We start from the raw sequence: 56,387 nt of genomic DNA, 5'->3' as shown, positions 1-56,387 counted from the left end.
CACCGAGGCCGTCGTCAGCTGACCTCCTCGGATCGTCCACGAAGCCGGTCGGGCCCTCGGCCCGGCCGGCTTCGCCGTTCCCCGGTACGCTGTCCCTGATGAGCGGCACTCTCTCGATCACGTCGGCGATGACCGATCCCGCACTGCTCGACCTCCCGTGGGACCTCCCACTCGAGGCCTGGCCGAGCGAGCACATCGCCGCCCTGCCCAAGGGCATCTCCCGGCACCTCGTGCGCTTCGCGCACCTCGGCGGTCACGTCGTGGCCATCAAGGAGACGACGGCCGAGATGGCCAAGGGCGAGTACGAGATGCTCCGGACGCTGCAGCGCCTCGAGATCCCGTGCGTCGAACCGGTGGCCGTGATCACGAACCGCACGGATGCCGACGGCGAGGCGCTCGCGCCCGTGCTCGTCACCCGCCACCTCCGGTTCTCGCTGCCCTACCGCGCGCTGTTCTCGCAGACGCTCCGGCCCGACACGGCGACGCGGCTCGTGGACGCGCTCGCGGTGCTGCTCGTCCGCCTGCACATCATCGGCTTCTTCTGGGGCGACGTGTCGCTCTCGAACACCCTGTTCCGCCGCGATGCGGGCGCCTTCGCGGCCTACCTCGTCGACGCCGAGACCGGCAAGCTGTACGAGGGCGGGCTCTCCAACGGCCAGCGCGAGAACGACCTCGAGATCGCTCGCGTCAACATCGCGGGCGAACTGCTCGACCTCGAGGCGGGCGGGCGCGTCGCCGACGAGCTCGACCCCGTGCGCATCTCGAACGGCATCGTCGACGCCTACCGGAACCTCTGGCGCGAGCTCACCGGCAGCGAGTCCTTCGGCATGGCCGAGCGCTGGCGCATCAACGAGCGCGTGAACCGCCTCAACGACCTCGGCTTCGACATCGAGGAGCTCGCGATCCGCACCGACGAGTCGGGCACCACGCTCCGCATCCAGCCCAAGGTCGTCGACGCGGGGCACCACCAGCGGCGGCTGCTGCGCCTCACCGGCCTCGACGCCGGCGAGAACCAGGCGCGTCGCCTGCTCAACGACCTCGACTCGTATCGCGCGGCCTACCGCAAGGACGCCGACGAGGAGATGGTCGCCCACGAATGGCTCATGCGCGTGTTCGAGCCGGTCGTCAGGGCCGTGCCGCCGGAGCTCCGCGGCAAGCTGGAGCCCGCCGAGATCTTCCACCAGCTGCTGGAGCACCGGTGGTACATGGCCCAGACATCGGGCCACGACATCCCGCTCGCCGAAGCCCTCACCTCGTACATCAACGACGTGCTGCGCCACCGTCGCGACGAGGCGACCGTGATCGGCCCGCCGACCGAGGCGATCACGACCGCGATGCCCGCGGTGGCCCCCGACACCGCCGCCGTGCCCGTGCATCACCCCGACGACGAGGGCGACTGGCGCCTCAAGGTCTGATCGCCCGGTCGCCGCTCGAGTACGACGCGCATCGCCCGGTGGTCGAGTAGGACGCGCAGCGCCCGTATCGAGACCGAGCTCCGGCTCACCGGTGGTCGAGTACGACGCGCATCGCCTCGGTGGTCGAGTAGGACGCGCAGCGCCAGTATCGAGACCGAGCTCCGGCTCACCGGTGGTCGAGTACGACGCGCATCGCCCCGGTGGTCGAGTAGGACGCGCAGCGCCCGTATCGAGACCGTCTGGGGATGGAGACGCGCAACGAGTACACGCCTGCGCCATGCTCACCCCATGCCATTCATGTACATGCTCAGATGCGCCGACGGAACCACCTACGTCGGAAGCACTGTGGATCTCGACCGCCGCCTCGCACAGCACAGCGCCGGCGAGGGCGCCGACTACACGCGTCGCCGTCTCCCGGTCGAGTTGATCTACTTCGAGGAGTACTCGCGCATCGACGACGCGTTCACCAGGGAGAAGCAGGTGCAGAACTGGAGTCGTGCCAAGCGGCTCGCATTGGCGGCGGATGACCTCGACGCACTCGGACCGGCGAGTCGGAAGCGCTGGGTGTAAGCCCCGATACGGGCGCTGCGCGTCCTCCTCGACCACCGGACGCACAGGTCTCGATACGGGCGCTACGCGTCCTACTCGACCACCGATCGGGCTGGTCTCGATACGGGCGCTACGCGTCCTACTCGACCACCGGACGCACAAGTCTCGATACGGGCGCTGCGCGTCCTCCTCGACCACCGGCGCGGCGCGCGTCGTGCCCGACCGCCGGGAGCGCGGCTACTCGGCGCGGAGCTTCGCGATCTCGTAGAGCGTGACGGATGCCGCGATGCCGGCGTTGAGCGATTCGGTCGCGGCCGAGATGGGGATCGACACGACCGCGTCGCAGGTCTCGGTGACGAGCCGCGAGAGGCCCTTGCCCTCGGAACCGACGACGATGACGATCGGGCGGTCGGCGAAGTCGAGGCCGGGCAGCGACACGTCGCCGCCGCCGTCGAGCCCGAGCACGAAGACGCCGCGCTCCTTGAGCGCCTTCAACGTCTGCGTGAGGTTCGAGGCCATCGCCACGGGCACGCGCGCCGCGGCGCCCGCCGACGTCTTCCATGCGGACGCGGTCACGCCGACCGACCGTCGCTGCGGCACGATGACGCCCTGGCCGCCGAAGGCGGCGGTCGAGCGGATGATGGCGCCGAGGTTGCGCGGATCGGTGATGCCGTCGAGTGCCACGAACAGCGGCGTCTCGCCCGAGTCGATCACCTCGTCGAGCAGGTCGACCGGGTGCGCGTACTCGTACGGCGGCACCTTGAGTGCGAGCCCCTGGTGCACGCCGCCCTCGCCCGAGAGCCGGTCGAGCTCGGGGCGCATGACCTCGAGGATCGGGATGCCGCGGTTCGTGGCGACCTTCACGGCCTCCTTGACGCGGTCGTCCATCTCGATCCGGGCCGCGATGTAGAGCGTCGTCGCGGGGATGCGCGTGCGCAGCGCTTCCACGACGGCGTTGCGACCGGTCACGATCTCGGACTCGTCGCCCGACTTCGCCCGACGAGCGGCGCCCGAGGCGCCGCGCGGGGCGCCGGGCCGCTGCCCGCCGCGTCCACCGGACTTCGCCGCGGCACGCTCGGCGGCCGCCTTGCGCTTGTGCGCCTGGTGGTACGGGCGGTCCTCGGCCTTCGGCGTGGGTCCCTTGCCCTCGAGGGCCTTGCGGCTGTGGCCGCCGGTTCCGACCTTCTTGCCCTTGCCCTTCTTCCGCACGGCTCCCGCGCGAGGCTTTCCGCTGCTGCCCTTCATGAGGTGAGGCTCCAATGCGTTCCGGTCTGGCTGTCTTCGATGGTGATGCCGGCGTCCGTGAGCTCGGCGCGGATGCGGTCGGCGGCGGCCCAGTCCTTCGAGGCGCGCGCAGCGCGGCGATCCTCGAGGAGTCGGGCGACGAGGGTGTCGAGCGCGGTGGCCGCGGGTCCGGCATCCGTCGCCCACAGCGGGTCGGTCGGGTCGATGCCGAGCACCCGGACCATGGCGAGCACCTGCCCGCGCAGGTCGGCTGCGGTCCCGAGGTCCTCCCCGTCGAGCGCCTGGTTCCCGGCGCGGACGGTCTCGTGCAGGACCGCGAGCGCCTGCGGCACGCCGAGGTCGTCGTCCATGGCCACGGCGAAGGCCTCGGGCCACGAGGCATCCGCCCCCTCGTCGGCGTAGCGGGTGCCGGCGAGACGCCGGTCGACCCGGGTCAGGAAGGTCCGGATGCGATCGACCGCCGCCTCGGCCTCGGCGAGCGAGTCGGGCGAGTAGTCGAGCGTCGAGCGGTAGTGCGCCTGGCCGAGCAGGTAGCGGACGGCGAGCGGCGACGCGAGCGCCGTGAGCTCGCTCGCGTAGACCGAGTTGCCGAGCGACTTGGACATCTTCTGGCCGCCGACGTTCACGAGGCCGTTGTGCACCCAGTGGCGGGCGAAGCCGTCGCCGGCCGCCGTGGACTGGGCGAGCTCGTTCTCGTGGTGCGGGAAGCGCAGGTCGAGGCCGCCCCCGTGGATGTCGAACTCGGGCCCGAGGTAGCGCGCGGCCATGGCCGAGCACTCGATGTGCCATCCGGGCCGGCCCGGGCCCCACGGCGACTCCCAGCCCGCCGAGCGCGGCTCGGTCGGCTTGTGCCCCTTCCACAGAGCGAAGTCGCGCGGGTCGCGCTTGCCCCGCGGGTCGGAGTCGGCCGCCGCCTCCATGTTCTCGCGGGCCTGCCGGGTCAGCTCGCCGTAGGCGGGCCAGCTGCCGGTGTCGAAGTAGACGTCGCCCGAGCCGTCGGGCGCCGCGTAGGCGTGGCCCCGGTCGATCAGTCGCTGGATGATCCGCTGCATCTGCGTGACGCTCGCGGTGGCGCGCGGCTCGTAGGTCGGCGGCAGGATGCCGAGCGCGTTGTAGGCGGCGGTGAACTCGAGCTCCACCCGGTACGCGAGCGACCACCACTGCTCGCCGATGCCCTCCTCGGCGGCGGCGTTCAGGATCTTGTCGTCGATGTCGGTCACGTTGCGCACGAACGTCACCGCGTACCCGCGCGCCATGAACCAGCGACGCATGATGTCGTACACCAGAGCGCTCCGCAGGTGCCCGATGTGCGGGCTCGACTGCACGGTCGGCCCGCAGACGTACATGCCGACGTGCCCCTCCTCGAGGGGCACGAAGTCACGCAGGGCCTGGGCCTTCGAATCGTGGAGTCGCACGGTCACCCGTCAAGCGTACCGGCGCGCCCGCTGCGAGAACGGCGAACGGATGCCGCGCCTCAGCGCTGCACGGGTCGCCGATGCCCTCGGCGTGCGCCGCGGCCGACGTCAGGCCGGCAGGACGAGCGCGGTCGCGATCGCGGTGACCCCCTCGCCGCGGCCGGTGAACCCCAAGCCGTCGGTCGTCGTCGCGGCGACGCTCACGGGCGCGCCGACGATGCCGGTCAGCAGGGCCTCCGCCTCGGCGCGGCGGGGCGCGAGCTTCGGGCGGTTGCCGACGACCTGGACCGACACGTTGCCGACGCGCCATCCGGCCGCGGCGAGCCGTCGCACGGTCTCGCCGACGAAGACCTCGCCGTGCGCGCCCGAGAACCGCGGGTCGTCGGTGCCGAACATGCCGCCGATGTCGCCGAGGCCGGCGGCGGCGAGGAGCGCGTCGCAGATCGCGTGCGCGACCGCGTCGCCGTCGGAGTGCCCCGAGAGGCCGCGCTCCCCCGGCCAGTGCAGGCCCGCGAGCCAGAGCGGCGTGTCTTGTGCGTCGGCGAAGGCGTGCACGTCGATGCCGGTGCCGACGCGCGGCACCGCCGCGTGCGCGGGAAGCGCGCGCTGGGTCGACCGCTCGCCGGCCGCGCCGTTCGCAGTCCGTTCGGCGAGCAGCTGCTCGGCACGGTGCAGGTCGGAGGGCACCGTGACCTTGAACGCCCGCGCGTCGCCCGGCACCACGTCGACGGGCACGCCGGCGGCGGCGACGAGCGCGGCATCGTCCGTGAAGTCCGCGCCGGCCGCGGCGTATGCCGACTCGAGCACCTCGCGCGGGAAGCCCTGCGGGGTCTGCATCGCGGCGAGCTCCGAGCGGTCCACCGTCTCGAGGACGTGCCCTTCGCCGTCGACGCGCTTGACGGTGTCGACGACGGGCAGTCCGGGCACGATGCCGTGCCCGCGCGACTCGACCGCGGCGGCCACCTCGTCGAACACCGCGGACGGCGCGAGCGGGCGGGCCGCGTCGTGCACGAGCACGACCTCGATCTCGCGCGGGAGCTCGGCGATGCCGCGCGCGACGGACTCCTGCCTGGTGAGGCCGCCGGCGACGACCACGAGGTCGACGGATGCCGCGGCCGCGCGCGGAGCGGAGCGCTCGCGCACCTCGTCGACGCGGTCGGCCGGCGCCACCACGACCACGAACGGCGCATCGCGCATGCCGAGCACGGCATCCAACGCGACGCCGAGGATCGTGTCCTCACCGAGGGGGACGAGGGCCTTGGGTTCCGGATGCCCGAGCCGGGTGCCGGACCCGGCGGCGACGACGATGACGGCGACGGTGGAGTCGTTCACCCCTCCACCGTAGTCGCCGGACCGTGGCCCGAGCGGGCCGATCGACCCGGGCCGACCGGTCCGGTCCGGTCCGGGATCCGGCTCCGCAGACGACGATCGCCGCCGTGCGCTTCCGCGCCGGCGGCGATCGTCGAAGGGGCTCGACGCTAGGAGGCGAGCACCTCGTCGAGGACGGTCGAAGCCTGCTCCTCGTCGGTCTTCTCTGCGAGCGCGAGCTCGGAGATCAGGATCTGGCGGGCCTTCGCGAGCATGCGCTTCTCGCCCGCGGAGAGACCGCGGTCCTGATCGCGGCGCCAGAGGTCGCGCACGACCTCGGAGACCTTGATCACGTCGCCGGAGGCGAGCTTCTCGAGGTTCGCCTTGTAGCGGCGCGACCAGTTGGTCGGCTCCTCGGTGAAGGGGGCGCGCAGCACCTCGAAGACCTTGTCGAGGCCCTCCTTGCCGATCACGTCACGCACGCCGACCAGGTCGACGTTCTCTGCGGGCACCTCGATCACGAGGTCTCCCTGCGTGACGTTCAGCTTGAGGTAGAGCTTCTCTTCGCCCTTGATGATGCGTTTCTTGACTTCGACGATCGTTGCGGCACCGTGGTGGGGGTAAACGACGGTCTCGCCAACCTCAAAAAGCATGAATAGACGTCCTTTCGGCAACTTTCAGGATATCACACCGAGGTAGTGCTAAGGTTCCGCCTCCGCGCCCGGAGGGCGCCGACGCCATGGGCTACACTCGACTCGATCCCACGCGCGCGGGTCGCATTCCGCTGCGCGCACGCTCGTCCTTGGAGGTTCTGTGAAGGCGCGTCTCGCGGCATCCGCTGCCCTGGCTCTCGGCATCGCCATCGGCGGCAGCGGCTGCGCCATGCTGACCTACCAGGCGACCACCGAGAAGTACGACGCGAGCGACGGCGTCTCGGCCGATGTCGGCGCCCTCGACGTGCGCAACGTCCTCGTCGTGAGCGACGAGGGCGAGGAGGGCAACCTCGTCCTCTCGGTCACGAACACCGGCACCGACGACGAGACGCTCTCGGTCCAGTTCGTCGACCAGGGCGACACGTTCGAGATCGACGTCGACGGCGGCGAGACCGTCTCGCTCGGCACCGCCGAGGAGGAGCCGCTGCTCATCGAGAACCTCGACGCCGAGGTCGGCGGCCTCGTCTCCGTGTACCTCCAGGCCGGCAGCGCCGAGGGCGTCGAGATCCAGGTGCCCGTCCTCGACGGCCGCCTCCCGGAGTACGAGGACCTGGTCCCGTAGGGGCCCGAAGACCACGAGAGCGGATGCCGCGGCGCGAGCCGGCGGCATCCGCTCTTCTCGTCGCGGCTACGCCTCGAAGCGGTAGCCGAGCCCGCGCACGGTCACGAGCTGCACGGGCTCGGACGGGGTGACCTCGATCTTCGACCGGATCCGCTTGATGTGGACGTCGAGGGTCTTCGTGTCGCCGAAGTAGTCGCTCCCCCACACGCGATCGATGAGCTGGCCGCGCGTGAGGACGCGACCCGCGTTGCGCATGAGCAGCTCGAGCAGCTCGAACTCCTTGAGGGGCATCGCGACGGCCGCGCCGTCGACCTCGACCGTGTGGCGGTCGACGTCCATCTTGACCCGGCCGCCCTCGATCACGGCGTCGTCGAGGTCGCCCGGCTCGGTGCGACGGCGGAGCACCGCGCGGATGCGCGCGAGCAGCTCGCGCGTCGAGTACGGCTTCGTCACGTAGTCGTCGGCGCCCAGCTCGAGTCCGACCACGATGTCCACCTCGGAGTCCTTGGCGGTCAGCATGATGATGGGCACGCTGGAGCGCTGGCGGATCTCGCGGCAGACCTCGGTCCCCGGGAGGCCGGGCAGCATGAGGTCGAGCAGCACGAGGTCGGCGCCGTCGCGATCGAACGCGGCCACGGCGGCGAGGCCGTCGGCGGCCACCTCCACCTCGTAGCCCTCGCGTTCGAGCAGGAAGCTCAGCGGGTCGCTCAGCGCGATCTCGTCCTCGACGAGCAGGATGCGGGTCACTCTCGGTCTCCTCGGGATGGCGCGGCGGGAAGTGCCGCGGCGATTCGGGTCTTCGTGTCCTCCGCGACGGGGACCGGCGCGTCGGAGGCGGGTTCGGCGTCATCCGCCGGCTCCCGCGAGATGGGTCGCTCGGCGAGCGGGAGCCGGATCGTGAAGGTCGAGCCACGGCCCGGCCGCGACCACACCCGCACGTCGCCGCCGTGGTTCTGGACGGTGTGCTTGACGATGCTGAGGCCGAGGCCGGAGCCTCCGGTGTTCCGCGAGCGGGCCTGGTCGACGCGGTAGAAGCGCTCGAACACGCGGTCGATGTCCTCCGGGGCGATGCCGATGCCCTGGTCGGCGACCGAGATCTCGACGGCGTCGCCGTCGACGATGGCGCCGACCCCGACCCGTCCGCCCTCGCTGGAGTAGCCGATCGCGTTCGAGATCAGGTTGTGCAGGGCGACGACGAGCAGCGCCTCGTCGCCGTAGACCTCCGCACGGGACTTCGCGCGGGCCGCCACGTCGATGCCCCTCGCCGCGGCGACCACGCGGTTCTGGTCGACGGCGGCCGCCACCACGCGATCGATGTCGACGAGTTCGTCGCGCCGCAGCGCATCGCGGGCCTGGAGCCGCGAGAGTTCGATGACCTCGCTCGTGATGTGCGCCAACCGGGTCGACTCGACGCCCAGCCGATCGGCGAAGCGGCGGACCTGTTCGGGTTCGTCGGCGGCCTGGTCGAGCGCCTCGGCGAGCAGGCTGACCGAGGCGATCGGCGTCTTCAGCTCGTGGCTGATGTTGGCGATGAAGTCGCGCCGCACCTCGTCGAGGCGGTGCGCCTCGGTGCGGTCGTCGGCGAGCAGCAGCACGAACCGGGTCCCGAGCCGCGCGACGCGGACCTGGAGCCGCATCGTCGCATCGCCGAAGGGTCCGCGCGGGAGCTCGATCTCGAGGGCGACCGGCTCGCCGGTCCGGCGCACGCGCGACACGAGGTCGACGAGCTCGGCGTGCGCGAGCATCTGGTTGCGGACCAGCCCCATCGCGAGGGCGCCGGGCGAGGCGCGGAGCACGTTGTTGGAGGGATCGAGCACGACGCCCGCGGACTCCAGGACGTCGAGCACCTGGTCGACCCCGTCGGGGATCGTCGGTGCGACGACGCGGGCCGCGCTCTGGCCGCGGCGTTCGGCCATGTGCAGCACGACCGTGAACCCGGCCCCGAGGAGGATGCCGAAGGTCAGCGCGACCAGCACCGACCAGGTGGAGTCCATGGCACCACCCTAACCGTGCCGGTCACCCCCGATTCACCCGGGCGGACGCCGGGCGGGGGTAGGTTAGGGAGAGTTCAGCAGCACGGCACCTGCCGTTCAACTTCGACGGCGAGGATGTCGCGTGCCGGTCCGAGACCGGTCGTCCCGCGTGCCCGTCGTGGGAGCTCGAGACCATCGAAGGGGTCACACACATGCGTGAGGTGTTCCAGCAGGAACTGCGCGAGGTTCAGGACGGCCTCGTCGAGATCGCGACGCTCGTCGCCCAGGCCATCGACAAGGCGACGCGCGCCTTCAACGAGTCGAACGTGAGCCTCGCCGAGGAGGTCATCGCCGACGACCACCTGATCGATCAGCGTGCGCAGGCGCTCGACGAGCTCGCGATCACGATCCTGGCCCGCCAGCAGCCCGTCGCCCGCGACCTTCGGATCACCGTGAGCGCGCTCCGCATCTCCGCCTCGCTCGAGCGCATGGGCGACCTCGCGATGCACATCTCCCAGCTCGCCCGGTACCGCTTCCCCGACAAGGTCGTGCCGAAGTCCCTCCGACCGACGTTCCACGAGATGGGCGCGCTCGACGTCGAGGTGGCCCGCCAGCTCGTGGAGCTGCTGCGCACGCAGGACGTCACGATCGCCGACGAGATCCGCAACAAGGACGACCAGGTCGACGAGCTCCACCTCTCCGTCTTCGAGAAGGTGCTCGGCGAGACGTGGAAGGGCGAGGCCACCGCGACGGTCGACGCGACCCTCGCGAGCCGCTACCACGAGCGCTTCGGCGACCACGCGGTCTCGATCGCCCAGAAGGTGCTCTACCTCGCGACGGGCGACTGGGTCCCCGAGCCGGCCTGATCCCCGTCGCCCGACGCGACACGACGCACGAGGGCCGAGCGGATGCGACATCCGCTCGGCCCTCGTCGTCGTCGCGGGTCGGCTACTTCTTGCCCTGGGCGGCGACCGCCGCGGCGCCGGCGGCGGCGGCCTCGGGGTCGAGGTACTCGCCGGGCTTCGTGGGCATGAAGTCCTCGCCGAGCTCATAGACGAGCGGGATGCCGGTCGGGATGTTCAGCTCGGCGATCTCCTCGTCGGAGATGCCGTCGAGGTGCTTGACGAGCGCGCGCAGCGAGTTGCCGTGCGCGGTGACGAGCACGGTCTTGCCGGTCTTCAGGTCGGGGATGATGTCGGTCTCCCAGTACGGGAGCATGCGCGCGATGACGTCCTTCAGGCACTCGGTGCGAGGCATCTCGTCGTCCGACAGGTCCGCGTACCGCGGGTCGCCGACCTGCGACCACTCGGCGTCGTCGGCGAGGACGGGCGGCGGCGTGTCGAACGAGCGGCGCCAGAGCATGAACTGCTCCTGGCCGTACTTCTCGAGCGTCTCGGCCTTGTCGAGGCCCTGCAGCGCACCGTAGTGGCGCTCGTTGAGCCGCCACGAGCGGCGCACGTCGATCCAGAGGCGGTCGGCCGCCTCGAGCGCGAGGTCGGCGGTCTGGATGGCACGGGTCAGGACCGAGGTGTGCAGCACGTCGGGGAGGACCCCCTTCTCGACGAGCAGCTCGCCGGCGCGCTCCGCCTCGGCGCGGCCTTGGTCGCTGAGCCGCACGTCGACCCAGCCGGTGAACAGGTTCTTCTGGTTCCAGTCGCTCTGGCCGTGGCGCAGCAGCACGAGGGTGTAGACCATGCGGTCCAGCCTAGCGACCCGGTCGCGGCGGGCAGGGGGCGGGGTCGAACCGTGACGGATGCCGCGGGGCCCGCGGATGCCGCGGACCGGGCGGGCTGCGACACTGGAGGGCATGCCGGTCGGATCCATCACACGGGGCACGACGAACACGAACCGCCTGCGCCGCATCGACCGCTGGATCGCCGAGCAGCCCGGGTTCCGCCGCGCCGCAGATCCGCTCGTGGTCGACCTCGGCTTCGGGGCGAGCGGCGTGACCGCGTTCGAGCTCGCGGCGCGGCTGCGCCGGTCGCGCGCCGACGTGCGCGTGCTGGGCCTCGAGATCGACCCGGCGCGGGTCCGGAGCGCGGACGCGCAGCTCGCCGACGTCCGTGACGGCCGGACCCCGTTCGCCGCCGACCTGCCCGTCTCGTTCGGGGTCGGCGGGTTCGAGGTGCCCGTGCCGGGCGGTCGCCGCCCCGCGGTGATCCGCGCCTTCAACGTGCTCCGCCAGTACGACGAGGACGACGTCGCCGGCGCCTGGGCCCGCATGGCCGAGCGCCTCGCGCCCGGCGGCCTCCTCGTCGAGGGCACGTGCGACGAGCTCGGCCGCATCTCGAGCTGGGTGGGCGTGACGGATGCCGCGCCGCGGACGTTCACGGTCAGCCTCCGCCTGACCGGGCTCGACGCCCCGTCGGTGGTCGCCGAGCGACTGCCGAAGGCGCTGATCCACCGGAACGTCCCCGGCGAGCGCGTGCACGACCTGCTCGAGGCGCTCGACCGAGGCTGGCGGGTGCACGCACCGCTGTCGGTCTACGGCCCGTCGCAGCGCTGGATCGCGCTCGCCCGCGGCCTGCGCGACGAGGGGTGGCCGGTGCACGGGGGCGTCCGGCGCTGGCGGCTCGGCGAGCTCACGGTGGACTGGTCGTCGGTCGCGCCGAGCTGAGGCACGCCCGCCGCGCCGGCGCGCCTCAGTCGCCGGGCAGGAGCGCCCGCGCCTCGTCGAGGCCGAGCCCGGTCGCGGTCAGGAGGTCCACGAGGTACGGGCGGAGCGCGGCGAGCGTGTTCCGGTCGCCCTGCGAGCCGTCGGGCAGGATGGCGACGGGGTCGAGGTGCCGGAGGATCTCCGCGAAGCCCTGCCGCGCGACGGGCTGCTGCGCCACGTCGCGCAGCGACTCGTCGAACACCTCGACGGCGACCGCGATCCGGGCGACCACGTCGGCGACCGCCTCGCGCGGTCGTCCGTCGCGGAGGCTCCACTCGACCCGGCGCGAGACGATCCGGAGGTTGCGCGTCGCGAGGTCGACGCCGGAGAGCATCGCGCGCTGCCGTTCGAGGTCGAACCTGGCCCGGCGCACGATCGGCGACAGCCGGGCGATCGCGATGCCCGAGTCGACGCTCGCGGTCCACGCCTCGACCGCGGGCTGCGTGGCGCGCGCGCGGGAGAGCGCCCGCCCCGCGGCATCCGCCTCACCCGACCGGAGGGCCGCCGCGAGCTCGAGGAGGACCGCGACGTGCTCGTCGAGCAGGCGTCGGCCGTCGCGGAGGGCGGTGCGGCGCGGATCGCGCGGGATCACGGCGGTCGCGAGCAGCGCGAACGCCCCGCCGACCACGGCGTCCAGCGTCCGGACGAACGGGCCGCCCTCTGGCGCGGGGACGAGCATCACCAGCGAGCACTGCACGGCCGCGGCGATCGCGAACGACGCGTTGCCCGACAGGAACCGCGCCACCGCGAGCGTCACGGCGAGCGCGAGCGCGTACTGCCAGATGCCGCTGCCCGCGACGAGCAGCAGCGCCTCGGCCAGCGCGATGCCGAGAGTCATGGCGATGACGGTCTCGAGCACCCGGATCGGACGCGCGTCGCGCACGAACCCGAGCGACGTGATGGCGACGAGGGCAGAGATCAGCGGCTGCTCGTGCCCGACGACGAACAGCGAGAACGAGTACGCCGCGATCGCGGTGACGGTGATCTGCAGGATCGCCGGAAGCGAGTCGCGCAGCCGGCCCCCTCGCCTGCCCAGCCGGGTCGCCCCGCCGGGCGATCGGGTCACGGCCGGATGCCGAGCCTCGGCAGGCGGGGCACCTCGACCGCCGCCGCCGCCCCGGCGGGCACGATCTCGACCTGCGCCGCGGCGACGTCGATGCCGTGGCTCTCGACGATGAGCTCGAGGTCGGCCGGAACGGCGCGCTTGACGACCGCGAGGGCGATCGGGCCGAGTTCGTGGTGCATGCCGGCGGAGGTGACGGCGCCGACCGCGCGGCGTTCGGGCTCGTCGCCCGGCGCCGGCTCGGGACGGACCTTGAGCCCGACGACGGCGTCGCCCCGCTTCGGAAGGACCGTATCGCTGCCGTCGAGGTGGAGCATCACGAGGCGGCGCGGGGGACGGCCGAGGTTCACGACCTTCGCGACGGTCTCCTGTCCGCGGTAGCACCCCTTGTGCAGGTCGACCGCGCTGCGGAGCCAGTCGAGCTCGTGCGGCAGGGTACGCTCGTCGACCTCGGTCGCGAAGCGCGGGCGCCACGCGGCGATTCGCAGCGCCTCGAGCGCGAGCGCGCCGGCGACCTGGACCGAACCCGACCGGACGGCGCCGGCGAGGCTCGGGAGGGCGTCGCGGGGCACGATCGCCTCGGCGTACCGCCATGCCGCGCCCGCGTGCCCCGCCTCCGGGGCGTAGCCGTAGCCGTCGGCCAGCACCTTCCGCCACGGATCGCGCCAGGTCAGCGCGCCGTCGGGGAGCTCGACCGGGAACCCGTCGCCGCTCGGCATCGCGCCGATGACGGCGAACCGCTCGCTCACGTCGGCGACCTCGACGCGCAGCATGAACCGCATGCGGTCGAGCCACGTCGCGAGCGACGGCGCGGCGTCGCCCTCGAGCACCAGCCAGCTGCGTTCCCCGTCGTCGACGACGTGGACCGCGTGCTCGACATGGCCCGCGGCGTCGAGGAACAGGGCCTCGGCGCTCTCGCCCGGCGCGAGGTGGTCGAGCGCGCGGCTCGCCATCGAGTTCAGCCACGACCGGCGGTCGGGACCGGCGACGGTGATCACGCCCCGGTGCGACAGGTCGACGATCGCGCGCCCCTGCTCGAGGCGGCGCTGCTCGACCATCGGGTCGCCGTAGTGCGCGGCGACGCCCCCGTCGGGCGGATCGCCGACGACGGCGCCGGGCAGGGCGAGGAAGGGCGATCCCGACATCAGTCGACCTTGGCCAGCCGCGCGGACGCGTGCGTGCGCAGGTCCTGGCCGAGCGCCGCGATGTCCCACGCCCAGAGGAGGTGGTTCTCGACGAGCCCGTAGAGCCGCGTCGCCGCGGCGTACTCCTTCGCACCGGCGGTGCGCATGACGGCGTCCGTCGCGAGGTCGATGCGCGGGCCCTTGACCTGGCCCAGGTACAGCTCGCTCACGCCGCCCGGATGCACGATCGAGACCTCGAGGTCGAAGCCGCCGGCGTCGTTGCGGAGCGTCTCCACGGCCTCGGCGTCGGGGAAGCGCGACGCGCCGACCGCGGGCAGCATGGCCGGACCCTGGTCGCCCTCGCCGAGCGGGCGCGCGAGCCGCCAGTACCCGGTCTCCGCCGCCAGCGGCGTCGGCTCGCCGTCATCCGTCGTCGGGAACAGCCAGGTGGAGGACGTGTAGTTGAGGTAGGGCAGGCCGTCGTGGCTGAAGCTCACGCGCTGTCCGAACTCGTGGGTGACCGAGCCGTCGCCGATGGCGTAGTCGATCACGCCCGAGCCCTCCCAGACCCCGATGAGCCAGGAGAGCGGAACGAGCTCCGCGGGGAGGCCGACCGGCAGCTCGATCACGATCTAGCGCTGCCCCTTGAAGAGCTTGTAGACGACCACGCCGCTGATCCAGGCGATCGTGAGGCTCGCGAGACCGAGCAGGCCGATGAAGAAGAGTTCGAGCGCGAGCAGCGAGGACATGGTGCGAGTCTACCGGTTGCTCAGCCGAGGACCGGCAGCAGCGCGAGCGCCCCGAGGGCCACCGGGACGACCGCTCCGGCGATCGACGCGCTGGTCCGTGCGACGTAGCCGTGGGGCCTCCGAGACGCGAGCTGCAGCAGCAGCGCCGCGATGACGGATGCCGCGAACACCATGCCGAGCACGCCGAGCGCGGCGTGAGGCCCGGTGTCGTGGAACCAGGTCCGAGTGCCCGACCAGGCGAGGCCGACGACCACCGCGGATCCGACCGCGGAGATGACCCACACGGCGGGCACGGCCCATCGGGCGAGGCCCGTCGCCGGTGCTCCCGCGTCGTCCTGCGTCACGCCGGCCTCCTTCCCCGTCGCCGAGCGCCCGGTGTCCCGTAGTATTGACCGCACCTTACTACTGGAGGGTGTGCGTGGCGCAGCTGCTGATCCTGACGCCGGCAGCAAACGAAGACGTTCTCCCGGCCCTGTCTCTCCTGACGCATCGGGTGCGCGTGATTCCGGCGTCGCCCGATCAACTCGTGCGCGCGCCCGAGGCCGATCTCGTCTTCCTCGACGCCAGGACCAATCTCGCCGGCGCCAAGGCGCTCGCCCAGATCCTGCGGACCACCGGCCTCTCGGTTCCGTTGATCCTGGTCGTGACCGAGGGCGGGCTCACCGCGGTGACCTCCGACTGGGGCGTCGACGACGTGATCCTCGAGCAGGCCGGTCCCGCCGAGATCGACGCGCGGATCCGGCTCGCACTGGGCCGGGCGCAGGCCGCGCAGCCGGCCGAGCGCATCCAGACCTCCGGCGTCGTGATCGACGAGGCGAGCTACTCCGCCAAGGTGCACGGCCGCACGCTGGACCTCACCTACAAGGAGTTCGAGCTGCTCCGGTTCCTGGCGGCGCACCCGTCGCGGGTGTTCACGCGGGAGCAGCTGCTCAGCGAGGTGTGGGGCTACGACTACTTCGGCGGCACCCGCACCGTCGACGTGCACGTCCGTCGCCTCCGCGCGAAGCTCGGCGACCTCGACAGCCTCATCGGCACCGTGCGCAACGTGGGGTACCGCTTCAACGTGCACGAGGACGACGAGCAGCAGGCCGACGTCACCGCCCGGTGACCTGCGCTTCACCACCGCGTCGCGGGCCGGTGGCATGATGTGTGGATGACCGCGGAGAGCACCCTGGACGAAGACCGCACCGCGAGCGACTTCGACGACGACTTCGAGCCGCTCGACACCGACGGCGCGCCCGAACTCCTCGCCGAGCGCTACCTCGACCGGGAGCTCAGCTGGCTCGCCTTCAACCAGCGCGTGCTGGAACTCGCGGAGGACCCGCGGCTGCCGGTGCTCGAACGCGCGAACTTCCTCGCGATCTTCGCCTCCAACCTCGACGAGTTCTTCATGGTCCGCGTCGCGGGCCTGAAGCGCCGCATCAACACCGGGCTCGCCGTGCCGACGAACGTCGGCCGGACCCCGCACGAGGTGCTCGCCGACATCTCGCAGAAGGCGCACGAGCTGCAGTGGCGGCACGCTGTGGCGTACCAGGAGCTCGTGAAGCCGGCGCTGGCCGAGGCCGGAATCCGCATCGTGTCGTGGGGCGAGCTCGACGAGGAGCACCGGGAGCACCTGCACGGGTACTTCAGCACGCAGATCTTCCCCGTGCTCATGCCCCTCGCGGTCGACCCGGCCCACCCGTTCCCCTACATCTCGGGCCTCTCGCTGAACCTGTCGGTGCGCGTGCGCAACAGCCGCACCGGCCGGCAGGAGTTCGCGCGCGTGAAGGTGCCGCAGATGCTGCCGCGGTTCGTGCGCGTCGACCCGAGCGAGTCCGTGGAGGACGCCCGCTACATCGCGCTCGAGGACCTCATCGCGAACCACCTCGGCGACCTCTTCCCCGGCATGGAGGTCCTCGACCACCACGTGTTCCGCGTCACCCGCAACGAGGACGTCGAGATCGAGGAGGACGAGACCGAGAACCTCATCAAGGCGCTCGAGAAGGAGCTCCTGCGCCGGCGGTTCGGGCCGCCGATCCGGCTCGAGATCTCCGACGACATGGACGAGGTCACGCTCGGCCTCCTGGTGCGCGAGCTGGATGTCACGGAGCAGGAGGTCTACACCCTGCCGTCGCCGCTCGACCTCGGCGGGCTGTTCGACCTCGCGCGCATCGACCGGCCCGAACTGCACTACCCGACGCACGTCCCCACGACGAACGTGCAACTGCAGCCGTCCGAGCCGAACCGGCAGGCCGACATCTTCGCGGCCGTCGCCGAGAAGGACGTGCTGCTGCACCATCCGTACGAGTCCTTCGCGACGAGCGTCCAGGCCTTCCTCGAGCAGGCCGCGGCGGACCCCGACGTGCTCGCGATCAAGCAGACGCTCTACCGCACGTCGGGCGACAGCCCGATCGTCGAGGCGCTGATCGACGCCGCGGAGTCGGGCAAGCAGGTCCTGGCGCTCGTCGAGATCAAGGCCCGCTTCGACGAGGCCGCCAACATCACCTGGGCGCGCAAGCTCGAGAAGGCGGGCGTGCACGTGGTCTACGGCCTCGTCGGGCTGAAGACGCACTGCAAGCTCGCGCTCGTGATCCGCCAGGAGAAGTCCGGGCTGAAGCACTACAGCCACATCGGCACGGGCAACTACAACCCGAAGACGAGCCGCATCTACGAAGACCTCGGCCTGCTGACCGCCGACGACCAGGTCGGCAAGGACCTCACCCGGCTCTTCAACGAGCTCTCCGGGTATGCGATCGAGAAGAAGTTCAAGCGCCTCCTCGTCGCCCCGCTCCACCTCCGGAAGGGGCTGCTGAAGCTCATCGCCCAGGAGACCCGGAACGCGCAGGAGGGCAGGCCCGCCGGCATCCGCATCAAGGTCAACTCGATGGTCGACGAAGCCATCATCGACGCGCTGTACCGCGCGTCGAACGAGGGCGTGCCGGTCGAGATCTGGGTGCGCGGCATCTGCAGCCTCCGGCCCGGCATCCCCGGCCTGAGCGAGAACATCACGGTCCGCAGCATCCTCGGCCGCTACCTCGAGCACTCGCGCATCTTCTCGTTCCGCAACGACGGCGACCCGGTCGTCTACATCGGGTCGGCCGACATGATGCACCGCAACCTCGACCGACGGGTCGAGGCGCTCGTCCGACTCACGGATCCCGACCACGTGAGCGCGATCGCCGAGCTCTTCGACGAGGCCATGGACGAGCGCACCGCGTCGTGGTGGCTCGCGGGCGACGGCACCTGGACGAGGCACTCGACGGACGACGCCGGACGCCCGCTCGACGACCTGCAGCACGCCCGCATCCAGCGCGTCGCGCAGCGCAGCAAGCGCGTCGCCCAGCGCGCGACGCGAGCGGCGCGCCGATGAGCCAGGTCGCCACCGCCGTCTACGCGGCCGGCGCCGTCTGCTGGCGCGTCATCGACGGGCGCATCCACGTGCTCGTGGTGCACCGCACCGTGCACGGCGACGTGACGATCCCGAAGGGCAAGGTCGACCCCGGCGAGACGCTCCCCCAGACCGCGGTCCGCGAGATCGCGGAGGAGACCGGGCTCGCCGTCGCGCTCGGCGTGCCCGTCGGCGTCTCGCGGTACCCGCTCCCGAGCGGCCGCGAGAAGATCGTGCACTACTGGGCGGCCGAGGTGACCGAGAAGGCGGTGCAGGCGTCGACGTTCCGGCCCAACGCCGAGATCGCCGCGCTCGAGTGGGTCACCATCAAGCGGGCGCGCGGCTACCTCACCTACGGGCCCGACCGCGAGATCCTCGACAACTTCTCCGCGCTCGTCGAGCAGGGCGTGACCCGGACGTTCGCGCTCATCGTGCTGCGGCACGGCAAGGCCCAGACCCGGTCGGCGTGGAAGGGCGAGGACACGAGCCGTCCGCTCGTCGAGCGCGGCGTGCAGCAGGCCGCCGCCCTGGTCGGGACCGTCATGGCCTGGAAGCCGCGCAAGATCGTGTCGAGCCCGGCGGTGCGGTGCGTGACCACCGTGGCCCCGCTCTCGGCGGAGACCGGGATCCCGGTCAAGCGCGATGACGGGATCAGCCAGGACGCGTGGGAGGCCGGCAACGACGAGGTCCGGCGGGTGATCGGCAAGCGCGTGCGCGTGGGCAAGACCGCCGTCATCTGCGGCCACGGTCCGGTCATGCCCGAGATCATGCGCGAGATCGCCCTGGCCACGGGCACGCCGCTCGGTTCCTATGTCACCGACGCCGCGAGCCTCGAGGTGGGCGCGTTCAGCGTCGTGCACCTCTCCTCCTCGAATCCGTCGTCGGGCATCATCGCCATCGAGACGCACGCGCCGACCGCGTAGGCGTCCCCGGTCCGAGTCGAGACGCAGGGGATACGCAGGTTCCGCACACCGTCGCGACCCCGAGTGTTCACCGTTCGTTCATCCGATTGGGTTTCGATGTTCACCGGACATGGCCCCGGGCCCGGCGCGCACCGGCCGACTCCCCCGCCGCTCCAGAATCGCCGATCCCCTCGAACCTTCCCCGAAGGAGCCCCGTGAACCGCTCGCGCTCGCTCGCGGCCGTCGCGCTCGCCGCGGCCGCCGCAACCGTCCTCTCCTCCTGCGCCGTCAACGAGATGGAGGTCGGCGACACGGGTTCGACGCTCGACGGATACCTGGTCGGCGCAGGTTCGTCGGCGCAGGGCGCCGCGCAGCAGTCGTGGATCGCGGCGTTCCAGACCGACCATCCCGGGGTCACGGTCGACTACGATCCGGCCGGCTCCGGCGCCGGCCGCGACACCTTCATCGAGGGCGCGGGCGACTTCGCCGGATCGGATCGCGCCTACACCACGGACGAACTGGAGGACGGCGACTTCGGCCGCTGCGCGCCCGACTCCGCGGTCGTCGAGTTGCCCCTGTACATCTCCCCGATCGCCGTGGTCTTCAGCCTGGACGGGATCGACTCGCTGAACCTCGACGCTGCCACGATCGCGGGCATCTTCGCCGGCGACATCACCGACTGGGACGATCCGGCGATCGCCGCGACGAATCCCGGAGTGACCCTCCCCGACCTCGCGATCACGGCGGTGCACCGCTCCGACGACTCGGGCACGACCGAGAACTTCACCGACTACCTGCACGCCGCCGCTCCCGACGCCTGGGAATGGGAGGCCGATGGCGTGTGGCCGTTCTCGGGCGGCGAGGCAGCGCAGGGCAACTCGGGCGTGGTCGACACGGTCGGCAGCGGCGTGGGGACCATCGGCTACGCCGACGCGTCGCGCGCCGGAAGCCTCGGCACGGCGGCCGTCCGCGTCGGCGACGAGTTCGTCTCCTTCTCTCCCGAGGCGGCCGCCGCGGTCGTCGACGCGTCCCCGCTCGAAGCGGGTCGAGCCGAGGGCGACCTGGCCATCAGCATCGACCGCACGACGGAGCAGGCGGGGGTCTACCCGATCGTCCTGGTCAGCTACCTGATCGCCTGCGAGCAGTACGCGTCGTCCCGCAACGCCGAGATCGTGCGGGAGTACCTGGCGTATATCGCGAGCGAGGAGGGACAGCAGGCCGCCGCTGCGGGCGCGGGATCGGCGCCCATCTCCGATGCGATGCGCGAGCGCGCCATGCAGGCGATCGAGTCCATCAGCGGATAGGGCTGCTCATCCGGCGCGGCGGAGCATCGCCGTCACGGCGGACTCACAGGAGTGGCATCCCGGCCGGTCAGGCCCAGTTCACCTTCCGTTCACCGTTGTGGGGGACGCTCGTCACGCACGCTGGTTAGCGTCGCAGGCGGGTCGGCACCCGGCCCACACTCCTGCAATCAACCCCCGGAAGGGAATCACGTGAACCTCAAGCGTTTCGGCGCGCCTGCCGTCATCGCCATGACGGCGGCCCTCGCGCTCAGCTCCTGCGCCGCGAACGAGGGCGGCTCGGGCGACCCCGCCGCCTCTGAGTCGACGCTCTCGGGCACCCTGGTCGGTGCCGGCGCCTCCTCGCAGGACTCGGCCCAGCAGGCCTGGATCGCCGGTTTCCAGACCGCGAACCCCGATGTCACGATCAACTACGACCCGACGGGTTCGGGCGCCGGTCGCGACACCTTCCTCTCCGGTGCGAGCGACTACGCGGGCTCCGACCGTGCGTTCAACGACGAGGAGATCGCCGCGGGCGGCTTCGCCAAGTGCGCGCCCGACACCTCGATCGTCGAGCTCCCGCTCTACATCTCGCCGATCGCCGTGATCTTCAACCTCGAGGGCGTGGACAGCCTCAACCTCGACGCGGCCACCATCGCGGGCATCTTCGCCGGTGACATCACCAACTGGAACGACGAGGCGATCGCCGCCACGAACGAGGGCGTCGAGCTCCCGGACCAGGCGATCACCCCGGTCCACCGTTCGGACGACTCGGGCACCACCGAGAACTTCACCGAGTACCTCGGTGCGGCCGCTCCCGACGTGTGGACCTACGAGGCCGACGGCGTGTGGCCGTTCGAGGGCGGCGAGGGCGCGCAGGGCACCTCGGGCGTCGTCGACGCGGTGACCAACGGCACCGGCACCATCGGGTACGCCGACGCGTCGCGCGCCGGTGACCTCGGCACGGTGGCGGTCGGCGTCGGCGGCGAGTTCGTCGAGTACTCGCCCGAGGCCGCTGCGGCCATCGTGGACGCGTCGCCGTTCGTCGAGGGCCGCGCCGACGGCGACCTCGCGATCGAGCTCGACCGCACCTCGGAGGAGGCCGGCGTCTACCCGATCGTCCTCGTGAGCTACCTCATCGCCTGCCAGGAGTACGCCGAGCCCGAGAACGTCGAGCTCGTGAAGGCGTACCTGTCGTACATCGCCAGCCCCGAGGGCCAGGACGTCGCGGCCGAGGCCGCCGGTTCCGCCCCGATCTCCGACTCGCTCCGCGAGAAGGTCACCACGGCGATCGACTCGATCCAGTAGGTGGTTCGTGCCCGGCCCCGGTAGCGTCAGCAGCACCCGGGGCCGGGCACGGCCATGTTCCATGCACCACTGACCGGAGGATCCCCAGATGACCACCGCAGCCGCGCCGATCCGGGCGAAGCAGCGCCCAGGCGACCGCGTCTTCTCAAAGTCGGCGGTCTTCGCCGGCTCGATGATCCTCGTCACGCTCGCCGCGGTCGCGACGTTCCTCATCGTCCAGAGCATCCCGGCCCTCTTCGCCGACAGCGAGGACGCCTCGATCCTCGACACGAACTTCTGGGCCTACGTCGGCCCCCTGGTCTTCGGCACGATCTGGGCGGCAGCGCTCGCGCTGCTCATCGCGCTGCCGATCTCGATCGGCATCGCCCTCTTCATCTCGCACTACGCGCCTCGACGACTCGCGTCCGCACTCGGATACATCGTCGACCTGCTGGCCGCCGTGCCCTCGGTCGTCTTCGGCCTGTGGGGCATCGGGGTCCTCGCCCCGGCCGTCCAGCCCGTCTACTCCTGGCTCGTGGACAACCTCGGCTGGTTCCCGCTCTTCGCCGGGCCGGTCTCCGGCACCGGCCGCACGATCCTCACTGCGGCACTCGTGCTCGCGGTCATGATCATCCCGATCATCACCGCGATCTCCCGCGAGGTCTTCCTGCAGACGCCGGTCCTCCACGAGGAGGCCGCGCTCGCCCTCGGCGCCACCCGGTGGGAGATGATCCGCACGGCGGTCCTCCCGTTCGGCCGCCCCGGCATCATCTCCGCGGCCGTCCTCGGCCTCGGACGCGCGCTCGGCGAGACGATGGCCGTCGCCATGGTCCTCTCGGCGACTGGCGCGGTGACCTTCCAGCTCCTCACGTCGGTCAACCCGTCGACGATCGCGGCGAACATCGCCCTGAGCTTCCCCGAGGCGTACGGCATCAACGTCAACGTCCTCATCGCGACGGGCCTCATCCTCTTCATCGTCACCTTCGCGGTGAACGCGATCGCCCGATGGATCGTGGCCCGCCGCGCCGAGTTCTCGGGAGCGAACTGATGACCACCACGATCACCCCTCCCGAGCCCAAGACCTCGAGCCCGATCAGCAACTCGCTGACGGCGGGCAAGCTGCCCAACCAGGCTCCGTGGATGGTGCTCGGCGCGAGCCTCCTCGTCTCCGCGGCCCTCTTCGGCATGCTCGCCCTCACGGGCGGCGAGTTCGACTGGGCCGGGATGTTCGTCGTCGCGGCACTCGTCTACGTGGTCACGATCACGACGGTCTCGCGCGTGGTCGAGGGCCCGCGCAAGGCGATGGACCGCTTCGTCACGGCGCTCGTGACGGGCGCGTTCATCGTCGCCATGATCCCGCTCGTCTCGCTGACGATCACGGTCGTCACGTTCGGGCTCAACCGGTTCGACGTCGAGTTCTTCACCTACTCGATGCGGAACATCACCGGCGAGGGGGGCGGCGCGGTCCACGCGATCGTCGGCACCCTGCTGATGACGGGCACCGCGGCGCTCATCTCGATCCCGATCGGCCTGATGACCTCGATCTACCTCGTCGAGTACGGCCGCGGCCGGCTCGCTCGCGGCATCACCTTCCTCGTCGACGTCATGACCGGCATCCCCTCGATCGTCGCCGGCCTCTTCGCCTATGCGCTCTTCGCGATCTTCTGGGGTCCCGGCACCCGCACCGGCATCGCCGGCGCGGTCGCCCTCGCGGTCCTCATGATCCCGGTCGTCGTGCGGTCGAGCGAGGAGATGCTGCGCCTCGTCCCGGTCGAGCTCCGGGAGGCCGCGTACGCACTCGGCGTGCCGAAGTGGCTGACGATCGTCAAGGTCGTGCTGCCGACCTCGATCGCCGGCATCACGACGGGCATCATGCTCTCGATCGCCCGCGTCATCGGCGAGACCGCCCCGCTGCTGATCGCGGCGGGCTTCACCAACAGCCTGAACTACGACATGACCGAGGGCCGGATGTCCTCGCTGCCGGTGTTCGTGTACACGCAGTACGCCAATCAGGGCAATCCGCCCGAGGCGTACCTCGATCGCGCGTGGGCGGCCGCGCTCACGCTCATCCTCATCGTCATGGCCCTGAACCTCATCGCCCGACTCGTCGCACGGTTCTTCGCCCCCAAGTACGGTCGCTGACCCCGCCACCCCAGTAAGGAAGCCCAGTGTCCAAGCGCATCGAGGTCAAGGACCTCAACGTCTACTACTCGAAGTTCCTCGCGGTCGAGGGGGTCTCGCTCGAGATCGAGCCCCGGAGCGTCACGGCGTTCATCGGCCCGTCGGGCTGCGGGAAGTCGACGTTCCTCCGCACCCTGAACCGCATGCACGAGGTGATCCCCGGCGCGCGCGTCGAGGGCGAGGTCCTCATCGACGGGAACAACCTCTACGACCCCGAGGTCGACCCGGTGCTCGTGCGCCGCCAGGTCGGCATGGTGTTCCAGCGGCCGAACCCGTTCCCCACGATGTCCATCAAGGAGAACGTGCTCGCGGGCGTCAAGCTCAACAACAAGCGCATCTCGCGGTCCGACGCCGACGACCTCGTCGAGAAGTCGCTGCAGGGCGCGAACCTCTGGAACGAGGTCAAGGACCGCCTCGACCGCCCCGGCTCGGGCCTGTCGGGCGGCCAGCAGCAGCGCCTCTGCATCGCCCGCGCGATCGCCGTCTCGCCCGAGGTCATCCTCATGGACGAGCCGTGCTCGGCACTCGACCCGATCTCGACGCTGGCGATCGAGGACCTCATCGAGGAACTCAAGCAGGAGTACACGATCGTGATCGTGACCCACAACATGCAGCAGGCGTCGCGCGTCTCCGACAAGACCGCGTTCTTCAACATCGCCGGCACCGGCAAGCCCGGCAAGCTCATCGAGTACGACGAGACGACGACGATCTTCTCCAACCCGTCCGAGAAGGCCACCGAGGACTACGTCTCCGGTCGCTTCGGCTGAGCAGGCGCCCCGCGCTCCGGCCCGGTCCCCGCAGGGGGCCGGGCCGTCGTCGTCAGTCCCGCGGGCTCAGGAGGTACGCGTTCAGCGCGGCCGTCTCGTCGGCGTCGACGGGAAGGGGCGCGCCGTCGAGCTCGGCGATCGGTGCGGCCATGCGCACGCTCGACATGAGCCACGCGGCATCCGCTCGCCGCAGTTCGTCGAGGGTGAGGTCGCGGTAGGCGACCGACCGGCCCTGCGCCTCGAGGTGGGCGAAGACGCTGCGCTGCGTCGTGCCGTGCAGGATGCCGGCCGCGGGCGGCGGCGTGACGTACTCGTCGCCCAGCCGCGCGATCAGGCTCGACGTGGGCCCCTCGAGCACGAATCCGTCCGACGAGGTGAACAGCGCATCGTCGGCGCCGCGGCGCTTGGCCTCGCGGATCGCGGCCATGTTCGCCGCATAGCTCAGGGTCTTCGCGCCGAGCAGCAGCCACGGCGCCCGCTCCCCAGCGCCGCGGGCGACGCCCCGATCGAGGCTGACGACGCGGATGCCGCGCACCCGCGCCGCGGCGAAGTCCGCGCCCGGCGTGACGTGCACCCAGCCGGTCGGTGCCGTGCCCGGGTCGAGCCCGCGGCTCAGCGCGATCTTGAGGGCGAACTCGCCCTCGGCCGGCACCCGCTCGGCCGCGCGCCGGATGACCAGCCGCCACTGCTCCAGGTTCGGCTCGGGCAGTTCGGTGAGACGGGCCGAGTTCGCCAGACGGGCGAGGTGCGGCCCGATCTCCTGCACGTGGCCGTCGACGACGGCGAGCGTCTCGAACACCCCGTCTCCGCGGTGCGGCGCGAGGTCGTTCACGGCGAGCGCGGCCGCCCCGGGCTCGATCTCGCGGAACGACGCCTCGAGGAACTCGGCGGACGCATCCACCGGGAGCGGTTCGACCAGGAACGAGACGGTGTCGGCCATTCCTCGATGCTACGCCGCGCCGGCCGACGCCATCCGGGAACCGTCGCTGCGGAGGGCGTCGCAGGCACCGTCGCAGGCGCTCGGGCATGAAGATGGCCGGCCGCAGAACGCCTCTCGGCGCGAGGCCGCTCGAAGCGGCGAATATTGGAGCCCGGGGTTACTGCGACCGGCCACGAACAGTCTAAACGAGGCGGACGGCGGGTCTATTCCCGGCCGCTCGATGCGCCTCGGAACAGGCTCAATCGAGGCTGTCGTGGCGCCAGAGTCGGGCGCACGCCGCGAGTTCCTCCGCGAGCGACGAGAGCCGGAGGGCCCGCTGGGTGAGGACCCCCGGCCGGTCGGGATGCGCGGCGTCCGCGGCATCCGCATCGTCGGCGAGGCTCGCGAAGCCGGCCGACGCGACCCGGCAGAACGCCGTCGCGCGCTCGAGCGCCGCGGCGAAGTCGCCCGAGAACACGCCGCGCAGGATCGTGTCGGCGAGTTCCCGCACCTCGGCCGGGCCCGCCGGGGTCGGTGCGCCCGCGACGACCTGGTCGATGGTGTGCGACACCTCCGTGCCGCGCTGGAACGCGAGGCTCACGCCCGGCGCGTCCTGTCGGATCATCGTGCGCAGCAGGTAGATGCGCCAGAGCGCGCCCGGGAGGCTCTTCGGCGACGCCTGCGACCACAGCTCGGCGATCGCGTCGATGCCGTGCTCGTCGGTGTACGTGACGAGCCGGGCGACCGTCTCGGGATCGGGGTCGGCCCGCACCCTGGACAGCACGGCCGCCGCGGTGTCGTGCGCGACACGGCTCACGTACGCCGGGTCCTCGGCGCCCAGGTACCCCTCGAACATGCGCGGCGGGAAGCGCGTGGGGCGGTGGAAGTCTGCGGTCATCGCGGACACGATACCCCCGCCCGCCTGCGACCGCCCCGAGTTCCGCGTTCGGCGGAATCCGCACCGTCAGGCCAGCGGCTCGCTCCGCCTGGCCGCGTCGAGGACCGATGTGCGCCAGGTCTCACCCATCCGCTCGTACGTGACGATCGCGTGGCAGTTTCTGCATCTGACGTCGCACTTCGCGATCTCCTCGTGCACGCGGACCCACGAGTACGCCGCCTTGGCGAGCTTCATCACCTCGCCGAGCTTCTCCGCCCCCGCGCGGTGATCGAAGTCGAGCACCCGGATATCGGCCTCACCGCAGTCGACGCAGGGATGCTCGAGGAGGTATGCACCGATGCGCTGCAGATGGGCCGCGCGGGTCTTCGCCACCTGCGCGGCGACCGCCCTGCGGTGCTTGGCGATGTTCTCCGAGTAGTATCGGCGCGCCCTCGCGGCGTTGCACTCGCGGCAGACCGCCTGCAGTCCATCCGGTGATCGAGCACGGAGATTGAACGCCGTCGTCGGGAGCGAGCGGCGGCAGGTCGAACAGTGCTTCATGGCGTCCTTCCCGGGGATGACCCCACGCTATCGCCGGCCGCCGACGCCAGCCCGAGCTGCCCAGAGCACCACCTTCGCCGCACCCGAGACCGGAACTCGCCGGCCTGTTAGGGTGGGTCTGCCCCTATAGCTCAGTTGGTTAGAGCAACGGACTTCAACAGAACACAGGAGCGTCACCGCAGAAATGCGGTGGATGTACGCCGCTATATGCTGGGACCCCCTGAGAGCCCGAGGTACTCGCCCGAGAGGGCAGTGACAATCCGAGGGATTGGGCGATCAGCAGGTAACCGAAAGGGAACCTCAGAGACTACACGCGGCGCACCTGACCGGCTCGGCCGAAGGTGAAGATATAGTCCAGACTGCAAGCCGTTCGCGGTGGCTGGGGAAACTCAGTGCAGCAGGTTAATCCGTGGGTCCAGGGTTCGAGTCCCTGTGGGGGCACCTTCACCGATCACGGCGCGAGCCGCGGCATCCCCAGCCCGAACTCCTGCCGCAGGGCGCTCGCGGCCGCGTGCCAGCCGGCGAGGCCGTGCACGCCCGGGCCGGGCGGGGTCGAGGCCGACGCGAGGTAGACGCCCGCGAGCGGGGTGCGCCACGGGTCCGGCGAGAGCACGGGGCGGCGCACGAGCTGCGCGAGCGACGGCGCACCCGAGGCGATGTCGCCGCCGATGTAGTTGGCGTTCTCGGCCTGCAGCTGCGCGGCCGAACGCGACGACGTCGCGAGCACGAGGTCGCGGAACCCCGGCGCGAAGCGCTCGAGCTGCCGGGTGACGGCCTCGGCGGGGTCGAGCGTCGATCCGGCGGGCACGTGCGTGTACGTCCAGAGCACGTGCCGGCCGTGGGGCGCGCGCGAGCCGTCGAGCGTGGACGGCTGCGACACCAGCACGTACGGTGACGACGGATGCCGCCCGCGCGCCACGTCGCGCTCCCCCGCGGCGATCTCCTCCCGGGTGCCCCCGAGGTGAACGGTGCCCGCTGCGGTCACGTCGGCGGCGGCCCACGGCACCGGCCCCGCGAGCGCGAAGTCGACCTTCGCGGCGGCGTTGCCGTACCGGAATCCGCGGAGCGCCCGGCGATAGCGCGTCGGCAGCCGGTCGCCGGCGAGGCGCGCGAGCGCCCGCGGGGTCACGTCGAGGACGACGGCGCGGGCGCGCGGCAGCGCCGCGAGGTCGTCGACCGCGGCATCCGTCACCACCTCGCCGCCGTGCGCGACGAGGTCCGCGATCAGCGCGTCGACGATCGCGCCGCTCCCCCCGACGGGGATCGGCCAGCCGCGCGCGTGGGCGTGCATCGTGAGGACGAGGCCCGTTCCGGCGGTCCCGAGGCTCGGCAGCGGGCGGATCGCGTGCGCGGCGACGCCGGTCAGCAGCGCGGGAGCCGCGTCGCCGCGGAACCGCAGGTTCCACGCGGGTGTGCCCTGCTCGAGCGCGCGGAGCCCGAAACGGGCGGCGACGAGCGGATGCCGCGGCACGCGCAGCAGCGTCGACCCCGTGAACTCGGTCACGGCCTCCTCGTGCGCCACGAGAGGTGCGAGCAGGCGCCCGTACGCCCTGCCGTCGTGGCCGAGGCCGTCGGCCGTGCGGTCGAGGTCGTGCCACGCGAGGCCGGCGCGGCCGCCGTCGAGCGGATGGGCGAAAGAGAGCTCCGGCACCCGCAGCTCGATGCGCCGCTCGAGGCCGAACGCCCGGAAGAACGGAGACGCGAGCGCCATCGGGTGCACGGCCGAGCACACGTCGTGGCGGAAGCCCGGGAGCGTGAGCTCGGCCGTCCGGGCGCCGCCGCCCGGCTCGGCCGCGGCCTCGAAGACGCGCACGGCCAGGCCGGCCCGTGCGAGCGTGACGGCGGCGGCGAGCCCGTTCGGGCCCGACCCGACCACGACCGCGTCGACGGCATCGCTCCGGGCCATCCGACCTCCCCGTCCGCGGGCGGGCGTGCTCCGCGGTCGGCACCATGATCCCACGCGAGCGGCGCATCGCCGCGAGCGGCGCATCGCCGCGAGCGGCGCAGTGAGGCGGGCGGCGGAGCGAGGCGTCGTGACCGGCGGACCGGGGCACCGCCGTGGGGGACCGGAGACGTGCTGGGCTCCGATGCCCCGACGCGGCGGCTCCTCCCCAGGTGTCCCCTTCCGCACTGCCACGTGCGGTGGACCGAGCGTACGTCCATGGCACGGCGCTGGGAACACCCTCGAACTGGGGACTGGACATCCTGCCGGACCGACTGCTGTGAGCGGGCCGGCGACTCGCGTCAGCCGACGATGCGACGGAGGCCCGCCATGAGCGCGAGGCGCTCCTCGGCGTTCCGGCCGAGCGGAGTCACGTTCAGCGTCGTGACCCCCGCGCGCACGAACGCCCGGACGCGCTCGGCGACCTCGGACGGCGACCCGATCAGCGAGATCGCGCGCACGAGCTCGTCGGGCACGGCGGCGATCGCCTCCTCGCGGTGGCCGTCGAGGTAGAGGTCCTGGATCCGCTCGGCCTCCGCGGCGAAGCCGTAGCTCGCGATGAGGTCGTTGTAGAAGTTCTTCCCGCGCGCACCCATCCCGCCGATGTAGAGGCCGAGGTTCGGCTTCACCGCCGCGATCGCCGCCTCGACGAGCTCGGGGCGGTCGGTGATCGCCAGCGCCGGGCTGGCGAAGACGTCGAGCGGACCGAGCTCGGGGGCCCGTCGCGCGCGCCCCGCATCGAGCGATGCGCCCCACACGTCGGCGGCGCGCTCCGGGTGGAAGAACATCGGCAGCCAGCCCTCGGCGATCTCCGCCGTCTGCTCGACCGACTTCGGGCCGAGCGAGGCGATCGTGATCGGGATGCGCTCGCGCACCGGCTCGTTGATGAGCTTCAGCGGCTTGCCGAGGCCCGTGCCCCGATCGGCCGGGAGCGGGATCGTGTAGTTCCTCCCCGCGTGCACGACGCGCTCGCGCCGCCACACCATGCGGCACACGTCGACGATCTCGCGCATGCGGCCGAGCGGCGCGTCGTAGGGCACGCCGTGGAAGCCCTCGATGACCTGCGGCCCCGAGGCGCCGATGCCGAGCTCGAAGCGGCCCTCGGAGACGTAGTCGAGGCCGGCGGCGGTCATCGCCGTGAGCGACGGGGTGCGGGTGTAGAGCTGCAGGATGCCGCTCATGAGCGTCATGCGCGAGGTGCGGGCCGCGAGGAAGCCGAGCTGGCTCACCGCGTCGAACGAGTAGACCTCGGGGACCACGACGAGGTCGACCCCGGCGCGCTCGAGCTCGGCGACCTCGGCGGCGGCCTCGCGGAAGCCGCCTGCGTAGCTCAGGAACATGCCGATGCGCATGCGTCACTCCTCGTCGTCGGGGTCGTGGTGGGGTCCGCAGCCCCATCAGACCCTAGCCGACCCGATCAGGTCTCGACGACGACGACGGGGTCGGTGGTCGGCGCCTCCGACCCGCCGGCCGGCTCGACCGTCATGCCGACGAGGACGCCGGGCGTGAAGTCGCCCTCGAGCACGACGTACGCCGCGCCGCCGTCGGGATCGAACGTGCCGGCGGGACGTGCGCCGGCCTCGTCGATGTACCAGAGCTCGTAGGTCGAGTCCGCGCCCACGTCGGGCAGGTCGGACGCGCGCACGGCGGATCGGCCGAGTTCCTCGGACCACACGATCGTCACCTCGCCGCCGCCGGTCGACGGCACCGTGACGGACTCGGCGTCGGGTGCGGTCGCGATCGCCTGCACCGACCGCTGCGCGCCCCACCCGGCCGGCCCCGGCCAGTTCACGCCCACCACGGCACCCGCGATGACGAGCACGGCGGCGGCGGCCGCGGCGATGATCGCCGCGGGGCGCTGGAACCAGCGGCGACGGGCGGCGCGTTCGGCGGGTCCGGCGACGGACGCCCCCTCCTCGCGCTCGTCGGCGACCGACGCGGGATCGGGCCCGGCGGTCGATGCGACATCCGGTTCGGCCACCGGTTCGGCCGTGGCTTCGACCGCGGGCTCGGGCGGGCCGACCGCCGACGGCTCGGCCGAGACCTGCGGCACGTCGTCGAGCCGGTCGAAGATCGAGGCCTTGAGCGTCGGCGGCGGTTCGATCCGGCCCGCGCCGTCGGCGAGCGCGGCCGCGGCCTCCCGGTGCGCGGCGAGTTCCGCCCGGAGTTCGGGCGATTCCGCGAGTCGGGCCTCGACGATCGCACGTTCCTCGACGGTCACCGCGTCGAGCGCGTAGGCCGCGAGCAGTGCGTCGAGGTCGTCGGGCTCCCGACGCGCCGGGGACTCGGAGTCGGTCATGTGCTCACCCCCATCACGCGGCGCAGGCGGATCATGCCGTCGCGCATCCTCGTCTTCACGGTGCCGAGCGGCACGTCGAGCCGTTCGGCGATCTCGGACTGCGTCAGACCGCCGTAGTACGCGAGCGTGACGCACTCGCGCTGCAGGTCGCTGAGCTCGGCGAGCGCCTCGTGCGCTCGCTCGTGGTCGAGTCGCACCTCGACGGCCTCGGCGACGCTGTCGACCGGTACGTCGATGTCGCGCACGCCGATGCGGGCGTCGCGGTCGCGCGCGGACTGCGCCGAGCGCACCCGGTCGACGGCACGGCGGTGGGCGAGCGTGAACATCCACGAGATCGCCGATCCTCGCGCGGCATCGAACCGCGGCGCGGTCTGCCACACCTCGAGGAACACGTCCTGCGCGACCTCCTCGGCCTGGGCGGGGTCGACCACGACACGTCGCACGAGGCCGAGGATCCGGGGCGCGGTGCGGTCGTACAGCGCGCCGAACGCGGCACGATCGCCGGCGCCGGTGGCCACGAGCAGGTCGTCGAGGGTCGGGTCGGATGCCGCGGGCTGATGCTCGGCGTCCGTCACGCGTCCAAGCATGACAGACCGCGCGGGTCGGCGCCGCGCCGGGACGGGTGCGGCGCGGAGGGCGACCCGGCGCGGCGCGATCGCGAGGGTCATGCGGTGCTCCTGCCGTGCGGGGAGGGGTCGCAGGTGATTCGGCGCCGGCCGCGGCGCAGATTGGCCACCCCCGAGCGGGCGCGGCGAGGACGCAGCCGGCCGGGTCGGTCCCGGTCCGGGTCGGCCGCGGTCAGGTCGGTCGCGCTTCGGTGCTGTCCGGGCCGTCCACGCAGTACCAGAGCCGCCATCGATCGGGCACGCCCTTCAGCTCGTGCTCCCCGGCGGGCTCGAAGGCGAACGGGAATCCGAGCAGGAGCGACCGGACGGTGTCGCTCACCATGATGCGTCCGGGGTCGGCGGCGGCGCAGATCCTGGCCGCCGCGTGGACGGCGAGCCCGACGAGGCCGTCGCCGCGCATGATGAGCTCGCCCGAGTGGACGCCGACGCGCAGCTCGAGACCGAGCGCGGCGGCCGAGTCGAGCGCCTGCGTCGCGAAGTGCAGCGCGGCGGACGGCAATGGGAACGTCGCCACGATCCCGTCGCCCGTGGTGTTCGCCTCGGTTCCGGAGAATCGGGCGATGGAGCGCCGCAGCGCCTCGTCGTGCGCGGCGTGGATGCTGCGCCACCGTTCGTCGCCGGCCTCCGCGAGCGCGGCCGTCGAGCCGACGATGTCGGTGAAGACGGTCGTGAGCACGTCTCGCCGTCCGCCGCTCCGGCTGCCGGTGAGGAACTCCTCCATCTCGTCGACCAGCGCGCTGTCCGGCAGGATCGCCGGCAGCGCCGACGACCGGTGCACGAGTCTGAGCCGGCCGTCGGGGAGCGCGTCGGCCAGCCACCGCATCGCCGCCTCGTCGATCCCCTCCAACCCGGTGTCGTGGAGCACCAGGACCGGTGCGCGCACGTCGGCGAGGTGCGGCCGGATGTCGACGGCGCCGATGGCCTCGGCGAGCCGCCTCGCGGCGGTCGGCGTCGCCGACATGCTCTCGTACCGCTCCCACCACGCGACGAGCCGCTCGGCTCCCTGCGTCTGCCAGAACTGCCGCACCACCGATCCGCGGCCCCACTCCGCCGGCTCGAGCCCCGCCATGAGGCTCGCGATCCAGGCGGGATCGAGCTCCCAGGGGAATCCCTCGGCGGCGTGGCCGACCGCGAGCACCTCGTACGCGATGACCGCCTCGACGCGATCGGGATGGCGCGCCGCGGTGGCGAGCGCGGTCGCGCCGCCGTCGAACCAGCCGATGATCGTGGCCCGGGTGCTCCCGGCGGCGTCGAGGATCGCGACGAGGTCGTCGGCGTGGTCTTCGACGGTCGCGTCGAGTCCTCCACGATCCGAGAGGCCCGTGCCGCGCTTGTCGAACAGGATGACGCGCGCGCCGAGGCCCTCGAGCCGCTCGAGGAACTCGAGGTGCTCGGGCAGCTCGCAGAAGACGTCGACGTTGGAGATGAACGCGAACGCGAGCACGATGTCGCGGTCGCCCTCGCCGAACACCTTGTAGGCGAGGTCGACGCCGTTCCGGGCGGCGTACCGCGTGGCCGGGATCACGATGCGGGTGCCTCCACTCGGAACAGCGACCAGACGCCGGGCACGCCCTTCAGTGAGTGCTCGCCGGCCGGTCGGAAGGTGAGGCCCGAGCCCTCGACGAGGACGCGGACGGTGTCGGTGACGAGCACCTCGCCCGTCCCGGCGAGCGCGGAGACGCGCGCGGCGACATGGACGGCGATGCCGACCGTGTCGTCGTCGCGGACGAGCACCTCGCCGCAGTGGACGCCGGCACGGAGGCCGAGGCCCATCCCGTCGGCGGCACCGATCGCGTCCTGCGCGAATCGGATCGCCGACGACGGAAGCGCGAACGCGGCGACGAACCCGTCGCCCGCGGTGTTCACCTCGCGGCCGCCGAACGTCGAGAGCGACCGCCGGATCGATTCGCGATGCGCGGAGAGCAGGTTGCCCCAGCGCAGGTCGCCGGATCCGGCGAGCTCCTCGGTCGAGCCGACGATGTCCGTGAATACGATGCTCGCGAGCTCGCGACGAGCGCCGCTGCGGGTGCCGACGAGGAAGTCCTCGATCTCGTCGACCAGGTCGTCCGACGGGAGGATGAACGGAGCACCGTCGGCGTGCCGGACGACCTGCAATCGTCCCTCGGGCAGGGTGTCGGCCAGCCAGCGGAACGGCTCCAGCGGCACGCCCGGGTAGCCCTCGTCGTGGATCACCAGCACCGGCGCCGCGACGTGCGCGAGGTAGCCCCTGATGTCGAGCGCCAGCGCGTCCTCGAGCACCCGCACCGCACCGCTCGGCGGAGCGGAGAGCCGCTCGTAGCGGATCAGCCAGTCGAGCAGCCTGGCATCGCCCGCCCAGTCGGGAGCCATCGTGCGAGCCATCGCCGCCTGGCCCCAGCCCAGGGTCACGAGCTCCCGCATGGCCGTCTCGCCGAACGGCGACGCGAAGCCCCACGGGAAGCCGGGGCGGCGTCGGCCGCTGGCGAGGACCTCTGCCGCGACCACGGATTCGACGCGATCCGGATGGCGCGCCGCGGCCACCAGGCAGATGGCGCCGCCGTCGAACCAGCCGAGCAGGACGGCGCGCGCACTTCCCGCGGCATCGAGCACCGCGACGAGGTCGTCCGAGTGCTGCTCGACGCTCACCGGACCGGTCCCGCGATCGGACATGCCGGCACCCCGCTTGTCGAACAGGATCACGCGGCCGAGCGCGGCGAGTCGTCGGACGAACTCCCGGTTCTCGGCGAGCTCGAAGAAGGCATCGACGTTCGAGACGAGCGGGAAGGCGACCAGCAGGTCGCGAGCTCCCTCACCGACGACCTTGTACGCGATGTCGACGTCTCCGCTCCGGGCGAAGGCGGTGTCCGGGATCACGGCGCCGCTCCGACGCATCGCCGTCGGATCGAAGCGATGCGAACACGGTCCCCCCGGGCTCCCGCGGCCACGGCACCAAACTAGTGCCCCGATGGCCGATGTTGCACGGGCTTCGGCTCAGATCCCGCCGCGGGTCTCCTGCCCGGCCGCGACGCGACGCCGGTGCTCGCGGTTGCGGACGACCCGCTTGGCGACGAAGGCGCCGACCGCGAGCACCACGGCGACGATGACGACGGCCTGGAACCCGTCGGCCCAGGGCTCGACGACGGCCCAGTTCTCGCCGAGCACGTAGCCGGCGAGCACGAAGACGGTGTTCCAGATGACGCTCCCGGCCGTGGTGAGCGCGAGGAACAGCGCGAGGTTCATGCGCGTGACGCCCGCCGGCACCGAGATGAGGCTACGGAAGAGCGGGATCATCCGGCCGAGGAACACGGCCTTCTTCCCGTGCTTCACGAACCACGACTCGGTGCGGTCGACGTCGGCGACGTCGACGAGCGGCACGGCCTTGATGATCGCCCGCGTCCGCTCGCGGCCGAGCAGCGCGCCGACCGAATAGAGCGCGAGGGCGCCGACGACGGAGCCGAGCGTCGTCCAGAACAGGACCTCGGCGAGCGTGAACGAGCCCTGGCTGGCGGTGAACCCCGCGAGCGGCAGGATGACCTCGCTCGGCAGCGGCGGGAACAGGTTCTCGAGCGCGATCGCGAGCCCGGCACCGGGGGCGCCGAGGGTCTCCATGAGGTCGACGGCCCAGGCGGCGAGGCCGGTGAGTTCGGGTTCGGCGGCGGCGAGGAGGGTCGTCGTCATGGTGACGAGGCTAGGGGACGCCGGTGAACGGAACCTGATCGGGCGGTCGGCCCCGCGGCATCCGCCACCGCCGACACACCCGGACGGAACCCGACCAAACCGTCGCGCACACGGCCACGAACCCCATCCGACGGCCCCGGAACGCGGGCCGGACCAACCAAGGAGGAGACCGATGCGATCCACGCGAAGCACGCACCGCACCGCACTGGCGGCGTTCTCGATCGTGGCCGTCGCCGCGCTCGGCCTCGCCGGCTGCAGCGCCGGCACGACCGACGAGCCCGCGACCGACGACGAGACCTCGATGAGCGAGGAGCCCATGGAGACCGAGGAGACGATGGCCGACCCCGCGGCGAACCTCGTCGGGCCGGGATGCGCCGACTACGCCGAGCAGGTGCCCGACGGCGCCGGCTCCGTCGAGGGCATGGCGATGGACCCCGTCGCCGTCGCGGCCTCGAACAACCCGCTGCTGACGACGCTCGTCGCGGCCGTCTCGGGCGGCATCAACCCCGACGTCGACCTCGTCGACACGCTGAACGGCGACGAGTTCACCGTCTTCGCGCCCGTCGACGACGCCTTCGCCCAGATCGACGCGGCCACGATCGAGACCCTCCAGGGCGACAGCGAACTGCTGACCTCGATCCTCACCTACCACGTGGTCCCGGGGCAGCTCGCGCCGGACGAGGTGGTCGGCACCCAGGCCACGGTGCAGGGCGGCACGGTCGAGGTGACCGGCTCGGGCGACGAGCTCATGGTGAACGACGCGAACGTGATCTGCGGCGGCGTCATGACGGCGAACGCGACGGTGTACCTCATCGACTCGGTGCTCATGCCGCAGTAGGCGGACTCGCGGGCACCGCTCCCGTCGCCGACGGCCCCTCCAGGACGCTGGAGGGGCCGTCGGCGTTCGGGGTCACGGCGTCGAAGCCCGGGGCGCGCGTCGACGCCCGCGCGCGTCGCACGCCCTCAGCGGGCTCCGAGGCGGATGCGACAGGCTGGTCGTCGGCAGATCGGAGCGAACCCCCATGGCCTGGAGCCTCGTCCTCGACATCCTGCTCGTGCTCGTCCTCATCGGCGCGCTCGTGCACGGATGGCGCGCCGGCCTGCTCCGGACCCTCGGCGGGCTGCTCGGCCTCATCGGCGGCGGCATCGCCGCGTACATCGCGATGCCGTGGGTCGTGTCGTTCGTCGCGGCCCCCGAGTGGCGGGCGCCGATCGCGATCGCGGTCGCCGTGCTGCTCCTCGTCGCCGGCGCGTCCATCGGCGGCGCGATCGGACGCGCGCTCGGCCGGGGCGCCGAGTCCGTGAAGCTCGGGCCGATCGACCGCGTGCTCGGCGCCATCGTGAACACCATGGTCACGGCGTTCGTGGTCGCGCTCGTCGCGTCCGGCGTCGGCTCGATGGGCGTGCCCGTCGTCTCGCCGGCGGTCGCGGGATCGTGGGTCGTGCGCGGCATCGACCAGGTCACGCCGCAGCCGGCGCGGACCCTCATGGCCGAGCTCCGCACGGCCGCGTTCGGCGAGGCGATCCCGTGGCTCACGGGCGTCCTCGACGGGCCCACGGTCGCGCCGGAGCTGCCGTCGGGCGGCGTCGACGACGCCGAGCTTCGCGCGGCCGCGGCATCCGTCGTCAGGGTCACCGGGCTCGCCTTCGAGTGCGGCGGCAACCTCACGGGCTCGGGCTTCGTGGTCGCCCCCGGCCGCGTGGTCACGAACGCGCATGTCGTGGCGGGCGTCACGGAGCCGATCGTCGAGGCGCCGGGCCGCGGTCCCGTCGCGGGGCGTGTGGTCTCGTTCGACCCGGGCGCGGACCTCGCCGTGATCGCCGTCGACGGGCTGGACGTCGCCCCGCTCGAGCTCGCCGACGCTCCCGGCGCCGACACCGACGTGGCCGTCGCCGGCTACCCGTTCGGCGGTCCGCTGGAACTGCGGGCCGCCCGCGTCATGGCCAACGGGCCGATCACGATCTCGATCGACGGCGACACGACCTCGCGCGACGTGGTGACGCTCGCGGCCGCGGTCGACCACGGCAACTCGGGCGGCCCGGTGCTGACGGGCGACGGCGAGGTCGGCGGCGTGGTGTTCGCGAAGTCGCAGACCGTCGACAACGTGGGCTTCGCCGTCCCGGTCGCCACGCTCGAGCCGCTCGCCGACGAGGCGCCGTCGCTCAGCGACCGCGTCGACTCCGGCAGCTGCGCGTTCTGACGACGGCGCGGCTCGTGGCCGCGAGCCGGCAGGCGGCCGGGTCCGGGCTCACTCGGCGGTGAAGCCGGCGAAGCGGATGCCCCAGCTGAGCTCCCACTGCTCGCCCGGGTCGAGCCAGCGCAGGCCCTTGCCCGAGTTGAACGCCTCGGCGGGCGCGGTCATCGGTTCCACCGCGATGGCCCGGCTCTCGCCGGGGTAGCTCTCGGTCGTGAACACCTGCACGTAGGCGAACTCGTCGTCGGCCCAGACCGACACGGATCGGCCGTCGGGCGCGACGAGCGTGTGCTCGACGGTGCCGTCGACCGAGGCGACCTCGCCGAACGCGTCGTCGAGGTCGACGTCGCCGACGCGGCGCCCCTCGCGGAAGTCCCATTCGGTGCCGTCGACGGGGACCTCGACCGTGGGGAGCAGGCGGTCGTCGACCTCGAGGTGGCTCGCGGCGTCGAGCCGGAGCACCAGGTCCTCCGTGGGCACGCCGCCGATCTTCACGAACGGGTGGGTGCCGACCGCGACGGGGGCGGGCTCGCCGCCGACGTTCTCGAGGAAGTGCGTGACCTTGAGCCCGTCGGAGACGAGCTCGTACCGCACGGCGGTGCGGACGAGGAACGGGTAGCCGAGCTGCGGGAAGATGGTCGCCGCGAGGGTCACGGAGTCGCGGTCCTGCTCGACCGGGACGTACTCGGCGTACCGCAGCAGGCCGTGGATCGCGTTCCGCCGCGCGGGCTCGGTGATCGCGAGCTGGTAGGTCCGGTCGCCGTGGCGCCACACGCCGTCGCGGATGCGGTTCGGCCACGGGACGAGCACGATGCCGGAGCCCGAGGGCGGCGTCTGGTCCTCGCCGTACGGCGGGACGAGGTCGATGCCGTTGATGGTGAGGGTGCGCAGTCCGGCGGCGACCGCGGTGATCGTCGCGCGCACGTCGCCTGTGGAGGTGGTCGTCTCGAGCTCGAACTGATCGCCCGTGGGGAGATTCATGCACACCACCCTAGGGCCGGTCGGCGGCGTGGGCGACGAGGACGTCGAGTCCGGCGTCGCGCAGCTCGCCGATGAGGACGCCCGGGGCCGCGGCATCCGTCACGAGCGCGTCGAACGCGTCGACCGGAGCGATCCGGCCGAGGTGGACCTCGCCGAGCTTCGACGCGTCGGCCACGACGACGGCGCGCGCGGCGCGCGCGAGCATGAGGGACTTGACGGATGCCTCGGGCAGGTTCGCGTTCGTCACGCCGAGCCGAGGGTCGACGCCGTTGCACCCGATGACCGCGAGGTCGACGTGGATCTCGTCGAGCACGGAGCCGGCGAGGGGGTGCACGAGCGAGTGCTGTCGGGGCCGGAGGGTGCCGCCCGTCACGACGACCGTGAACCGCGGGATCTCGGGCTCGAGTTCGAGCGCGATCGAGAGGCCGTTGGTGAAGACCGTGACGTCGTCGAGGTCGTCGCGCGCGCGGAGGGCGCGGGCGACCTGGAGCGTCGTGGTGCCGACGTCGAGGATGACGCTCTGCCCGCTCCGCACGAGCGATGCCGTCCGTTCCCCGATGAGCTGCTTGGGGACGACGGATGCCGCGAGGGCCTCCTCGAAGCTCGGCTCGCGCTCGGGGCGGGGGTCGACGGCGCCCGCGCCGGAGGGCACGGCTCCGCCGTGGACGCGACGGACGGCGCCCGCCCGCTCGAGCGCGTCGAGGTCGGCGCGGGCGGTCACGGGCGTCACTCCGAACGACTCGCTGAGCTCGACGACGCGCACGAACCCGCGCTCGGTGACGAGGTCGGCGGTGAGCCTGCGGCGGTGCGCGGCATCGGGCTGCATGGGACCAGTGTGCGCCGGGCGTCCCTGCTTTGCAATACGAAACCCTCTTGTTTCTCAAACGAAAGTCGCGTACCGTGGCCGCGTGCAACAGACCGAACCCGGCCTCCTCGACCCGCGCATCGCCGTGCGCCGCTCGACGCTCGCCGACGGCCGCGAGCTCATCTACTTCGACGACGCCGACACGACGCTCCCCGCGGAGCGCGCGATCGACGCGCGCACGCTCGACCCGCGACCCGCGATCGCCGAGATGCGACAGGACCCGCTCACGGGCGAATGGGTCTCGATCGCCGCCGCACGCCAGAACCGCGTGTTCCTCCCCCCGGCCGACGCCGACCCGCTCGCGCCGCAGACCGCGACGAACCCGTCCGAGATCCCGAGCACGTACGACGTCGCGGTGTTCGAGAACCGCTCGCCCTCGTTCGGCCCCGACCTGGCCGACTGGCCCGACTCGGCCGAGGGGGCGACGGATGCCGCGGCATCCGTCCTCGCCGACGTGCGCGCCGTCGGCATCGGCCGCCGCCTGCCCTCGCACGGGCGCTGCGAGGTCGTCTGCTTCAGCCCCGAGCACGAGGGCTCCTTCGGCACGCAGTCCGTCTCGCGCGCCCGCACGGTCATCGAGGCCTGGGCGCATCGCACCGCCGCGCTCTCGGCGCTCCCGGGCGTGCAGCAGGTGTTCCCGTTCGAGAACCGCGGCCGCGAGATCGGCGTCACGCTCCCCCACCCGCACGGCCAGATCTACGCCTACCCCTACGTGACCCCGCGCACCGAGCGGCTGCTCGCCGCGATCGACGCGTACGGGCCCACGCTGCAGGCCGACGTGCTCGAGCGCGAACGTTCGGGCGAGCGCGTGCTCCTCGCCGCCGAGCACTGGACCGCGTACGTGCCCTTCGCCGCCCGGTGGCCGGTCGAGGTCCACCTCGTGCCGAACCGGCACGTGCCCGACCTCGCCGAGACGACGGCCGAGGAGCGCGACGAGCTCTCGCGCGTCTACCTGCGGCTCCTGCGCGGGGTCGACCGGCTCTACGACACGCCCACGCCCTACATCGCGGCGTGGCACCAGGCGCCGGTGCACGAGCACCGCGACGACGTGCGGCTCACGATGCAGCTGACGAGCCCGCGCCGCGCCGCCGACCGGCTCAAGTACCTCGCCGGGTCCGAGGCCGCCATGGGCGCGTGGATCGGCGACGTTCCGCCCGAGGCGCAGGCCGCCGCACTGCGCACCGCGATCGAAGGAGTCGAGCTGTGACCGACGCCGTGGCCTCCGCCCAGCACCTCTTCGCCGAGCAGTACGGCCGCCGCCCCGCCGGGGTGTGGTCGGCGCCCGGCCGCGTGAACCTCATCGGCGAGCACACCGACTACAACGACGGCTTCGTCTTCCCCTTCGCGATCGACCGCCGCACGACGGTGGCGCTCGGCGATCGCGACGACCGGGTCGTGCGCGTCTCGTCGACCTTCTCGCCCGAGACGATCGAGGTGCACCTCGACGAACTCACGCCCGACGCCGTGAGCGGCTGGGCCGCGTACCCGCTCGGCGTCGTCTGGGCGCTCGGCGAGTCCGGCGCCGACCTCGCGCACGTCCGCGGCGTCGACCTGCACATCGACTCCGACGTGCCCGTCGGCGCCGGTCTCTCGTCGTCGGCCGCGATCGAGTGCGCCGTCGCGCTCGCGCTCGACGAGCACTGGGGCCTCGGCTTCGACCGCCCGACGCTCGCGAAGATCGGCCGCCTCGCCGAGAACCGCGTCGTCGGCGCGCCGACCGGCATCATGGACCAGTCCGCGTCGCTCCTCGGGGAGGCCGACGCGGGCGTGTTCCTCGACTGCCGGAGCCTCGACGCCGACGTGATCCCGCTCGGCTTCGCCGAGGCCGGGCTCTCGCTCCTCGTCGTCGACACGCGCGTGAGCCACGCGCACGCGACCGGCGGCTACGCCGCGCGGCGCGCGTCGTGCGAGGCCGGCGCCGCCGCGCTCGGCGCGGAGTCCCTCCGCGAGGTGGGCGTCGACGACCTCGACCGCGCGCGCGACCTGCTCGACGACGAGACCTACCGCCGCGTCCGGCACGTCGTGACCGAGAACCAGCGCGTGCTCGACACGGTCCGCACGCTCCGTGAGCACGGCCCCGGCGCGATCGGCCCGCTGCTCGACGCCTCGCACGTGTCGATGCGCGACGACTTCGAGATCTCGGTGCCCGAGCTCGACCTCGCGGTCGACACCGCGCAGGCGAACGGCGCGATCGGCGCGCGCATGACCGGCGGCGGCTTCGGCGGAGCGGCGATCGCCCTGGTGATCGACGACCTCGTGCCCGTGGTCGGCCGCAAGGTCGTCGAGGCGTTCGCCGAGCACGGCTACCGCGAACCCGGGGTGTTCACGGTGCACGCCGCGCAGGGCGCGCGACGCGACGCCTGAGGCGGCCCGGTCAGCTCGGCTCGACCGCCGTCGGCGTACCGCCCGTGATGCGCACGAGCTCGTCGAACGTGGTCGGGAACACGGTCTTCGCGTGCCCGGCGGCCGCCCACACCTCGTCGTAGCCGGCGAGGTCGACGTCGACGAACGTGCGTACCGGCGCGGGATGCCCGACGGGCGCGACGCCGCCGATCACCTGGCCGGTCGCGGCCTTCACGACCTCCTTCGACGCGCGGCCGATCGTGCCGCCGAGCTCGGAGCCGAGCCAGTCGGTGTCGACCCGGTGCGCGCCCGACGTGAGCACGAGGATCGGCTCGTCGTCGAGCGTGAACACGAGCGAGTTCGCGATCTGGCCGACCTCCACGCCGAGCGCGTCGGCCGCGAGCTTCGCGGTCGTCACGGCGTCGTCGAACCACACGATGCGCGCGTCGACGCCGACGGCGGCGAGTGCGGCGGCGACGCGATCGACGGCGGCGTGCGAGGGGGCGGCGGTCTGCTCGTCGGTCATGGCTCCGATCCTACGAGCGGATGGCGCGGCATCCGTCGCCCGTCACCGGACCCGCGGCGCAGCCGGCCGTTCACCGCGCTGTCGTAGGGTTCGAGCGTGACCGCCTCCCCGCCGCCGCACGATCGCCTCGCCCGCCGTCTCGGGCTCCGCGGCGCGGTCGCCATCGGGCTCGCGGCGATGATCGGCGCGGGCGTGTTCGCGGTGTGGGCGCCGGCCGCGCAGGCCGCGGGCGGGTGGCTCCTCGCCGGGCTCGCGATCGCCGCGCTCGTCGCGTTCGCGAACGCCGGCTCGACCGCGCAGCTCGCCGTCCGCTACCCGGAGTCGGGCGGCGCGTACCGCTACGGCCGCGAGCGGCTCGGCGCGTGGCCGGGCTTCCTCGCCGGGTGGGGCTTCGTGATCGGCAAGACGGCGAGCTGCGCCGCGATGGCGCTCACCGCGGCCGCGTACCTCGTGCCGCCCGCGTGGTCGAAGCCGGTCGCGATCGCCGCGGTCGTGGTGCTCGTGGGCGTCAACGTGCTCGGCGTCACGCGCACGGCGCGGGTCGCCTCGGTCATCGTGTCGGCCGTGCTCGCGGTGCTCGTCGTGGTGGTCGCGGCCGGGTTCGCCGCGATCGCGGGCGTCGGCTGGGACGCCGGTGCCGCCGGGCCCGAGGCGGCCCTGCGGTCGGCGGATGCCGCGCCCGGCGCGCTCGGCGTCTACGGCGTGCTGCAGGCCGCCGCCCTGATCTTCTTCGCCTTCGCCGGCTACGCGCGCATCGCGACGCTCGGCGAGGAGGTGCGTGAGCCGCGTCGCACCATCCCGCGCGCGATCGGCGCGGCCTTCGCGATCGTCGTGGTCGTGTACGCGCTCGTCGGCACGGCGGCGGTGGGAGCGCTCGGAACCGACGCGCTCGCGGCATCCGTCGCCCCGCTCGTCGACGTCGTCGCGGTCGCCGGATGGCTCTGGGCCGAGCCCGTCGTCCGCATCGCGGCCGGGGTGGCCGCACTCGGCTCGCTGCTCGCGCTCGTCGCGGGCGTCGGGCGCACGAGCCTCGCGATGGCGCGCGACGGCGAGCTGCCCCGCCCGCTGACGGCGGTGCATCCGCGCTTCGGCGTGCCGCACGTGGCCGAGATCGCGACGGGCGTCGCCGTGATCGTGCTGCTGCTCGCTGCCGACCTGCGCGGCGCGATCGGCTTCTCGTCGTTCGGCGTGCTGCTCTACTACCTGGTCGCCAACGCGTCGGCGATCACGCAGCCGGCGAGCGAACGGCTCGTGCCGCGATGGCTCTCCTGGTTCGGGGCGATCGGATGCGTCGTGCTCGTCGTCACGCTCCCGGTCGCGTCGATCGTGGCCGGCGCCGCGGTCTTCGCCGTGGGCGCGGCGGTGCGCGGCATCCGTCTCGCCGTCGCCGCCAGGCGTACCTGACGCCGGGCCGCCGCCCGATCACAGGAGCGGCGCCGATGGGCAGGACCATCCGCGCCAGAACGTCCTGCACATCGCCGGAGCTCCTGCGATGCCTACCGGCCGCACCTGCCCATCGGCCCGGCAATAGGCTGACGGCATGAGCGCCGACCCCGCAGCCCGCATCCTGACCATCGCCGACGTGCCGGCACCCGAGCTCGAGCCGACGGCCTTCGTCGCGCTCGGCGCCGTCGTCGTCGGGCAGGTGCGCCTCGCCGCGCGGTCGAGCGTCTGGTACAACGCCGTGCTGCGCGCCGAGGCCGAGCCGATCACCCTCGGCGAGCGCTCGAACCTGCAGGACGGCGTGGTCTGCCACGTCGACGCGGGCTACCCCGTCGTGATCGGCGCGGGCGTCTCGGTCGGCCACCGCGCCGTGCTGCACGGCTGCACCGTGGAGGACGACTGCCTCATCGGCATGGGCGCGACGGTCCTCAACGGTGCCGTGATCGGTCGCGGCTCACTCGTCGCGGCCGGCGCCGTGGTGCTCGAGGGCACCGTCGTGCCGCCCGGCTCCCTCGTCGCCGGCGTGCCGGGCAAGGTCCGGCGCGAGCTGACCGCCGACGAGCAGTCCGGCATCCGGCGCAACGCCGAGGCGTACCTCGCGCACGCCGCCCGGCACGCGGCCGACGTCGGCTGACCCGGCCTCCGCCGACCCGTCGGGCGCGACCGGCTCCGCGCCTCCTGCGGGTACGCCTGCGAGCAGCCGAGCGAGGCGCCGCCGGGTGCGCCGCACCCGGCGCACGACGCCCCGGGCCGGGACGCCGACGCCCCAGGCGAGCGCGCCGGAGAGGCTGCGATCGTGCTCGCCGAGCATGCGGCGGCGCTCGAACGCCGAGCGGAGCGCGCCGCCCGAGAGGTCGTGCCGGCGATCGAGCGGCGGCAGCGGCACGATCTCGCGCGCCTCGACGAGCGCGGAGAGTCGCGTGGCCCAGTCGTCGGCATCGCGGCCGTGGAAGTAGTTCTCGCCGAGCCAGGACGCCTCGGCGAGCCGGAATCGCCCGGCCGCGAGGTCCTCGGTCGACCCGAACAGCCCCGCGCCCTCGAACACGGTGTTGATCATCGACGGCGAGACGCCGAAGTCGTCGAGGAGCAGCGTCGGCAGGCCGAGCGCGATCGACTCGAGCGCCGCCGTCGAGCTGACCGTCACGAGTGCACCGGCACGTTCGAGGTGGGCCGCCATGGGCCCGTCCTCGACGACGAGGTTCGGCGGCAGCCCCCCCGCGGCGCCGAGGTCGCCCATCAGGTCGGCGTAGTCGTGCGCCTCCTCGTGCGTCTGCGCCTCGCCCGCGCGTGCGCGGACCTTCACGACGACGCGGCGGTCGGGCCGCCGACGGGCGAGTTCGGCGAGCGCCGAGAGCACGAGCATCCGCGCGTCCTCGCCGACGGGGACCTTCGCCTGTGCGGCGAAGATGACGTCCGTGCCGCCCGGAGCGGTGGCATCCGTCGACCCGTCGCCCGCCGAGAGGAACGGCAGCGTCGCCAGCCCGAACATGCGGTCCACGCCGAGCTCGGCCGCGTTCGCGCGGAACTCGCGCACCTCGCGACGGCTGTGCAGCACGATCAGGTCGGTCTGCTCGCGGTAGATCACGGCCTTCGGGACCGCGGGGATCGTGAGGCCCGGGAAGCCGCTCACGAGCACCGGGCGGTCGCGGCGGCGGAGCAGCCGCGGTGCGATCACCCGGACGAACGGCCCGCGCAGCGCGAGCAGCACGGCGTGCGGATCGAAGGCGTCGAGTTCGTCGTCGAGCCCGTGGATTCCGGCGGGCCCCTCGAGCGGCAGGATCCGCGCGTCCGCGGGCGCGAAGCGCGTGCCGTCGAGGGCGTGCTCGAGCTGGCGCTCGCTCGGCTGCACCGGCGAGGCGACCACGACGAGTCGCGACGTCCACTCGCCGGGCAGCGTCGAGGCGAGCGCCGCGCCCCACTTCACGTACGAGTCGGAGTCGCCGACGACGAGGAGGCGCCGCTTGGCGGCATCCGTCGTCGGGGCACCCGGAGTGCCGGTCGCGGGGCCACCCGTCACGCGAGCACCCGGCGCAGCTTGGCCTTCGGGGCCTCCTCGCCCGGGTAGACGCGCTTCACGCCGTCGCCCATGGCCTCGCCGATGATGCGGATGTCGCGCACCAGGTGCTCCAGACCCTGCGGCTCGAGCGAGGCCGAGTGGTCGGAACCCCACATCGTGCGGTCGAGCGTGATGTGCCGCTCGACGGCGACCGCGCCGAGCGCGACCGCGGCGATCGAGATCTGCAGACCGCGCTCGTGGCCGGAGTAGCCGACCGGCACGCCCGGGTAGCGGCGCTTCAGCGCGGGGACCATGAGGAGGTTCGCCTCCTCCGACGGCATCGGGTAGCTCGACGTGGCGTGCATGATCACGAGGCGCTCGGTGCCGAGCACGGTGACCGCGCGATCGATCTCGTCGAGCGTCGACATCCCGGTCGAGAGGATGACCGGCTTGCCCGTGTCGCGCACGGCCTCGAGCAGCTCGATGTCGGTGACCGATGCCGACGCGATCTTGTGGGCGACCACGCCGAACGACTCGAGGTCGGCCACGGCCGGCGCGTCCCACGGCGACGCGAACCAGTCGAGGCCGTGCAGGGCCGCGTGGCGGGCGACCTCGGCGTACTCGTCGCGGCCGAACTCGACGCGGTGGCGGTACTCGAGGTAGGTCATCGTGCCCCACGGCGTCTCGCGCGGCGTGAGCTTCATGTGCTCGGGCGTGGAGATGTCGGGCGTGCGCTTCTGGAACTTCACGGCCTGCGCACCGGCGTGCGCGGCGACCTCGATGAGGCGCTTGGCGATCTCGACGTCGCCGTTGTGGTTCAGGCCGATCTCGGCGATGACGTAGACGGGGTCGTACTCGCCGATGGCGGCGTGGCCGATGCGCACGGACATGGTGGCTCGCTTTCGTGGTGGGTCAGGTCGCGGAGGACGCCGCGGCGATGGCCTCGCGCTGCTCGCGAGTGGGGTGGGCGGGATCGAGCTCGCGCGACTCGCGCGCCAGGTCGGACGCCCCGGAGCCGAGCTTCGCGTCGCGGGCGGCGAGCACGAGCTCGGCGAGCTCGCGCACCGCGCCGTGGCCGCCGTGCCGCTCGAGCACGTGACGGGCCCGCTCGAGCGCGTCGGGCGCCGCGTCGGGCACGGCGAGCGGCCAGCCGACGAGGTCGAGCGCCGGGATGTCGCCGCGGTCGTTGCCGAGGTAGGCGATGCGGTCGAGACGGATGCCGCGGGCGGCGGCCCACTCGCGCAGTGCGGCGCCCTTGTCAGCGAGCCCCTGGATGACGTCGATCCCGAGCTTCTCCGCGCGGCGGCTGACGACCGGGTTGGCCTCGGCCGAGAGGATCAGCACCGGGATGCCCGCGTCCCGGAGTCTCGCGACGCCGTGCCCGTCGGCCCGGCTCACGCGCACGGATTCGCGGCCGAGCTCGTCGACCGCCGCGGTGTCGTCGGTGTGCACGCCGTCGAAGTCGGTCACGACCGCGTCGACGTCGATGAACGGATGCCGCGGGTCGGCCATCCACGCCACGCCCTCGCGGCGCGCGAGCGAGGCGGCGATGCCGCCCGCGAGCCGCCGGTCGACGCGCGGCGCGAGCACGCGGGCCCGGGCGAGGTCGGCGGCGTCGTCGATCTCGATGGCCGTGTCGGGGTGGACGCGCTGGATGCCGATGCGGCCGAAGAAGCGGTGCCCGGCGAGGACGAATCCGTCGGTGCGGAGCACGTAGAACGCGCCCGTCTCGAGGAACTCCTGCTCGCGGTCCTGGCGGCGCGGGCGGTTCGAGGGGTCGTGGTTCACGCCGATCGCGCTCGCGCCGTCGGCGTCGTCCGCGCGCTCGCGCCAGAGGAACCCGTGCGTCGGCGTCGCGGCGAACACGACGTCGCGCTCGCCCTGCTCGACGCGCGCGACGGCCGCATCGAGGTCGGCCGGGTCGATGAAGGGCGAGGTGGCCTGGATGAAGACCGTGACGCCGCCGGGCTCCTGCCCGAGCGCGTCGATCGCGTGCAGCAGCGCCGACTCGCTCGACGCGGTCGCGTTCGCGAGTTCGGCCGGGCGCGCGATCACCTCGGCGCCGGCGCCGCGCGCGGCATCCGCGATCTCCTCGTCGTCGGTGGTCACGACGACGCGCCCGATGCGCTCCGCGGCGAGCGCGGCGTGCACGGCCCTGGCCACGAGCGGCACGCCCCCGACGCGTGCCACGTTCTTGCCCGGCAGGCCCTGCGACCCGCCACGGGCCGGGATGATCGCGATCGCGCGCACGGCGCCGGCCGGCGTACCGCCGCCGGCGGCGGCGGGGCTCGTCCCGGTGCGGGCGGCGCGGTCCCCCGACGCGCCGACGCCGTCCCGGTCCGGTCCCGACTCGGCCGCGCCGGCGGCGGTGGCCTCGGTGGAGTCACTGCGGCTCATGCCGCGAAGCTAAGCGCGGGACGCGTCCGCCGGGTGCACGTCGGGTGAACGCCGGGCGACGTTCAGGCTGACAGCGGATGCCGCGGCATCCGCCCGCACGTTTCGCGCCGGGCCCGCGCGCATGAGAATCCGTGGAACAGAGCCGCAGGGCCACCCGTAGGGCGGATTCTCATGCGGAAGACCGCTTCGGGCTCAGCGCCCGTGCAGCTTGATCTCGGCGGCCTTCACGACGTTGGCGAGGAGCATGGCGCGGGTCATCGGGCCGACGCCGCCGGGGTTCGGCGAGAGGTGGCCGGCGATCTCGGCGACCGCCGGGTCGACGTCGCCGGTCAGCCTGCCCTTGCCGGTCTCCTCGTCGGAGACGCGTGTGATGCCCACGTCGAGGACCGCGGCGCCGGGCTTGACCCACTCGGGCTTGACCATGTGCGGCACGCCGACGGCCGCCACGACGATGTCGGCGCGGGCGACCTCGGCGGCGAGGTCCTGCGTGCGGGAGTGCGTGAGGGTGACGGTGGCGTCGAGGCCCTTGCGCGTGAACAGCAGGCCGAGCGGGCGGCCGACCGTGAGACCGCGGCCGATCACGGTCACGTGCCGGCCTCGGATCGGCACGTCGTAGCGCTGGAGCATCTCGACGATGCCGGCCGGCGTGCACGGCAGCGGCGAGTGCAGGTCGCCTTCGATGCCGAGCACGAGTCGGCCGAGGTTCGTGGGGTGCAGGCCGTCGGCGTCCTTGTCGGGGTCGATGAGCTCGAGCATCGCGTTCTCGTCGTGGCCGGTCGGCAGGGGCAGCTGCACGATGTAGCCGGTGACCTCGCGCGCCGAGTTGAGGTCGCGGATCGCGGCGCGGACGTCGGCGGAGGTCGCCGACGCCGGCAGGTCGACGCGGATCGACTCGATGCCGACCTCGGCGCAGTCGCGGTGCTTGCCGGCGACGTACGAGCGCGAGGCGGGGTCGTCGCCCACGAGCAGCGTGCCGAGGCCCGGCACGATCCCGTTCGAGCGGAGGTCGGTGATGCGCGAGGCGAGCTCGGACTTCACGGCCGACGCGGTCGCGACGCCGTCGAGGGTGATGGCGGTCATGTTCGGTACCTCTTCCGAGCTGGTCGACGGGATGGAACGGAGGAGATTCCGGCCGACACGCGGGTGAGCGGATGTCACGGGCGGCGCGTCGCCGCGGAATTCCTTCGACGTGTGCGGCCGGGCCCGGGGGCGGGCGATCGCGCGCCCCCGGGGCCGGCCGGGCCGGCTACTGCTGCAGGCCCGGGTAGAGCGGGAACGCCGCGGTCAGCGCCTCGACGCGCGAGCGGAGCGCCGCGACATCCGGGTTCGCCTGCAGCGCGAGCGCGATGACGTCGGCGACCTCGGCGAACTCGGCGTCGCCGAAGCCGCGCGTCGCGAGCGCGGGCGTTCCGATGCGCAGGCCCGAGGTGACCATCGGCGGGCGCGGGTCGAACGGCACCGCGTTGCGGTTCACGGTGATGCCGACCTCGTGCAGGCGGTCCTCCGCCTGCTGGCCGTCGAGCTCGGAGGTGCGGAGGTCGGCGAGCACGAGGTGCACGTCGGTGCCGCCCGTGAGCACGTCGACGCCCGCGGCGCGCGAGTCGTCGGCGACGAGGCGCGACGCCAGGATGCGCGCACCGCTCAGCGTGCGCTCCTGGCGGTCGCGGAACTCCTCGGACGCCGCGATCTTGAACGCGGTCGCCTTCGCGGCGATCACGTGCATGAGCGGCCCGCCCTGCTGGCCGGGGAAGACGTTCGAGTTGAGCTTCTTCGCGAGCTCCATGTCGCGCGAGAGGATGAAGCCCGAGCGCGGTCCGCCGATCGTCTTGTGCACGGTCGAACTCACGACATCGGCGTGGGGCACGGGGTTCGGGTGCAGGCCCGCGGCGACGAGGCCGGCGAAGTGCGCCATGTCGACCCAGAGCTTCGCGCCGACCTCGTCGGCGATCTCGCGGAACGCGGCGAAGTCGAGCTGGCGCGGGTAGGCCGACCAGCCGGCGATGATGACCTGCGGCTTGTGCTCGATGGCCTTCTCGCGCACCACGTTCATGTCGACCTGGAAGGTCTCGGGGTCGACGCCGTAGGCGACGGCGTTGTAGAGCTTGCCCGAGAAGTTCAGCTTCATGCCGTGCGTGAGGTGGCCGCCGTGCGCGAGCTCGAGGCCGAGGATCGTGTCGCCGGGCGTCGCGATCGCCGAGAGCACGGCCGCGTTCGCGGTCGCGCCCGAGTGGGGCTGCACGTTGGCGTACTCGGCGCCGAACAGGCTCTTCGCCCGCTGGATGGCGAGGTTCTCGGCGACGTCGACGAACTCGCAGCCGCCGTAGTAGCGGCGGCCCGGGTAGCCCTCGGCGTACTTGTTCGTGAGCACCGAGCCCTGCGACTGCAGCACCGAGACGGGCACGAAGTTCTCGCTCGCGATCATCTCGAGCGTGGTGCGCTGGCGGTTCAGCTCCTGCTCGAGCACCTCGGCGATCTCGGGGTCGACCTCGGCGAGGGGCTGGTTGAAGACGGATGCGGCGCCCGCGACGGCGTCGGCGGGGGCGTCGGTGGTGAGTGACTCAGCCAATGGATGGCTCCTTCGGGATGACATGCGGACCTGCGGAAATCGCCTCGTGCGCGACTCGCGCCCCGAGGCCTCGCGTACCGGCCCAGGCGTGCGGTCGGTCCGTGCCAGTCGCTCCCCGATGGTCACCCATCTCAACGCCAGTCGCGACGCCGCCAAGCATAGCAACGGATGCCGCGAGCCCACGCCGCGGATGACGCGCGCGGTCGCGGCGCCCGGCGCGCCCGCCGGTGCCGGCGATATCGTGGCCCGGTGACCTCCGCGCCGACGACCGTCATCCACTCCGCCCGCATCGTGTCCGGCGGCGACACCGTCCCCGACGCCTGGGTCCGGTTCGAGGGCGACCGGATCGCCGGACGCGGCATCGGCGAGTCCTGGCGCGACGCGCCCGCGGTGCGGGCGGGCGAGGCCGGGGTGACGGATGCCGCGGGCCGCTGGCTCACGCCCGGCTTCGTCGACATCCACTGCCACGGCGCGGGCGGCGCGGCGTTCGACGACGGCGCGGACGGCATCCGGACCGGGCTCGCGGTGCACCGCGCGCACGGCACGACCCGGAGCGTGTGCTCCCTCGTGACGGCGCCCGTCGACGCGCTCGCCGAGCGCCTCCGCGCGATCGCCGCGGTCGCGGCATCCGACCCGCTCGTGCTGGGCGCCCACCTCGAGGGCCCGTTCCTCGACCACGAATTCCGCGGCGCGCACGACCCGTCGATGCTGCGCGCGGCCGACGACGAGGCACTCGACCGGCTGCTCGAGGCGGCCGACGGCACGCTCCGGCAGATCACGATCGCGCCCGAGCACGAGGGCGCCGAGGCGGCGATCGCGAGGCTCGTCGACGCGGACGTCGCGGTCGCCGTCGGCCACACGGGCGCCGACTTCGACACAGCGCTGCGCGCGTTCGACGCCGGGGCGTCGATCCTGACGCATGCGTTCAACGGCATGCGCGGCATCCACCACCGAGCCCCCGGACCCGTGGTCGCGGCGATGCGCGCCGACCACGTGACGCTCGAGGTGATCGGGGACGGCGTGCACGTGCACCCCGACGTCGTGCGCCTGGCGTTCTCGGGCGCGCCCGGGCGGGTCGCGCTCGTGACCGACGCCATGGCCGCGACCGGCGCGTCCGACGGCGCGTACGTGCTCGGCTCGCTGTCGGTCGACGTGCGCGACGGCGTCGCGCGGCTCGCCGACACGGGGGCGATCGCCGGATCGACGCTCACGCAGGACGAGGCGCTGCGGCGCGCCGTCCTCGACTCCGGGATCCCCCTGCACGAGGCGGTCGGCGCGCTCACGGTCACGCCCGCCTCGGCGATCGGGCGCGCGGGCGACCTCGGCCGCCTCGACGTCGGCTTCGCCGCCGATGCGGTGCTCCTCGGCGACGACCTCGCGGTCGAGGGCGTGTGGGGCGCGGGCACGCGCATCGCCTGAGCGTCGTCCCCGGGCGGAGCGGGGGGCCTGTTCCCCTTCGCCCCCGCGCCCCGTCCCGGTCGCCGTCCCGCGCGATCCCCCACGCGGTCCGCACCGACTCCGAGCGACCTCCCGGCCCCTTCCCCGGTGCGCGGTCCCTCACCTGAGAGACGCCGTCACCGCCGGATCATGACGCGACTTCACGCGATCCGCCGACGGAAGCCGTTCGGCGAGCACGGGCGTTTCGTCGATCCGCCCGCTCATCGGGTTGAATGAGCGGGACCGCACAGCAGCCTGCCCGGCGCGGACCGCCGGCACCCGAAGGCGATGCGTGCGTTCCCGGGCACGCCCGCGCCCGCACGAGGAGGACCAGGCACGTGACCCCAGCACGTTCGACGCCCGCCGACGCCGACCTGATCGCGGCGGCCCGGAGCGGCGACCGCGACGCCTACGCCGAGCTCTGGCGTCGCCACGAGGCATCCGCTCGCACCGTCGCCCGCTCGCACACGACCCTCGACGCCGACGACCTCGTCGCCGAGGCGTTCACGAGGACCTACGACGCGATCCGGTCGGGCAAGGGCCCGACCGGCGCGTTCCGCCCGTACCTGTTCACGACGATCCGGAACACGGCCGCGACCTGGGGTCGCGCGAACCGCGAGACCCCGCTCGACGACCTCGAGTCGGTGGAGGACCCGACGACGGGCGACGCGGCCGCGCTCGAGGCGCTCGACCGGTCGACGACCGCGAAGGCGTTCCGCGCGCTGCCGGAGCGCTGGCAGGAGGTGCTCTGGTACGCCGAGGTCGAGCGGATGTCGCCGCAGCAGATCGCGCCGCTGCTCGGGATGAGCGCGAACGCGACCGCCGCGCTCGCCTATCGCGCCCGCGAGGGCCTGCGCCAGCAGTGGATCCGGGCGCACCTGGCCGACGGCCACCTCGAGCCCGAGTGCGGCTGGACGGTGGACCGCCTCGGCGCCTACCTGCGCGGCCGCCTGCGCAGCCGCGACACCGCGAAGGTCGAGGCGCACCTCGACGACTGCGCGAAGTGCACGGTCGTCGCGGCCGAGGCCCGTGAGGTCGGGATGCGGCTCGCGCTGGTGCTGCTGCCGCTCGCCGCGGGATCGGCCGCGGCCACCGCGTACTCGGCCTGGCTCGGCGCCGCCGCGCCGGTGGCGACGACGGCGGCCGGCGCGGCCGGCCTCACGGCAGTCGGAGGGGCCGGGCAGGTGGGCGGAGCCGCGGCGGGCACCGCTGCGGCGGGTGCGAGCACGGCCTCCGGCACGGGTGCCGCGGTCGCCGTCGGCGCCGGCGTCGGCGGCGCGGTGCTCGTCGCGGCCACCGCGGTCGCGCTGCTGGTGCTGCCGCAGGTCGCGCCGACGGACGCCGCGCCGGGCCCGGGGTCGGCGGCGATCGCCGCCGAGGATCCCCGCGAGCCCGAGCCGCCGCAGGTCGCAACGGTGCCGGATGCCGCGCCCGCCCCGCGCGAGCCGGAGCCGGCACCCGACCCCGTCGTTCCGCCCGCCCAGCCGGAACCCGCGGTCGAACCCGAGCCCCGGACGAAGACGACGACGGCGACCGTCGTGGAGCCCGAGCCGGTTCCGGAACCCGAGCCGGAGCCGGAGCCGGTGGTCGAGCCCGAGCCCGAGCCCGTCGCCGAACTCGGGCTCGTCGTCGACGTGCACGGCTCGGCGCTCACGCTCTCGCTCGAGGGCGAGCCCGGCGCCGAGGTCGAACTGCTCGCCGACGGCCTGCCGTTCGCGATCGTGGTGCTCGACGAGTCGGGGCTCGCGGTCGCCGAGTTCCTCGCGCCCGCGAACCACAAGTGGACCGCGTCGGCCCGCTACGCCTGACCGGTCCCGCGCCGGCGCGGGCTAGGCTTCGACGGTGCGCGCCCGCGCGCGCTCCGCGCGCGAGGACCGCACCACGATGAGCATCGCCGCGACGAGCAGCACCGCGTACGCGACCGGCACCGCGCCGACGCCGACGGCGTCGAACAGCACGGCGCCGACGAGCGCGCCGCCGCCGATGCCGACGTTGAAGGCGGTCGTGTAGAGCGCACTCGCGGCATCGCGTCGATCGGCCGGCGCGGCCTGGAGCAGTCGGGTCTGCAGCAGCGGCGGGACGGCACCGAAGGCGAAGCCCCACACGGTGTAGGCGATGATCGCCGGCCACAGGCCGGGCTCGGCGGCGATCACGAGGAGCGCGATGGCGAGCAGCAGCATGGCGCCCACGAGCGCGCGGACGCTGTCGCGCGCGATCGGGCTCCCCGCCACGAGGAGGCCGACCGCGCCGGCGAGGCCCGAGGCGAACAGCAGCGGCGCGACCGCAGCCGACGACGCGCCCACGACGTCCGTGAGCAGCGGGGCCACGTACGTGAGCGCGGCGTACTGGCCGATCATCACGACGGCGGTGACGACGCTCACCGCGACGACCCCGCGCATGCTGCGGCGATCGGCGGGCTCGGCGCCGGGCACGCCCGTGGCGACAGCAGGGCCGTCCGGTGCCGTCGACTGCGGCGCGGCGGTGTCCGGCGGCAGCACGGCCCGAACGACCACGGCGCCGGCGAGCGTGAGCGCGGCGACGACGCCGAACGCCCACCGCCAGCCGACCGCCTGGCCGAGCGCGGTCGCGAGCGGCACGCCCGCGATGAGCGCGAGGGTGCCGCCGCCGAGCACGACGGACACGGCGCGGCCGAGGTGCTGCTCGCCGACGAGTCGGGCCGGATAGGCCCCGACCAGCGCCCAGAACAGGCCGTGCGCGACGCCGCCGACGACTCGGACGGCGACGAGCTGGCCGTAGTCGGGAACGAGCGCCGAGGCGGCCGTCGAGAGCCCGAGCACGACGAGCACGATCGTGATCAGGGTGCGCCGCGGCATCCGCCTCAGGAGTGCGGTGAGCGGCGTCGAGGTCACGACGACCGTGAAGGCGAACACGGAGACGAGCAGGCCCACGAGGGGTGCGCCGACGCCGAGGTCGGCGCTCATCTCGGGCAGCAGCCCGGTGGGCAGCATCTCGATGGTGATGGACAGGAAGACGGCCGCGGCGAGTGCGACGAGCGAACGCCAGGGCATGGTGGTCGCGCCCGCGCGCGACGATGAGGTGATCGGCATGAGGAATTCATCCGACGGCGTTCCCCGCGAAGCGGCACGGCCTGCTGCGGGTCGACTACGCGCTCACGTGCGCGCCCGGGGCCGACGGTGTCCGCACGACCGCGACCCAGTGTAGCGGGGCGCGCCTGCGTATTCGCCGGGCGGTACGCTGTCCCGATGAGCACGGAGGCCGAGCCGCACAGCCCGCACCTGTCCCACTGGGTCGTCACGCTGAGCTGCACCGACGGGCCCGGCATCGTGCACGCGGTGAGCGGCGCGATGGTCGCCGCCCGCGGCAACATCACCGAGAGCCAGCAGTTCGCCAGCCACGACACGGGGCGCTTCTTCATGCGCGTGCAGGTCGAGTCGCCGGCCGACCGCACCGAGTTCGAGGCCGCGCTCGCGCCCGTCATCGAGCGCTGGAGCATGGACCTGCACCTCGACGAGGTGGGTCGACCGCTCCGCACGCTCGTGCTCGCCTCGACCGCCGGTCACTGCGTGAACGACCTGCTGTTCCGCCAGCGCGGCGGCCAGCTGCCCGTCGAGATCCCGCTCGTGCTCTCCAACCACGGCACGCTCCGCGACCTCGTCGACTTCTACGGCGTGCCGTTCGAGTCGGCGCCGGTCACCTCGCCCGAGACGAAGGCCGAGTTCGAGCGCCGCATCCTCCACGCGGTCGACGAGCACGACATCGAGCTCGTCGTGCTCGCGCGCTACATGCAGATCCTCTCCCCCGAGCTGTGCGATGCCCTCGCGGGGCGCTGCATCAACATCCACCATTCGTTCCTGCCGGGCTTCAAGGGCGCGAACCCGTACCGCCAGGCGCACGCCCGCGGCGTGAAGCTGATCGGCGCCACGGCGCACTTCGTCACGAGCGACCTCGACGAGGGGCCGATCATCGAGCAGAACGTGGTCCGCGTCGAGCACTCGCGCTCGGTCGCCGAACTCGTCGCGATCGGGCAGGACGAGGAGAGCCGCACGCTCTCGCAGGCCGTGAAGTGGTTCGCGGAGCGCCGGGTGCTGCTCGACGGGCAGCGCACGGTCATCTTCCGCTAGGCGGGCCGGCACGGGTCTCGATACGCGCCTCCGGTGCTCCTCGACCACCGGAGGTCTCGATACGCGCCTCCGGTGCTCCTCGACCACCGGGGGTC

Annotated in this window: 52 protein-coding genes, 1 pseudogene and 1 riboswitch (1 of these 54 only partly in view); of the genes and pseudogenes, 23 read left to right on the top strand and 30 right to left on the bottom strand. The window is 72.9% G+C overall.

Features of this window, described 5'->3' with window-relative positions:
* The 3 genes from GLX25_RS08600 to GLX25_RS08590 form a co-directional block, all read left to right on the top strand.
* On the top strand, positions 1-22 hold the 3' end of the coding sequence (locus tag GLX25_RS08600) for an ABC transporter ATP-binding protein (RefSeq protein WP_155842096.1). 1,079 nt of this gene lie to the left of the window's left edge; 22 of the gene's 1,101 nt are visible here — the last part of the coding sequence; its start codon lies beyond the left edge, outside the window; the stop codon is at positions 20-22.
* Positions 23-98: 76 nt separating this feature from the next.
* Complete coding sequence (locus tag GLX25_RS08595) at positions 99-1,415, top strand: DUF4032 domain-containing protein (RefSeq protein WP_155842095.1); 1,317 nt, start codon at positions 99-101, stop codon at positions 1,413-1,415.
* Positions 1,416-1,703: 288 nt separating this feature from the next.
* Positions 1,704-1,985, top strand: a complete 282-nt coding sequence (locus GLX25_RS08590) for a GIY-YIG nuclease family protein (protein WP_155842094.1) — start codon at positions 1,704-1,706, stop codon at positions 1,983-1,985.
* Positions 1,986-2,201: 216 nt separating this feature from the next.
* On the opposite strand, the gene rlmB is transcribed toward GLX25_RS08590, so the two are convergent.
* From rlmB to GLX25_RS08570, 4 genes are all read right to left on the bottom strand, one after another.
* A complete protein-coding gene (gene rlmB, locus GLX25_RS08585) occupies positions 2,202-3,209 on the bottom strand; it encodes a 23S rRNA (guanosine(2251)-2'-O)-methyltransferase RlmB (protein ID WP_155842093.1) in 1,008 nt (335 codons plus the stop codon).
* Complete coding sequence (gene cysS, locus GLX25_RS08580) at positions 3,206-4,630, bottom strand: cysteine--tRNA ligase (protein WP_166548625.1); 1,425 nt, start codon at positions 4,628-4,630, stop codon at positions 3,206-3,208. Before cysS ends, rlmB begins: the two co-directional genes overlap by 4 nt.
* Before the next feature lie 102 nt (positions 4,631-4,732).
* A complete protein-coding gene (gene ispD / locus GLX25_RS08575) occupies positions 4,733-5,998 on the bottom strand; it encodes a 2-C-methyl-D-erythritol 4-phosphate cytidylyltransferase (protein WP_420837649.1) in 1,266 nt (421 codons plus the stop codon).
* 104 nt (positions 5,999-6,102) lie between these two features.
* Positions 6,103-6,585 (bottom strand): CarD family transcriptional regulator, encoded by a 483-nt coding sequence (locus GLX25_RS08570; RefSeq protein WP_067948714.1) that lies wholly within the window; start codon positions 6,583-6,585, stop codon positions 6,103-6,105.
* 160 nt (positions 6,586-6,745) lie between these two features.
* Between GLX25_RS08570 and GLX25_RS08565 the strand changes: the two genes are divergently transcribed.
* Positions 6,746-7,207: a hypothetical protein gene (locus tag GLX25_RS08565; RefSeq protein ID WP_155842092.1), complete on the top strand. Its 462-nt coding sequence runs from the start codon at positions 6,746-6,748 to the stop codon at positions 7,205-7,207.
* 66 nt (positions 7,208-7,273) lie between these two features.
* Here GLX25_RS08565 and GLX25_RS08560 read toward each other — a convergent pair whose 3' ends face one another.
* Positions 7,274-7,954 carry a response regulator transcription factor gene (locus GLX25_RS08560; RefSeq protein ID WP_166548623.1) on the bottom strand — a complete coding sequence of 227 codons (681 nt, stop codon included), beginning with the start codon at positions 7,952-7,954 and terminating at the stop codon, positions 7,274-7,276.
* Positions 7,951-9,201: a sensor histidine kinase gene (locus GLX25_RS08555; protein WP_155842091.1), complete on the bottom strand. Its 1,251-nt coding sequence runs from the start codon at positions 9,199-9,201 to the stop codon at positions 7,951-7,953. The genes GLX25_RS08560 and GLX25_RS08555 overlap by 4 nt, the downstream gene beginning before the upstream one ends.
* Positions 9,202-9,392: 191 nt before the next feature.
* Here GLX25_RS08555 and phoU point away from each other — a divergent pair, with 191 nt between their 5' ends.
* Entirely contained in the window at positions 9,393-10,046 is a 654-nt protein-coding gene (phoU, locus tag GLX25_RS08550; protein ID WP_155842090.1) for a phosphate signaling complex protein PhoU, read from the top strand.
* Between the two features lie 82 nt (positions 10,047-10,128).
* Here the strand turns inward: phoU and GLX25_RS08545 are convergent, their stop codons facing one another.
* Positions 10,129-10,875 (bottom strand): phosphoglyceromutase, encoded by a 747-nt coding sequence (locus tag GLX25_RS08545; protein ID WP_155842089.1) that lies wholly within the window; start codon positions 10,873-10,875, stop codon positions 10,129-10,131.
* A gap of 112 nt (positions 10,876-10,987) precedes the next feature.
* Between GLX25_RS08545 and GLX25_RS08540 the strand changes: the two genes are divergently transcribed.
* The gene (locus tag GLX25_RS08540) at positions 10,988-11,797 is read left to right on the top strand and encodes a class I SAM-dependent methyltransferase (protein WP_155842088.1); all 810 of its coding nucleotides are present in this window, start codon (positions 10,988-10,990) and stop codon (positions 11,795-11,797) included.
* A gap of 25 nt (positions 11,798-11,822) precedes the next feature.
* Here the strand turns inward: GLX25_RS08540 and GLX25_RS08535 are convergent, their stop codons facing one another.
* From GLX25_RS08535 to GLX25_RS08520, 4 genes are all read right to left on the bottom strand, one after another.
* On the bottom strand, positions 11,823-12,902 hold the full coding sequence (locus tag GLX25_RS08535; RefSeq protein WP_271192606.1) for an FUSC family protein: 1,080 nt from the start codon (positions 12,900-12,902) through the stop codon (positions 11,823-11,825).
* Positions 12,899-14,044, bottom strand: a complete 1,146-nt coding sequence (ygfZ, locus tag GLX25_RS08530) for a CAF17-like 4Fe-4S cluster assembly/insertion protein YgfZ (RefSeq protein ID WP_155842087.1) — start codon at positions 14,042-14,044, stop codon at positions 12,899-12,901. The genes GLX25_RS08535 and ygfZ overlap by 4 nt, the downstream gene beginning before the upstream one ends.
* On the bottom strand, positions 14,044-14,652 hold the full coding sequence (locus GLX25_RS08525; RefSeq protein WP_166548622.1) for a nitrobindin family protein: 609 nt from the start codon (positions 14,650-14,652) through the stop codon (positions 14,044-14,046). Before GLX25_RS08525 ends, ygfZ begins: the two co-directional genes overlap by 1 nt.
* A 140-nt stretch (positions 14,653-14,792) precedes the next feature.
* Complete coding sequence (locus GLX25_RS08520; RefSeq protein WP_155842086.1) at positions 14,793-15,116, bottom strand: hypothetical protein; 324 nt, start codon at positions 15,114-15,116, stop codon at positions 14,793-14,795.
* Positions 15,117-15,190: 74 nt separating this feature from the next.
* Between GLX25_RS08520 and GLX25_RS08515 the strand changes: the two genes are divergently transcribed.
* The 8 genes from GLX25_RS08515 to pstB all read left to right on the top strand — a co-directional run bounded on the left by GLX25_RS08515 (position 15,191) and on the right by pstB (position 24,559).
* A complete protein-coding gene (locus GLX25_RS08515) occupies positions 15,191-15,880 on the top strand; it encodes a response regulator transcription factor (protein WP_166548621.1) in 690 nt (229 codons plus the stop codon).
* A 45-nt stretch (positions 15,881-15,925) separates the two neighbouring features.
* Positions 15,926-18,124, top strand: coding sequence for an RNA degradosome polyphosphate kinase (locus tag GLX25_RS08510; RefSeq protein WP_155842084.1), 2,199 nt, complete (start codon positions 15,926-15,928; stop codon positions 18,122-18,124).
* Entirely contained in the window at positions 18,121-19,065 is a 945-nt protein-coding gene (locus GLX25_RS08505; protein WP_155842083.1) for an NUDIX hydrolase, read from the top strand. Before GLX25_RS08510 ends, GLX25_RS08505 begins: the two co-directional genes overlap by 4 nt.
* Before the next feature lie 194 nt (positions 19,066-19,259).
* Complete coding sequence (locus GLX25_RS08500; protein ID WP_166548620.1) at positions 19,260-20,348, top strand: phosphate ABC transporter substrate-binding protein PstS; 1,089 nt, start codon at positions 19,260-19,262, stop codon at positions 20,346-20,348.
* Between the two features lie 189 nt (positions 20,349-20,537).
* The gene (locus GLX25_RS08495) at positions 20,538-21,632 is read left to right on the top strand and encodes a phosphate ABC transporter substrate-binding protein PstS (protein ID WP_420837648.1); all 1,095 of its coding nucleotides are present in this window, start codon (positions 20,538-20,540) and stop codon (positions 21,630-21,632) included.
* Between the two features lie 88 nt (positions 21,633-21,720).
* Positions 21,721-22,659: a phosphate ABC transporter permease subunit PstC gene (pstC, locus tag GLX25_RS08490; protein WP_155842082.1), complete on the top strand. Its 939-nt coding sequence runs from the start codon at positions 21,721-21,723 to the stop codon at positions 22,657-22,659.
* Positions 22,659-23,753, top strand: a complete 1,095-nt coding sequence (gene pstA, locus GLX25_RS08485; RefSeq protein WP_155842081.1) for a phosphate ABC transporter permease PstA — start codon at positions 22,659-22,661, stop codon at positions 23,751-23,753. Before pstC ends, pstA begins: the two co-directional genes overlap by 1 nt.
* Before the next feature lie 26 nt (positions 23,754-23,779).
* Entirely contained in the window at positions 23,780-24,559 is a 780-nt protein-coding gene (pstB, locus tag GLX25_RS08480; RefSeq protein ID WP_166548619.1) for a phosphate ABC transporter ATP-binding protein PstB, read from the top strand.
* 52 nt (positions 24,560-24,611) lie between these two features.
* On the opposite strand, the gene GLX25_RS08475 is transcribed toward pstB, so the two are convergent.
* The 10 genes from GLX25_RS08475 to GLX25_RS08425 form a co-directional block, all read right to left on the bottom strand.
* A complete protein-coding gene (locus tag GLX25_RS08475) occupies positions 24,612-25,499 on the bottom strand; it encodes an aminodeoxychorismate lyase (protein ID WP_155842080.1) in 888 nt (295 codons plus the stop codon).
* Positions 25,500-25,737: 238 nt separating this feature from the next.
* Complete coding sequence (locus tag GLX25_RS08470; protein ID WP_155842079.1) at positions 25,738-26,376, bottom strand: DNA-directed RNA polymerase subunit beta; 639 nt, start codon at positions 26,374-26,376, stop codon at positions 25,738-25,740.
* Positions 26,377-26,442: 66 nt separating this feature from the next.
* Positions 26,443-26,916, bottom strand: a complete 474-nt coding sequence (locus tag GLX25_RS08465) for a hypothetical protein (RefSeq protein ID WP_155842078.1) — start codon at positions 26,914-26,916, stop codon at positions 26,443-26,445.
* Positions 26,917-27,367: 451 nt separating this feature from the next.
* The gene (locus GLX25_RS08460) at positions 27,368-28,822 is read right to left on the bottom strand and encodes a phytoene desaturase family protein (protein WP_155842077.1); all 1,455 of its coding nucleotides are present in this window, start codon (positions 28,820-28,822) and stop codon (positions 27,368-27,370) included.
* A 338-nt stretch (positions 28,823-29,160) separates the two neighbouring features.
* Positions 29,161-30,210, bottom strand: coding sequence for an LLM class F420-dependent oxidoreductase (locus GLX25_RS08455; protein WP_155842076.1), 1,050 nt, complete (start codon positions 30,208-30,210; stop codon positions 29,161-29,163).
* A 65-nt stretch (positions 30,211-30,275) separates the two neighbouring features.
* The gene (locus GLX25_RS08450; protein WP_155842075.1) at positions 30,276-31,157 is read right to left on the bottom strand and encodes an anti-sigma factor; all 882 of its coding nucleotides are present in this window, start codon (positions 31,155-31,157) and stop codon (positions 30,276-30,278) included.
* Positions 31,154-31,744, bottom strand: coding sequence for an ECF RNA polymerase sigma factor SigK (sigK, locus tag GLX25_RS08445; RefSeq protein WP_155842127.1), 591 nt, complete (start codon positions 31,742-31,744; stop codon positions 31,154-31,156). Before sigK ends, GLX25_RS08450 begins: the two co-directional genes overlap by 4 nt.
* A 211-nt stretch (positions 31,745-31,955) precedes the next feature.
* Complete coding sequence (locus GLX25_RS18355) at positions 31,956-33,308, bottom strand: adenylate/guanylate cyclase domain-containing protein (protein WP_166548618.1); 1,353 nt, start codon at positions 33,306-33,308, stop codon at positions 31,956-31,958.
* Positions 33,305-34,636: an adenylate/guanylate cyclase domain-containing protein gene (locus GLX25_RS08430; RefSeq protein WP_166548617.1), complete on the bottom strand. Its 1,332-nt coding sequence runs from the start codon at positions 34,634-34,636 to the stop codon at positions 33,305-33,307. The genes GLX25_RS18355 and GLX25_RS08430 overlap by 4 nt, the downstream gene beginning before the upstream one ends.
* Positions 34,637-34,753: 117 nt before the next feature.
* Positions 34,754-35,440, bottom strand: coding sequence for a DedA family protein (locus tag GLX25_RS08425; protein WP_155842073.1), 687 nt, complete (start codon positions 35,438-35,440; stop codon positions 34,754-34,756).
* Positions 35,441-35,612: 172 nt separating this feature from the next.
* Between GLX25_RS08425 and GLX25_RS08420 the strand changes: the two genes are divergently transcribed.
* Complete coding sequence (locus tag GLX25_RS08420) at positions 35,613-36,278, top strand: fasciclin domain-containing protein (protein WP_155842072.1); 666 nt, start codon at positions 35,613-35,615, stop codon at positions 36,276-36,278.
* A gap of 184 nt (positions 36,279-36,462) precedes the next feature.
* Complete coding sequence (locus tag GLX25_RS08415; protein ID WP_155842071.1) at positions 36,463-37,641, top strand: MarP family serine protease; 1,179 nt, start codon at positions 36,463-36,465, stop codon at positions 37,639-37,641.
* Between the two features lie 48 nt (positions 37,642-37,689).
* Here the strand turns inward: GLX25_RS08415 and GLX25_RS08410 are convergent, their stop codons facing one another.
* Together GLX25_RS08410 and GLX25_RS08405 are read right to left on the bottom strand one after the other, a co-directional pair.
* Positions 37,690-38,616 carry an aldose 1-epimerase family protein gene (locus GLX25_RS08410; RefSeq protein ID WP_155842070.1) on the bottom strand — a complete coding sequence of 309 codons (927 nt, stop codon included), beginning with the start codon at positions 38,614-38,616 and terminating at the stop codon, positions 37,690-37,692.
* A 10-nt stretch (positions 38,617-38,626) separates the two neighbouring features.
* The gene (locus tag GLX25_RS08405; RefSeq protein WP_155842069.1) at positions 38,627-39,442 is read right to left on the bottom strand and encodes a DeoR/GlpR family DNA-binding transcription regulator; all 816 of its coding nucleotides are present in this window, start codon (positions 39,440-39,442) and stop codon (positions 38,627-38,629) included.
* Positions 39,443-39,524: 82 nt separating this feature from the next.
* Here GLX25_RS08405 and galT point away from each other — a divergent pair, with 82 nt between their 5' ends.
* Together galT and galK are read left to right on the top strand one after the other, a co-directional pair.
* Positions 39,525-40,688, top strand: coding sequence for a galactose-1-phosphate uridylyltransferase (gene galT / locus GLX25_RS08400; protein WP_271192607.1), 1,164 nt, complete (start codon positions 39,525-39,527; stop codon positions 40,686-40,688).
* Complete coding sequence (galK, locus tag GLX25_RS08395; protein ID WP_166548616.1) at positions 40,685-41,845, top strand: galactokinase; 1,161 nt, start codon at positions 40,685-40,687, stop codon at positions 41,843-41,845. The genes galT and galK overlap by 4 nt, the downstream gene beginning before the upstream one ends.
* A 10-nt stretch (positions 41,846-41,855) precedes the next feature.
* Here the strand turns inward: galK and GLX25_RS08390 are convergent, their stop codons facing one another.
* Entirely contained in the window at positions 41,856-42,350 is a 495-nt protein-coding gene (locus tag GLX25_RS08390) for a YbaK/EbsC family protein (protein ID WP_155842067.1), read from the bottom strand.
* Positions 42,351-42,446: 96 nt separating this feature from the next.
* On the opposite strand from GLX25_RS08390, the gene GLX25_RS08385 reads away from it, so the two are divergent.
* Positions 42,447-43,754 carry an APC family permease gene (locus tag GLX25_RS08385; protein WP_166548615.1) on the top strand — a complete coding sequence of 436 codons (1,308 nt, stop codon included), beginning with the start codon at positions 42,447-42,449 and terminating at the stop codon, positions 43,752-43,754.
* 136 nt (positions 43,755-43,890) lie between these two features.
* Positions 43,891-44,427 carry a gamma carbonic anhydrase family protein gene (locus GLX25_RS08380; protein WP_155842066.1) on the top strand — a complete coding sequence of 179 codons (537 nt, stop codon included), beginning with the start codon at positions 43,891-43,893 and terminating at the stop codon, positions 44,425-44,427.
* A 282-nt stretch (positions 44,428-44,709) separates the two neighbouring features.
* Here GLX25_RS08380 and GLX25_RS19355 read toward each other — a convergent pair.
* The 5 genes and pseudogenes from GLX25_RS19355 to glyA all read right to left on the bottom strand — a co-directional run.
* A pseudogene (locus tag GLX25_RS19355) lies at positions 44,710-45,810 on the bottom strand (DUF6716 putative glycosyltransferase); the annotation flags it as partial.
* Complete coding sequence (locus GLX25_RS08375) at positions 45,807-46,679, bottom strand: N-acetylneuraminate synthase family protein (RefSeq protein ID WP_155842065.1); 873 nt, start codon at positions 46,677-46,679, stop codon at positions 45,807-45,809. The gene GLX25_RS08375 and the pseudogene GLX25_RS19355, both read right to left, overlap by 4 nt.
* A gap of 22 nt (positions 46,680-46,701) precedes the next feature.
* A complete protein-coding gene (locus GLX25_RS08370; protein WP_155842064.1) occupies positions 46,702-48,186 on the bottom strand; it encodes an acylneuraminate cytidylyltransferase in 1,485 nt (494 codons plus the stop codon).
* Positions 48,187-48,378: 192 nt separating this feature from the next.
* The gene (locus GLX25_RS08365) at positions 48,379-49,266 is read right to left on the bottom strand and encodes a bifunctional methylenetetrahydrofolate dehydrogenase/methenyltetrahydrofolate cyclohydrolase (RefSeq protein ID WP_155842063.1); all 888 of its coding nucleotides are present in this window, start codon (positions 49,264-49,266) and stop codon (positions 48,379-48,381) included.
* A 166-nt stretch (positions 49,267-49,432) separates the two neighbouring features.
* Positions 49,433-50,752: a serine hydroxymethyltransferase gene (gene glyA / locus GLX25_RS08360; RefSeq protein WP_271192608.1), complete on the bottom strand. Its 1,320-nt coding sequence runs from the start codon at positions 50,750-50,752 to the stop codon at positions 49,433-49,435.
* A 73-nt stretch (positions 50,753-50,825) separates the two neighbouring features.
* Positions 50,826-50,907, bottom strand: a riboswitch (ZMP/ZTP riboswitch).
* Between the two features lie 94 nt (positions 50,908-51,001).
* Here glyA and nagA point away from each other — a divergent pair.
* Together nagA and GLX25_RS08350 are read left to right on the top strand one after the other, a co-directional pair.
* Positions 51,002-52,171 (top strand): N-acetylglucosamine-6-phosphate deacetylase, encoded by a 1,170-nt coding sequence (gene nagA, locus GLX25_RS08355; protein WP_271192609.1) that lies wholly within the window; start codon positions 51,002-51,004, stop codon positions 52,169-52,171.
* 356 nt (positions 52,172-52,527) lie between these two features.
* Positions 52,528-53,997 (top strand): sigma-70 family RNA polymerase sigma factor, encoded by a 1,470-nt coding sequence (locus GLX25_RS08350; protein ID WP_166548614.1) that lies wholly within the window; start codon positions 52,528-52,530, stop codon positions 53,995-53,997.
* 21 nt (positions 53,998-54,018) lie between these two features.
* Here the strand turns inward: GLX25_RS08350 and GLX25_RS08345 are convergent, their stop codons facing one another.
* The gene (locus GLX25_RS08345; protein WP_155842059.1) at positions 54,019-55,257 is read right to left on the bottom strand and encodes an MFS transporter; all 1,239 of its coding nucleotides are present in this window, start codon (positions 55,255-55,257) and stop codon (positions 54,019-54,021) included.
* Positions 55,258-55,413: 156 nt separating this feature from the next.
* Between GLX25_RS08345 and purU the strand changes: the two genes are divergently transcribed.
* Complete coding sequence (gene purU, locus GLX25_RS08340) at positions 55,414-56,292, top strand: formyltetrahydrofolate deformylase (RefSeq protein ID WP_155842058.1); 879 nt, start codon at positions 55,414-55,416, stop codon at positions 56,290-56,292.
* Positions 56,293-56,387 lie beyond the last annotated feature (95 nt).

Source organism: Agromyces luteolus, from assembly GCF_009729855.1.
Taxonomy (GTDB): domain Bacteria; phylum Actinomycetota; class Actinomycetes; order Actinomycetales; family Microbacteriaceae; genus Agromyces; species Agromyces luteolus.
This window is presented reverse-complemented; position numbering and strand designations above follow the sequence as displayed.

Bases quoted from the DNA above. Each gene is read 5' to 3' on its own strand.
- GLX25_RS08475 (WP_155842080.1), bottom strand. From the start codon at position 25,499: ATGGCCGACACCGTCTCGTTCCTGGTCGAACCGCTCCCGGTGGATGCG.
- GLX25_RS08420 (WP_155842072.1), top strand. From the start codon at position 35,613: ATGCGATCCACGCGAAGCACGCACCGCACCGCACTGGCGGCGTTCTCG.
- GLX25_RS08365 (WP_155842063.1), bottom strand. From the start codon at position 49,266: ATGACCGCCATCACCCTCGACGGCGTCGCGACCGCGTCGGCCGTGAAG.
- GLX25_RS08380 (WP_155842066.1), top strand. From the start codon at position 43,891: ATGAGCGCCGACCCCGCAGCCCGCATCCTGACCATCGCCGACGTGCCG.
- rlmB (WP_155842093.1), bottom strand. From the start codon at position 3,209: ATGAAGGGCAGCAGCGGAAAGCCTCGCGCGGGAGCCGTGCGGAAGAAG.
- GLX25_RS08390 (WP_155842067.1), bottom strand. From the start codon at position 42,350: ATGACCGACGAGCAGACCGCCGCCCCCTCGCACGCCGCCGTCGATCGC.
- GLX25_RS08460 (WP_155842077.1), bottom strand. From the start codon at position 28,822: ATGGCCCGGAGCGATGCCGTCGACGCGGTCGTGGTCGGGTCGGGCCCG.
- GLX25_RS08425 (WP_155842073.1), bottom strand. From the start codon at position 35,440: ATGACGACGACCCTCCTCGCCGCCGCCGAACCCGAACTCACCGGCCTC.
- GLX25_RS08455 (WP_155842076.1), bottom strand. From the start codon at position 30,210: ATGCGCATCGGCATGTTCCTGAGCTACGCAGGCGGCTTCCGCGAGGCC.
- GLX25_RS08590 (WP_155842094.1), top strand. From the start codon at position 1,704: ATGCCATTCATGTACATGCTCAGATGCGCCGACGGAACCACCTACGTC.
- GLX25_RS08370 (WP_155842064.1), bottom strand. From the start codon at position 48,186: ATGAGCCGCAGTGACTCCACCGAGGCCACCGCCGCCGGCGCGGCCGAG.
- GLX25_RS08505 (WP_155842083.1), top strand. From the start codon at position 18,121: ATGAGCCAGGTCGCCACCGCCGTCTACGCGGCCGGCGCCGTCTGCTGG.
- pstA (WP_155842081.1), top strand. From the start codon at position 22,659: ATGACCACCACGATCACCCCTCCCGAGCCCAAGACCTCGAGCCCGATC.
- GLX25_RS08555 (WP_155842091.1), bottom strand. From the start codon at position 9,201: ATGGACTCCACCTGGTCGGTGCTGGTCGCGCTGACCTTCGGCATCCTC.
- GLX25_RS08405 (WP_155842069.1), bottom strand. From the start codon at position 39,442: ATGCAGCCCGATGCCGCGCACCGCCGCAGGCTCACCGCCGACCTCGTC.
- GLX25_RS08545 (WP_155842089.1), bottom strand. From the start codon at position 10,875: ATGGTCTACACCCTCGTGCTGCTGCGCCACGGCCAGAGCGACTGGAAC.
- GLX25_RS08570 (WP_067948714.1), bottom strand. From the start codon at position 6,585: ATGCTTTTTGAGGTTGGCGAGACCGTCGTTTACCCCCACCACGGTGCC.
- sigK (WP_155842127.1), bottom strand. From the start codon at position 31,744: ATGCTTGGACGCGTGACGGACGCCGAGCATCAGCCCGCGGCATCCGAC.
- GLX25_RS08410 (WP_155842070.1), bottom strand. From the start codon at position 38,616: ATGAATCTCCCCACGGGCGATCAGTTCGAGCTCGAGACGACCACCTCC.
- phoU (WP_155842090.1), top strand. From the start codon at position 9,393: ATGCGTGAGGTGTTCCAGCAGGAACTGCGCGAGGTTCAGGACGGCCTC.
- GLX25_RS08415 (WP_155842071.1), top strand. From the start codon at position 36,463: ATGGCCTGGAGCCTCGTCCTCGACATCCTGCTCGTGCTCGTCCTCATC.
- GLX25_RS08465 (WP_155842078.1), bottom strand. From the start codon at position 26,916: ATGAAGCACTGTTCGACCTGCCGCCGCTCGCTCCCGACGACGGCGTTC.
- GLX25_RS08595 (WP_155842095.1), top strand. From the start codon at position 99: ATGAGCGGCACTCTCTCGATCACGTCGGCGATGACCGATCCCGCACTG.
- GLX25_RS08470 (WP_155842079.1), bottom strand. From the start codon at position 26,376: ATGACCGCAGACTTCCACCGCCCCACGCGCTTCCCGCCGCGCATGTTC.
- purU (WP_155842058.1), top strand. From the start codon at position 55,414: ATGAGCACGGAGGCCGAGCCGCACAGCCCGCACCTGTCCCACTGGGTC.
- GLX25_RS08345 (WP_155842059.1), bottom strand. From the start codon at position 55,257: ATGCCGATCACCTCATCGTCGCGCGCGGGCGCGACCACCATGCCCTGG.
- pstC (WP_155842082.1), top strand. From the start codon at position 21,721: ATGACCACCGCAGCCGCGCCGATCCGGGCGAAGCAGCGCCCAGGCGAC.
- ygfZ (WP_155842087.1), bottom strand. From the start codon at position 14,044: ATGTCGGGATCGCCCTTCCTCGCCCTGCCCGGCGCCGTCGTCGGCGAT.
- GLX25_RS08375 (WP_155842065.1), bottom strand. From the start codon at position 46,679: ATGTCCGTGCGCATCGGCCACGCCGCCATCGGCGAGTACGACCCCGTC.
- GLX25_RS08540 (WP_155842088.1), top strand. From the start codon at position 10,988: ATGCCGGTCGGATCCATCACACGGGGCACGACGAACACGAACCGCCTG.
- GLX25_RS08510 (WP_155842084.1), top strand. From the start codon at position 15,926: ATGACCGCGGAGAGCACCCTGGACGAAGACCGCACCGCGAGCGACTTC.
- GLX25_RS08450 (WP_155842075.1), bottom strand. From the start codon at position 31,157: ATGACCGACTCCGAGTCCCCGGCGCGTCGGGAGCCCGACGACCTCGAC.